33 protein-coding genes and 1 tRNA gene (1 of these 34 running past the window's edge) are annotated in these 44,478 nt (G+C 42.3%); 13 read left to right on the forward strand and 21 right to left on the reverse strand.

The window, feature by feature from the left end; genetic code table 11:
- The 5 genes from QWZ17_RS15870 to QWZ17_RS15890 form a co-directional block, all read right to left on the reverse strand.
- Positions 1–1,180, reverse strand: partial view of a GH92 family glycosyl hydrolase gene (locus QWZ17_RS15870; RefSeq protein ID WP_290306242.1) — the 5' portion only. It extends 1,100 nt beyond the left edge of the window; 1,180 of the gene's 2,280 nt are visible here — the first part of the coding sequence; it begins with the start codon at positions 1,178–1,180; its stop codon lies beyond the left edge, outside the window.
- A gap of 101 nt (positions 1,181–1,281) precedes the next feature.
- The gene (locus QWZ17_RS15875; RefSeq protein ID WP_290306243.1) at positions 1,282–3,462 is read right to left on the reverse strand and encodes a hypothetical protein; all 2,181 of its coding nucleotides are present in this window, start codon (positions 3,460–3,462) and stop codon (positions 1,282–1,284) included.
- Positions 3,463–3,699: 237 nt separating this feature from the next.
- On the reverse strand, positions 3,700–4,074 hold the full coding sequence (locus QWZ17_RS15880) for a hypothetical protein (protein WP_290306244.1): 375 nt from the start codon (positions 4,072–4,074) through the stop codon (positions 3,700–3,702).
- Positions 4,075–4,176: 102 nt separating this feature from the next.
- The gene (locus QWZ17_RS15885) at positions 4,177–6,423 is read right to left on the reverse strand and encodes a CRTAC1 family protein (protein WP_290306245.1); all 2,247 of its coding nucleotides are present in this window, start codon (positions 6,421–6,423) and stop codon (positions 4,177–4,179) included.
- A 269-nt stretch (positions 6,424–6,692) separates the two neighbouring features.
- The gene (locus QWZ17_RS15890; RefSeq protein WP_290306246.1) at positions 6,693–7,241 is read right to left on the reverse strand and encodes a hypothetical protein; all 549 of its coding nucleotides are present in this window, start codon (positions 7,239–7,241) and stop codon (positions 6,693–6,695) included.
- 216 nt (positions 7,242–7,457) lie between these two features.
- Here QWZ17_RS15890 and QWZ17_RS15895 point away from each other — a divergent pair, with 216 nt between their 5' ends.
- Positions 7,458–8,336 carry a polysaccharide deacetylase family protein gene (locus QWZ17_RS15895; protein WP_290306247.1) on the forward strand — a complete coding sequence of 293 codons (879 nt, stop codon included), beginning with the start codon at positions 7,458–7,460 and terminating at the stop codon, positions 8,334–8,336.
- A gap of 11 nt (positions 8,337–8,347) precedes the next feature.
- Here QWZ17_RS15895 and QWZ17_RS15900 read toward each other — a convergent pair whose 3' ends face one another.
- The 3 genes from QWZ17_RS15900 to QWZ17_RS15910 form a co-directional block, all read right to left on the reverse strand.
- The gene (locus QWZ17_RS15900) at positions 8,348–9,655 is read right to left on the reverse strand and encodes a protein kinase domain-containing protein (RefSeq protein ID WP_290306248.1); all 1,308 of its coding nucleotides are present in this window, start codon (positions 9,653–9,655) and stop codon (positions 8,348–8,350) included.
- A 183-nt stretch (positions 9,656–9,838) separates the two neighbouring features.
- The gene (locus tag QWZ17_RS15905; protein ID WP_290306249.1) at positions 9,839–10,702 is read right to left on the reverse strand and encodes a hypothetical protein; all 864 of its coding nucleotides are present in this window, start codon (positions 10,700–10,702) and stop codon (positions 9,839–9,841) included.
- A 13-nt stretch (positions 10,703–10,715) separates the two neighbouring features.
- On the reverse strand, positions 10,716–11,453 hold the full coding sequence (locus tag QWZ17_RS15910; RefSeq protein WP_290306250.1) for a hypothetical protein: 738 nt from the start codon (positions 11,451–11,453) through the stop codon (positions 10,716–10,718).
- A gap of 299 nt (positions 11,454–11,752) precedes the next feature.
- On the opposite strand from QWZ17_RS15910, the gene QWZ17_RS15915 reads away from it, so the two are divergent.
- Both QWZ17_RS15915 and QWZ17_RS15920 read left to right on the forward strand, forming a co-directional pair.
- Complete coding sequence (locus QWZ17_RS15915) at positions 11,753–11,953, forward strand: hypothetical protein (protein WP_290306251.1); 201 nt, start codon at positions 11,753–11,755, stop codon at positions 11,951–11,953.
- A gap of 138 nt (positions 11,954–12,091) precedes the next feature.
- Positions 12,092–13,765: an ATP-binding protein gene (locus tag QWZ17_RS15920; RefSeq protein WP_290306252.1), complete on the forward strand. Its 1,674-nt coding sequence runs from the start codon at positions 12,092–12,094 to the stop codon at positions 13,763–13,765.
- Between the two features lie 226 nt (positions 13,766–13,991).
- Here the strand turns inward: QWZ17_RS15920 and QWZ17_RS15925 are convergent, their stop codons facing one another.
- On the reverse strand, positions 13,992–14,633 hold the full coding sequence (locus QWZ17_RS15925; RefSeq protein WP_290306253.1) for a response regulator: 642 nt from the start codon (positions 14,631–14,633) through the stop codon (positions 13,992–13,994).
- Positions 14,634–14,793: 160 nt separating this feature from the next.
- Here QWZ17_RS15925 and QWZ17_RS15930 point away from each other — a divergent pair, with 160 nt between their 5' ends.
- Positions 14,794–14,937 (forward strand): hypothetical protein, encoded by a 144-nt coding sequence (locus tag QWZ17_RS15930; RefSeq protein WP_290306254.1) that lies wholly within the window; start codon positions 14,794–14,796, stop codon positions 14,935–14,937.
- A 110-nt stretch (positions 14,938–15,047) separates the two neighbouring features.
- Here QWZ17_RS15930 and QWZ17_RS15935 read toward each other — a convergent pair whose 3' ends face one another.
- The 3 genes from QWZ17_RS15935 to QWZ17_RS15945 form a co-directional block, all read right to left on the reverse strand.
- A complete protein-coding gene (locus QWZ17_RS15935; RefSeq protein WP_290306255.1) occupies positions 15,048–16,772 on the reverse strand; it encodes a M28 family peptidase in 1,725 nt (574 codons plus the stop codon).
- Positions 16,773–16,964: 192 nt separating this feature from the next.
- A complete protein-coding gene (locus QWZ17_RS15940; RefSeq protein WP_290306256.1) occupies positions 16,965–18,095 on the reverse strand; it encodes an acyltransferase family protein in 1,131 nt (376 codons plus the stop codon).
- 287 nt (positions 18,096–18,382) lie between these two features.
- Entirely contained in the window at positions 18,383–18,598 is a 216-nt protein-coding gene (locus QWZ17_RS15945; RefSeq protein ID WP_290306257.1) for a hypothetical protein, read from the reverse strand.
- Positions 18,599–18,802: 204 nt separating this feature from the next.
- Here QWZ17_RS15945 and QWZ17_RS15950 point away from each other — a divergent pair, with 204 nt between their 5' ends.
- Entirely contained in the window at positions 18,803–19,429 is a 627-nt protein-coding gene (locus QWZ17_RS15950) for a hypothetical protein (RefSeq protein WP_290306258.1), read from the forward strand.
- A 160-nt stretch (positions 19,430–19,589) separates the two neighbouring features.
- On the opposite strand, the gene QWZ17_RS15955 is transcribed toward QWZ17_RS15950, so the two are convergent.
- The 3 genes from QWZ17_RS15955 to metG form a co-directional block, all read right to left on the reverse strand.
- The gene (locus tag QWZ17_RS15955) at positions 19,590–20,927 is read right to left on the reverse strand and encodes a sensor histidine kinase (RefSeq protein WP_290306259.1); all 1,338 of its coding nucleotides are present in this window, start codon (positions 20,925–20,927) and stop codon (positions 19,590–19,592) included.
- Positions 20,928–21,304: 377 nt separating this feature from the next.
- Positions 21,305–21,376 (reverse strand) — tRNA-Arg (locus QWZ17_RS15960).
- Between the two features lie 179 nt (positions 21,377–21,555).
- Positions 21,556–23,628 (reverse strand): methionine--tRNA ligase, encoded by a 2,073-nt coding sequence (gene metG, locus QWZ17_RS15965; protein ID WP_290306260.1) that lies wholly within the window; start codon positions 23,626–23,628, stop codon positions 21,556–21,558.
- 114 nt (positions 23,629–23,742) lie between these two features.
- Here metG and QWZ17_RS15970 point away from each other — a divergent pair, with 114 nt between their 5' ends.
- The 3 genes from QWZ17_RS15970 to QWZ17_RS15980 all read left to right on the forward strand — a co-directional run bounded on the left by QWZ17_RS15970 (position 23,743) and on the right by QWZ17_RS15980 (position 26,177).
- Positions 23,743–24,732 carry a S66 peptidase family protein gene (locus tag QWZ17_RS15970; RefSeq protein WP_290306261.1) on the forward strand — a complete coding sequence of 330 codons (990 nt, stop codon included), beginning with the start codon at positions 23,743–23,745 and terminating at the stop codon, positions 24,730–24,732.
- Between the two features lie 74 nt (positions 24,733–24,806).
- Positions 24,807–25,214, forward strand: a complete 408-nt coding sequence (locus QWZ17_RS15975; protein WP_290306263.1) for a DoxX family protein — start codon at positions 24,807–24,809, stop codon at positions 25,212–25,214.
- A gap of 225 nt (positions 25,215–25,439) precedes the next feature.
- Complete coding sequence (locus QWZ17_RS15980; RefSeq protein ID WP_290306264.1) at positions 25,440–26,177, forward strand: hypothetical protein; 738 nt, start codon at positions 25,440–25,442, stop codon at positions 26,175–26,177.
- 66 nt (positions 26,178–26,243) lie between these two features.
- Here QWZ17_RS15980 and QWZ17_RS15985 read toward each other — a convergent pair whose 3' ends face one another.
- From QWZ17_RS15985 to QWZ17_RS16005, 5 genes are all read right to left on the reverse strand, one after another.
- Positions 26,244–26,942: a hypothetical protein gene (locus QWZ17_RS15985; RefSeq protein WP_290306265.1), complete on the reverse strand. Its 699-nt coding sequence runs from the start codon at positions 26,940–26,942 to the stop codon at positions 26,244–26,246.
- A 109-nt stretch (positions 26,943–27,051) separates the two neighbouring features.
- Positions 27,052–28,047 (reverse strand): carboxypeptidase-like regulatory domain-containing protein, encoded by a 996-nt coding sequence (locus QWZ17_RS15990; protein ID WP_290306266.1) that lies wholly within the window; start codon positions 28,045–28,047, stop codon positions 27,052–27,054.
- 249 nt (positions 28,048–28,296) lie between these two features.
- Positions 28,297–29,247, reverse strand: coding sequence for a DUF1735 domain-containing protein (locus QWZ17_RS15995; RefSeq protein ID WP_290306267.1), 951 nt, complete (start codon positions 29,245–29,247; stop codon positions 28,297–28,299).
- Between the two features lie 45 nt (positions 29,248–29,292).
- Entirely contained in the window at positions 29,293–30,849 is a 1,557-nt protein-coding gene (locus tag QWZ17_RS16000) for a SusD/RagB family nutrient-binding outer membrane lipoprotein (protein ID WP_290306268.1), read from the reverse strand.
- A gap of 20 nt (positions 30,850–30,869) precedes the next feature.
- Complete coding sequence (locus QWZ17_RS16005) at positions 30,870–34,082, reverse strand: SusC/RagA family TonB-linked outer membrane protein (protein ID WP_290306269.1); 3,213 nt, start codon at positions 34,080–34,082, stop codon at positions 30,870–30,872.
- Positions 34,083–34,265: 183 nt separating this feature from the next.
- On the opposite strand from QWZ17_RS16005, the gene QWZ17_RS16010 reads away from it, so the two are divergent.
- The 4 genes from QWZ17_RS16010 (at position 34,266) to QWZ17_RS16025 (ending at position 39,231) form a co-directional block, all read left to right on the forward strand.
- Entirely contained in the window at positions 34,266–34,598 is a 333-nt protein-coding gene (locus tag QWZ17_RS16010) for a PadR family transcriptional regulator (protein WP_290306270.1), read from the forward strand.
- Positions 34,599–34,622: 24 nt separating this feature from the next.
- Positions 34,623–36,290: a PspC domain-containing protein gene (locus QWZ17_RS16015; protein WP_290306271.1), complete on the forward strand. Its 1,668-nt coding sequence runs from the start codon at positions 34,623–34,625 to the stop codon at positions 36,288–36,290.
- Positions 36,291–36,310: 20 nt separating this feature from the next.
- Entirely contained in the window at positions 36,311–36,532 is a 222-nt protein-coding gene (locus QWZ17_RS16020) for a hypothetical protein (protein WP_290306272.1), read from the forward strand.
- A gap of 245 nt (positions 36,533–36,777) precedes the next feature.
- Positions 36,778–39,231 (forward strand): TonB-dependent receptor domain-containing protein, encoded by a 2,454-nt coding sequence (locus QWZ17_RS16025; protein ID WP_290306275.1) that lies wholly within the window; start codon positions 36,778–36,780, stop codon positions 39,229–39,231.
- 149 nt (positions 39,232–39,380) lie between these two features.
- On the opposite strand, the gene QWZ17_RS16030 is transcribed toward QWZ17_RS16025, so the two are convergent.
- Positions 39,381–41,876: a M14 metallopeptidase family protein gene (locus QWZ17_RS16030; RefSeq protein WP_290306277.1), complete on the reverse strand. Its 2,496-nt coding sequence runs from the start codon at positions 41,874–41,876 to the stop codon at positions 39,381–39,383.
- Positions 41,877–42,206: 330 nt separating this feature from the next.
- Between QWZ17_RS16030 and recQ the strand changes: the two genes are divergently transcribed.
- Positions 42,207–44,384: a DNA helicase RecQ gene (recQ, locus tag QWZ17_RS16035; protein ID WP_290306278.1), complete on the forward strand. Its 2,178-nt coding sequence runs from the start codon at positions 42,207–42,209 to the stop codon at positions 44,382–44,384.
- Positions 44,385–44,478 lie beyond the last annotated feature (94 nt).

Raw genomic sequence — 44,478 nt, forward strand, 5'->3', positions numbered from 1 at the left:
CAGGGCTCGACCACTCGGGCAACCAACCACCTTCTTTATAATCGTTAATCAAGCCTTCCTGCATCTCTTTGTTGATAGATGGGTAAACCAGGTTAAGGAACGGATACAACGCCCTGAAGGTATCCCAGAAGCCTGTACCGGCAAATAAATAACCTGGCATTACTTTGCCATTAAACGGACTGTAGTGTACTTTTTCGCCTTTGGCATCTACCTCATACATCTTGTTTGGGAAAAACAACATGCGATATAAGCTGGAGTAAAATGTTTTGGTTTGATCAACAGTACCACCTTCAACATTTAAACGGCTCAGGGTTTTATTCCAGGTATCTTTTGCTTTTTGGCAGGTTGTTTCAAATTTATCATCACCCAATTCACGTTTTAAATTCAGTTCGGCCTGCTCAATGCTGATGAATGATGAGGCCACTTTTAAATGAACCTGCTCGCCGTTTTTAGTTTTAAAGGTGATTACCGCGCCGCCGTGGTCGCCGGTGTATTCCAATGCGCCGTCTTTTTTCCAATCGTGCCAGGTTGAGGCCAGCTCAAAAGGTTTATCTACATAAATAACAAAGTAATCTTTAAAGTTAGCCGGTACAGCGCCGCTGTTTTTGGTGCTGTAGCCCACAATTTTTTGTTCGCCGGGGATGATCTTTACATATGATCCTTTATCAAAAGCATCAATCACAATGTGCGAGCTATCGCTTTTAGGAAAAGTGATCTTGAAGTTAGCCGCGCGCTCGGTTGGGGTAATTTCGGTTGTTACATCATAATCGGCCAGGTAAACGCTGTAGTAGTAAGGTTTGGCAATCTCGGCCTTATGCGAAAACCAGCTCGCGCGTTCTTTTTCATTCAGCTTTAGCTTACCGGTTTCTGGGAATATAGAAAACATCCCATAATCATTCATCCACGGCGAAGGCTGGTGGGTTTGCTTAAACCCCAGAATTTTGTCTGAGCTGTAGGTATACTGCCAGCCATCGCCCATTTTACCGGTTTGGGGCGTCCAAAAGTTCATGCCCCAAGGCAGGGCTATTGCCGGGTAAGTGTTACCGTTTGATAACGATGGCTTTGAATCGGTACCCATTAGCGGGTTGATCAAATCTACCGGGCTACTGATAGGTGTGCTTTGCTGCGCCACGCCTGCGAGCGGTAAAAGCGCCAAAGCCAGTTGAATTAGTTTTTTCATTATTTATATTGATTCGTCTGTTTGTTTTCAAGTATAAAAACTCCCGCACATGAAAATTCATGCACGAGAGCATAGTAATCAACCTTTCTCAAAGGTTTCTTTTACCAATTCAAATTAACCTTTATGCCATCCGGGCTATTGGCAAAACCCAGGTATAAGGTATTTGATGAGGTATCCCATGTTGTTTTAACATCGGCAATAACTTGTCCCTTGCTATCGGTAACTACAATTTGTTTTGGCTGCACTGGCAATAGCACCCTGGCGCTATTTAATGTTTTAACCGGGCTTTTGGCAATAAACGAGTAACTATTGGGCGTTACCCCTTCACTGTAAATTCTTGATGCCGATGTTAAAACCTGGGGTATATTTTTGTTTGCCACGCGCGCCAGATCAATTAATAATGATTGCTCGCCGGGATTAACAACCTTATTAGCCAGCACCGGCAGCTGCGGATCAAAAAGATCAATAACAGGTCCTTTTACGGTGTAAGGTTTGCTATCGGCGTTTTCATCCAATACAGATATAATATCGTACGGACCACGCTCAAGGTAAAGGCTATTTTTAAAGCTGAGTTCACCAGCATGGGCGTCTTTTTCATAAGCTTGTTTTACAGTGCTGATGTACGCGCTATCCTTACCTGTTTGCAAAACGTATTCTTTAGGATTTTGGCGCATTACATAAACCGCGCCTTTACCTACCTTAAATTGTTGGTTGGTTTTTGTTGGGTTGATGCCAAGCAATTTAAATAAATGCTGCGATGGGGCGGTAAATTTATTCCCCTTGGTATCCCACCACTCCATTACCGATTGGTAGGGATCATCATCCCGGCCGCAATAAATTAAAACGCCACCTTGTTTTACCCAGGCTGTTAACTGCTGATGGATAGCTGCAGATACCGGTTTCATATTGGCATAGCTAATCACCAAAACTTTAATGTTTTTTAATGATGCCGCGTATTGTAGGTTTTCCATATGTACAGTTTGTACCGGTACGCCACGCTTTAACAGCGGCAGGGTTTGCCCGTAAAAATTGGAAAACTGCGGATCATCATAACCGTTATGCGTTGGGAAGCGCTGAAACATCAATGTGTTACTCATTAACACCCCAATACCGTTAACGCCCGTTACTTTATTGACTGATGGCGGCATGCTGTTTAAAGCATTCACCATAATTTGCATTTGGGTAGAGTAATACTGTGGAATCAACGTTTTTTCATTTGTACCGGCCACCTTGTAGGGATGGGTATAAATACGTTCGGGCCAGGGCATTACTTCGTAATCTGATACGATTGGGTATAACAACTTGGCCGTAAAGGTTGCCTGGTAATTGCGTTTGTAATCGGCCCAGTCTTTTTCCCGGTCTTCAATAGGATCTGTCAAAAAAAACATTTTACGGCCGGTTGGCGCGGTCATAGATACCATGGAGCCGTACTCCAGGTAGGCGTTTTCAAATACGCGTTCTTTTTGCAAACCGTTAAAGTATGTTGGCTCGCGCGAAGTACCCGTCCACACCTGGGCTATATAACCATCAATCCCCGGCAATGAAGCCAAACTGGCCTCCGGACTAACAATTTGCCACGATGAATAATTTACCAGCGAATGGGTAGCAATAAAAACCTTAATATTGACGCCCTTACTTTTACCATAAGCTTTGGCGTACGATGATACCTGTTTAATGGCATCAAAATACAAGTGATACTTTAATTTGCTGGATAGGTAAGTATTCTCGGCCGATGCATCCTGCGGTTTCCAGGGAAAGCCGTAAAAGGTTTGCCATTGTTGCTTAAAGCCCGCGCTGTAACCGGCACGTGCCCAAAATTCCGGCTCCTCTAAAAATATATTGGTAATGCCGGCGTCGATAACCCTTTTTACCACGGCGGTTTTCATGTACTCAATAAACGAGGCATCGGGTACTACGTAGGGCATATCCTTACCATGAAAAATGGTATCGCCTTTCATAGTAACCTGGCCTACGCCAAGGTGGTTTTTGCCATCCCATTTACCTAAAAAGTAGTCTTTATAATCGCCCCAGGCTATGCCGGTCATGAAATTGGTTTGATAGCCATGATCGCGCCAGGTTTGTACGCGTTGCTCAAAGGACATGCCCGGCCGGTCGTTTACGCCGTACACAATGGCGATATCAGCTCTTACATCAATTTCGGGCATCCAGGGACTGGCGGTCTGAAAAGCGGTTTTTTCTTTTACAGTGTCCCCCAACTTTTCCTGGGCAAGCGCCCCCATAGAAAGCGCTGCCAGAAAACAGGTACTAAAAAAATGTTTCATAGGTGTTTATAGGGCGATATCTTAACGGCATTAGCAACAATTACCTTATCGTTAATCACAACTAAAACCGTTTAGATGCGCTAATCTATGCTTTTTTTAACATCTGCAAGCATCTGAAATGATTTAATTGATGTTTGTTACAAAGCAACGTTTATCAACATCAAAAACAAACGCCTTTAAAATCAAAAAGCCCCGTGTTTTACAACACAGGGCTTTTTGATTTTGCTTTAGCAATGCTTATTTAGGAGCACTCCAGCCGTCGCTCCAACCGTTACCGCCAGAATCTTTGGCACCTTTTACCAGCGCATCGTATTTTGCACCCTGGGCAGGTGTTAACACGCCTTTAATTTGTTTAATAGTGCTTGTGCGCAACGGCTCAATAGCTACCAGCATTTTGGTGTTATCGCCTTTATTTTCTGCTTTAATTTTATCAAACTTAGCCGATGATGCGGTGTAGATTGCAGCAATTTTTTTGCATTGCGGATCGGTTAACTTTAACTTTTTCTGCAACTCCATAGCCTTTTCTTCGGGCTTGCTGGCTGCATGCATCTGGGCGTTGCTTACTGTTGTTATTCCCAAAAACAGGAAGCATAATAAAAGCAGTTTCTTCATTTTTTTAATCAGATTTAGTGTTGTTATTGATTTTACCTTAAAGGTACTTCAATTATTTAAAATACCTGCAAGGTTTGTAATAGAAGTATTACAAATCAACCACTATTTTGTTTGGGCCGTCATTGCGGGCATACATGTGGCCATATCCTGTTTATCAATAAAGGTTAATTTATTTAAGTGAGTTACTTTATATTCACTTGCACCTTCGGTAATTTGCAGGAACTGGTTAGGCGCTACATTGGTAAAATGCTGCACGGTATTGCTTCCGGCCCATTTTATTTCAATATCGTCGATAATTTTTGCCTGCCCAATACCCATTTCCTGGCGCAAAGGCGATGAACCAAAGCTGCCGCCCGAGTTTACATCTTTATAAACGCTCCGTTGAACTCCATTTTCTACAAAGGTTAATTTGATATGACTGCCTATGGCCGCCCTGTTGGCTTTTACACCATTAAGCTTTAAGCTTATCCAGTTGTTATTATCGGTACGTGGGTTAAGGTATAATGAGCTGGTGTATGAATCGCCTATGTAAGCGCCGCCCATTTGCGCGTATATATCCTGGTTGCCGGTGTTTCTGAAATCGGCAAAGGCCACGCCATGGCCCTTTTGCAGGTTACCGGTACGCGATGAGTTTGTAATATCAACAAACCTTTTACCATCAACATTTTTGAAAAGCTTATTGGGTACCAACGATCTGAAATCGGGGTTTCCTGTACCGAAATACATATCCAGGTAGCCGTCGTTATCAATATCGCCAAAATTACCACCCATGCTGTACACTACTTTATCTAACCCTGCTTCTTTGGTTACATTGGTAAAAGTACCATCGTGGTTGTTTTTATACAGGAACACGTTACCGGCATCTTTAACGGGTTTGCCCACCGCCGCGGCAGCGCTGTAATATCCCAATGTATGATCAAAATTATAATCGCTTACTAGTATGTCCTGCCAGCCATCATTGTTATAGTCATAAAACCAAGTAGTAAATGTGCGCTCTTTATTGTTTGCCAAACCGGCCTTGCGGGTAACATCTTCAAAATCTACCTTGCCATTTTTAAGGCCTTTGTTTTTTAGCAGGTATTTTTCTCCGGTCATAGTCGAAATAAATATATCGGCAAAGCCATCATTATTATAATCGGCAGAGGTTACGCCTTTTACAAACGATAAAATATTGCAATGTGCCGACTCTGTAACATTTGTAAACGTACCATTATGGTTGTTGATAAACAGCTTGCAGGTTTGCGCATTTACATCAAGTGACTGAGTAGATGCCTCGGCCCCTACAAAAACATCCAGCCAGCCGTCATTATTAAAATCGGCCCAGGTGGCGGTTTGCGTAGGTTGAAAATAAAGCAGGCCGCTTGGAATGGTTACATCGGTAAATGTTCCATCGCCATTGTTGCGTAATAACGAGCTGGGCTGGTTGCCAAACCCTTTGGTAAGCCAGGCGCCGCGCAATACAAACAAATCAATATTGCCATCATTATTATAATCTGTTTGCTGAATATTTAGCCCCCCGGTTATTCCTTTTAAACCGCTTTGTTCGGTGCGGTCGGTAAAGGTCCCGTCTTTATTATTCTGAAAATAGTGCATCGGGTCGCTCAGGTCCCATCCCGATGTAATGATATCCAGGTAGCCGTCGTTATTATAATCATCTACGGCTACGCCACCTGCGCGGCCATTGATGTTAACGCCCAAACTTTTGGCTATATCTTTAAAGGGCTTTATGCTGGCAACGCTATCGGCATTTAAACCGGGAATCAGCAATTCTTTCGGTACTTTTTGGGGATACTCGCCCAAAGTCATATAAGCGATATTGATAAGCCATTTTGATTCCAGGTCATCGGGGTGCATTTTTAGCATTAATGTATAGGTTTCAATAGCTTTTCTTGATCCTGTCTGAATTTTGTGTACGCCATCATCCTTAATAGGGAAAATACACGATGATCCTGTATGGTTAAGCATGCAATTGCTCCGTTCGCCCAGGCGCATATAAGCTATGGCTATATCAGGAAGAATTTGCGTGGTCGACATGTAATCCATTTTGTCAATCAGCTCTTCATAAATCCCCACTGCTTCCTGTTCTTTTCCTTTTTTTAACAGCAATCCTGCCTTTGAGCTCAAAATGTAATTGCTTTGCATGCCGGGATCAGACCGGAGTAAGGAATCGCAGAAAGCGATTTTAGCTTCGGGGTTAAACGGGTTGGATATTTTATAGTTTTGGCGGCTTATTTGTTGAAGTAACTGAATCATATCCTCATGCGATGAGGTTTTGCTGGATGCTATGATGGTAAAGCCCAGCGCTCCGAAAAGCACTACTGCAACGGCTATTTTTATGGTATTTTTCATTGGAAATTAAATTTGTGTGATAACACCGCGGGCGGGTTATTTAGTTTAATGGCACTTATGGCAACCGGCAATCGTAAACAGATGCTTATTCCTGTTTATGAACCTTGGCTGTTCATTGTCATAAATTAATTCAGATAATTAAGGCTACTCTATCCGTAGATGGTTCATGCTAATCAAAATATGACAGGCAACAAATACCAACATTGAATAATAAAAACAAGCCTGTTGCAACAACAGGTTATTCTTAACGGATTAAAGAGAAAGAAGAATTAGCAGAAACGCTTGGGTGGTTGCTCTGGTATATCCTGGTGATAATGAACCAGCGGCTGAATGGGTTGTATAAACCTTTCAGTTAATTTCTTTATTGGGCAATAAAACTCAAACTGAACAAATGATAAACTCAGGTTATCCAGTAAAACTATTTTGCCAAAAGGCACATGGTCTTTTTGTGGTACGGGAATATCTTTAACTCCCTTGGCATCTAACACGTTATTATCCACAGGCTTGGTGGTATCGTAATTAGGTATACACATCAGGTGAAGCGCCGTACGCGTAAGCCTCATTTTTACATAATTGTAGCTGGTGCTTCCAAATTGAATTTTCCCGGCTATGTTTTCAAACCGGGCCCAGTCATGAATGTTGGGCATATTAACCGGTATTGATATTTCGGTTAAATCTTTAACATTATATAAACCTTTGCTTATTTGCTGGTTATAAAACTTATCTGTTTTGTAAACCAAATATTGATGCAATGCCAGGTGCCCGCCAATATTGAGCAGGTGAACGTTCAGTAAAAGCAAGGCAATAATTCTTTTCAATTTGGTTTATAGGTAATTGAGCAATAAAGATGGCATTTATTATTAAATATTCAAAATATTTAATACGGAATCATATTATACTGGTTAAAGGTGAATAGCCATATGCCGGTAAATTTTATTCCGAACATAATTAAAGGGTTGATGTTCATTTGTTGTGACCGTAAAATTCACCAAATTTGATATACTATCTATTTCGGCATTTTTTAACAATTTACCGTGAAAACAATACCCACCTTATTAATTTTATTAACGGCCCTTGCCGGGCATGCCCAGGAAAGCATAAAATGGCCTCAGCATAAAAAAGCTGCCATTGTGCTTACTTATGACGATGCTTTGGTTTCGCAACTAAATGTGGCCGTGCCCCAATTGGAGGCCGCACATTTAAAAGCTACTTTCTTTTTAACGGGCGATATTGATCCGGCAACTATTCCACGCTGGCGCAAACTTGGCAAACGGGGTTTTGAACTGGCCAACCATACCATTTTTCATCCTTGTTTAAGTACAGATGATAACCCGGTTCACTCTGAAAATTATACACCCTACAGCATGATTAGGGAGATTGAGGTAATGAACCACTTTTTATACGCCGTTGACGGCAAAACAAACCGCACCTACGCCTACCCCTGCACCGAAACAACCGCCGGCGGTAAAGATTATGTCGATTCGCTCAGAAAATTCAACCAGATAAAATATGCCCGCGGCGGCGGCGATGCCAGCGATTTTATAACCGACTTTAAGCGCCTTGATCCTATGCTGGTTCCTTCTTTTGGGGTGGAGGATAATACAACCGGGGCGCAACTCATCGCGTTTGTAAAAAAGGTTCAACAAGCCGGCGGAATGGGCGTGCTGATGATTCATGGCATTGGCGGCGATTATATCACCATATCGGCCAAAGCGCATCAGGAAATGCTGGATTACATCAGCAAAAACAAAAACGAACTATGGGTGCCAACCTTTCAGCAGGCTATGGATTATATTAAACAAGCCAATAAGCCTTTCGGGCCTGTTGGCAGGGTAACGGCAAAGGCCGAGCGATTAAACCCTATTAAACCTAAAACCCCGCCCGCAAAGGCTCAAAAAACAACAGGGGTATAGTTTACTACCGGTTAGTTTAATTCCAGCAAGCGCCCTAACTCCGCTGTTAAATATTCAAAGCCCGGTCGGGATGATATGGCTGGCGCTAAGCATTCGTTTTTAAGTTCCGTTATCTTCTTCAAAATGCTTTCATTTCCTTTTTCGTTGCATAAAAAAAGCAGGTCATCCAACAGGTAACCATAGGCGCTCACTTCTATTCGTTCAAAAGCACGGGCCGGTTGTTCGTCGGTTATATCATAAAAAGATGCCGCGCCAAAATCGCTGAATAGTGTATTTCCGGCTTCGTCTATTAAGGTATTGTGCGCGTACAAATCGCCGTGCATAATACCGTGCCTGTGCAGCTGGGCGGCTAATGAAGCTATAGTAGTCGCTATTTTCAATACCTGGTTTAACGAAAGATTAAAGCCCTCTTTAAATACATCCCTTGTACAGCTCGCCAGGCTGGGCGGCATACCCAGGTTAAAAAAGCGGGGAGGTATTAGTTCCATAACCAATCCGGTTTTACCTTCGGGGTTGCCTTTGATCTGCCCAATCAATTTTGCCAGGCCGGGATGGTGGCCCGCGGCTATATAGGCATTCATTTCATCTTCGGGGAAACCATCGCTGGTTACAGCTCCCTTAAACACTTTAACTGCTACTTCTTTACCGCCGGCATTTGTAGCAGCTTTATAGATCATCCCCGAGGCTCCTTCGCCTAATAGTTGTTTAATTTCCAAATTGGCCCAATCAATAAAGGCCGGTGGCAGCACATCGGGTTTAATATTGAACCGATTCCCGGAGATTGCCAGCCATGCAAGTTTAGGCATAGTTAAAAGCCATCCCGGTAAAGCCGTAAGCCGATTCGCGGAGACCCGTAAAAGAGAAAGGCCCTGGCAGTTTTTTAATTCATCGGGCAATTCGGTTAGTTGATTGCCCGCAAGCATCAGCTTTTGCATTCTTGAGCACCTCCCAATCTCGGGCGGTAATACGCTTATTTTGTTATTGGTAAGAATGAGCCAGCGTAAATTGAGATTAATTGCCCTCCCGGGAACGGTTTCTATCCTGTTTGATTTAAAGCCAACGGTATCAAGCAATGGGCAATCGGCCAATACTTCGGGTAAAGCGGTAAACAGGTTTTCGGAACAGAAAAAAACCTTTAAATTTTTTAGCCGACCAAAATCTATGGGTAACGCGGTTAGTTTATTGGATGAAAGATCAAGCCTTTCTAAAGTATCTGATAGTTCAAAGATCTCTTCCGGAAAATGTTCAAGCCCCTCAGATAGTGTTAGTGAAACAGCCCCTTTAAGCTCGCCCCGCTTTAATTGTATTAAAGTTTGCATATAATGTTTACCCGGCCCGTTTAAGCGGCTATTTGTATATTCCTGTTACTGACTTATAAGTTGTTGCGTTCGCAACAGGTGTGGAACAATACTTACAACACATCGTTAAAAATCAATAAGTTATAAATTGCCATATTTTACAAATCGCAACAGAACCGCAACAAAGCTACAAGATTAAGTGTGTTATTTTTTGATATTTACTTCTACAGTGGCCGTTCTGCGGGTAGCGGTGTACACAATTCCGTTTACCATTTCGTAACCGGTTGATACACTTTGCGAACTCCGCTTTAAAATAACGCCGGTATTGTTATTAATTAATATCGATCCGTTAATGCGGCTGTTTAGATTATCGCCCAAAACAGATGTTTTGTAGGTAAGGGTGGTGGTAAGCGCGTTTACCGCGTAAACGGTATAAACGGTTTCTGATGAGTTGGCGGTATTGGTCCAGGCGTAACCCTTTTTCATTGACGGATTTACCGAAAAATTTACCATAAACTGCAAAGTTGTGCCCGGCGTTAAATTCTCTGGCTGAATACCGGTGAATGACAACAAGGTATCATTTACGGTTGATGGTCGCCTTATGCTTAGCACTTCGCCCTTTTTGTTTACAGATACAACAGCCTGGTTATTTATCATTTTTTGCAAACCAACCTGTATAAACGAATTAGGATCTGCAGGTTTGGCCGAATTGTATACCAGGTTTTGATCCATGGCATTCACAGTATCCACAAGCTTATCTGTGGTAATAACAACATAAGCTCCTTTGTCTGTAACGTCGGTTACCTTGTAGGTTTTAATTAGAGTTGAAAATGAACTAACATGTAATGTTTGGCTACCGCGCTGCAATACACAATTTGACCTGGTTAACACCTGCCTTTGAAATTCATCTCCTTTTTTAAATACAGCTTGCGCAAATGCCAGGCTGCTTATGAAGGTTAGCAGCACCATTAACATATATTTAAACCGGTTGGGGGCGGTATTCATTTTTATATTATTGGTTATAATGCCCTGGGGGTAAGCAGCGACACTACTATTATTAAAGCTCATTTAAAAAGCCGGTTTATTTAGTTTTTGCCTTGTTATGGTTTTTATTTGCAGCCCCCTTATTATCAGGCTTTACAAATTGGGCTGCTCCCTGCTTAATCAGCCGCGGATTTTCACTTTGCGGCAAGGCCGGGATAGACCAAAGATCAAGACCGCTGCTTTGGGGCAATGAAAACTCAGGCGCACAAATCACCGCGGGCATCAACGGGATAATGCTTTTAATTATAACTCCATTTACCAGCGGAACAGGCTCCTTTGGCGATGGTGGCATTTCCGGCGCTTGCAGTACGGGCAATTCTGTATTTTGAACTACTATAGCATCGGTTAGCTGTTGTTTGGGCATTGACGGTGCATCTGGCGTATTGGGAGCCGGAAGACCCGGCAGCCCATCACCCCCATCTGAGAGTGCCGGTATATCGGGCTGGTTTGCAGCCGGAGCACTTGTGCCAATAGCAGCTAAAACCGGTACCTCTATTGCCGGTATCTGTGGCAATGCCGGTACAGGCACATCAATAATTGTTAAAGTATTGAGCTTTGCGGTGGTGTTTTTGTTGTTGAAACTTCCCTTGGCCTGGCTGTTAGCTGGTACCGGCGATACTGGCGGCGGAACATTCCAATCAGAAAAGGAGCTGTGTTGTGCAATGGCCCTGTTTAAACAACCTGCTACAATAAATACCGTAAACACAGCGGTCCTTAGCATCCTGCTACGGCCGTAAGTATCCCCGGTTTTTTTTAGCATGTATAATGTTTCCATTAACTTTTTATTTCTTATGTAAGGGTAGGTATTATCACGTTTTATGGTACTTATATAGCACACGCTAACCTATATTAAAGATAGCCTTTTTATCAATAACACAACCTTTCCGGTTTGTTTTGGTAATGCGTTAAACCAAGTTATTAATTATTGGGATAAAATTACGGTTTATATACCACTCAAAAAATACCAACCGCTTTGTATTGTGTGCCTCTTTACCACTTCATAAAATTGTAATATGAAAGTGGCAAAGTATACCAGCCGGCTTTAATCCATTGTTTTACCTAAAATAATAGCATATGAAAACGTTAGAGTATTTGCTTTACGGCTTACCCCTTATTTTTATATACCTTTCACGCGTATATATGCGCAAATTTAAACGCCTTAATGGCACAGGCAAAATACCCGATATTATAGGGGCCAAACGCAGGCAAAACATATATCTTTTTTTAGCCGTTGTATCTTCGGCATTAATCGTGTTAGTGGTTATTCAATTTTAGCGTTGTCAATATATGTAAGGCTTACAACAGCAACAAGCCTTATCGGGGATGTGTTCAGTAACTGTGAGCAGGTCCCCTTCATGTGTTTTGCCGGTAAGGTTGAAAAGTATTATCTTTATTTGGGCACATAAACCGATTATGAAATACTTTTTTCTTTATTTATTTCTTTGGGTTGTAACTCCGTGCCCTGGGCAAAACATAGATAGTTTAAAAAAAATAGCTTTTCACCAGAAAAAGCTATCAATACAAAAAGGCTTATTGTTAGCCGGCATTGGCAATACTTATTTTGCAAAACACAGTTATGATTCATCGGCCCGTTATTTTGATAAGGCAGCTATAGTATTAACCCCTTTTAGTAAACAAGACACGCTTACCGGCAATTACACCAACTTAGCTAATGCCTATATCGGGCTAAAAAATTATAATAAGGCTATCGCGATGTATAACCAAGTAATTAGCGTGGCCCCAAAAACAGGCCCCCGTAGAGTGCTTTTGGCCGCGTTTAAACAAATGGGCGCGTTATATGAAAGCAAACATAATTACCGCGAAGCATTAAGCTATTTCAGGCAATCATTTGACATTAGCGATTCTTTGGATTTTGCCGAAAAAACCCGTGAAAACACCTCTGAGGCCTACAGCCATAACTTTATGACGGATGTTATGGGAAGCATTAAGCACAAAACAGAATCTGAAGAGGATATTCTGAAAACCATTGATACCAAAAAATCATTAAATGATACCCTGGCCGTTACCATCAACTATTTTAACCTGGGCCAGTTATATAAAAGCAAAAAAATGTACCCGCAGGCGTTGGATGCCCTTGAAACCTGCTTAAACTTTGCCACTGCCATCAACTATACCGATATGCAAACCAGCGCTGTAAATGAAATTGCCGATTTATATGAGCGCACCGGCAACTATAAACAATCTTTAATTTATTTTAAAAAGCGCGGTGTAATAAGCGCGCTAAACAAGGCCGGCAAATCCAAAACCATAGATGAGCTGCAAACCAAATATGAGATAACACAACGGGAAGATCAGCTATTACAACAGCAGTTTGAAATAACCAAGCGCAACTATTGGGTTACCGGTACTTTTATTATTGTATTGCTGATGCTGCTCATCGGGTTCATTTATTATAAACAAACCCAGCTTAGGCAACGCAATATTGCCATGAAAGCTATTATTGAAACCGAGGAAAGCGAACGACGGAGAATTGCACAGGATTTGCACGATAGTGTAAGCCAAACCATGTCGGCCGCCAAAATCAACCTTGCTGTGATTGGAGCCGAACTGCCCTTTGTAAATGATGATCAAAAACGACGGTTTGAAAAAGCCATTACCATGGTTGATGACGGCTTTAAAGAGGTGCGTACCATATCGCACAATATGATGCCCTGGGCGCTTAACGAAACCGGCCTGGCGCAGGTGGTTAAACAGTTTTTAGGCAATATTGAAACGGATACCATGGCCGTAAACTTTTTCAGTAAAGGATTTGACGCGCCTTTTGATGATACCACCGAGATAATCCTGTACCGGGTATTGCAGGAAAGTGTGCATAATGTAATGAAACATGCCCATGCCAACAGGCTTGACATCGCGCTGATTAAAGATGAAGAAAACATCAGCCTAACTATTGAAGATAATGGCAAAGGTTTTGACGCTACCAATCCGGCTATTTATAATGGCATGGGGCTTAACAACCTCCGGTCGAGGATTAACTTTTTAAAGGGTAAGGTTGAATTTGACTCGCAGGTGGGTAAGGGCACGTTGGTATCGGTGTATGTGCCTTTTGCTAAGAAAGGCTTATAGGGGCAGGGATGCTTTCAGCATTGCAAACCCGCAAAACTTTGGCTAAAGCCATCTTTTCGGCGACCCTGTAGACCGTTGGCTAAAGCCAAACGGCAACGAATAAAAAAAATTGGGTTCAATAAAAATTGAAAATTCATTGCCGTCCCATTTATGGGGCGGAAAGAAAAAAAGCAACAAATTGGCTTTAGCCAAAATCAGTTCTCTATATCTAAAATATCATTTCACCTTACAAATTATACTGTAATATAAACTTGGTAAGTTCAACCGGGTTTTTCAAATTCAGCTTTTGCATAATATTTTTACGGTGCGTTTCTACCGTGTAAATACTCAGGTGCAGATGATTGGCCATTTGCTGATTGGTAAAATCCTGCTTTATAAATTGCAGCAGCTCTACCTCTCTTTTGGTAAGCTGAAACTGTTTTAAAAAAACATCCGGCTCATCAAAGTTTGAATTTACTACAGGCACCTTGGTTGGGAAACAAGGAGTACCTTCACTTACAAGGCGCATAACCCTTAACAGCTCGCTCTTCTCGGCATTTTTAAAAAGATAGCCATCGGCACCGGCAGCCTTTGCCTTTTCAATCAGGTGTTCTTCATTATAGGTAGATAGCATGATCACCTTAATTTTAGGGTGATAATCCTTCACCCTTTTTAGCACGTCAAACCCGTTCATACCGGGCATGTTGATATCCAGTAGTATAAGTTTAGGCGTATGGGTGTGTAGCAAACCCAGTACCTCTTTGCCGTTGGCGGCAATATTCATGATCTCGATATCGGGTTCGGTTTGCAGGAGCATGCACAGTCCGTTTATGAACAAAGTATGATCATCTGCAATAATCACCGATAGTTTTTCTGTTTTCGTTTCCATCGTACTAATTATCAGTAAATCTAAACTTTATTGGCACTTCAAAAAATACCAACTGCTTTGTATTGTGTACCCAGCCGCTGCTCCATAAAATTGTGTTACAGAAACGGAGCAAAAAAAATCGATCTGTTAATAATTTTTCAGGAATCATAACCTAAATACGATGAGAGATATAATAGGAACCCTGCTGATTATGATATTTTGCATAACAGCGCTATCGCGCAACCGCCATCCGGAAAGGGCGATGCCAACAAAACCCAAAAACAAACCATTAAAACCCGGTAGCCATGAGCAGGCGCAGGGTTAATTAAAAGCTGCTTACAGGGAGCATCAACGCCCAAAAACAAACTATATAAATTAGGGGGATGGAGCCCCGTCGGTAGCAATATCGCGGGGTTTCCTATTTTCTATGGTTCTTTATTTAAGCCCGGCGTTTATTTTCAAATTCAATTCACTCACCGTTTTTTGTGCCGATGCTATCCTGGTGCTTATTGACGCGGTAGCTCCTGCGGTGTTAATATCTGTCATCTTTGCAATGGCATCGGTATACCATTTGGCCCAAACATCAATTTTGTGGCGTTCGGCATCTGCCGGCGAACCATTTTTTATAGCTTGTAACCCAAGTTCATATTCGGTTTGTAGCCTATCGGTGGCGTTTTTTTGCAACTCATCTATCAGGTTTATTGTGGTTGATTCATTGGCGGCCGTCAACGCGTAGGCTGTAGCCAGGGCGCTTACGCCAACGTTTTTCATTTCCTGGGCCGATACCATATTTAACCTATCCGCATCGGTGTGGTAAAACATATCGGTAAAATGCCACATGAGTAAGCCCGGTATTTTAGCCTGCAAAAATGGGGTATGGTCGCTGCCACCTTCAAAGGGATTACTTTTTACAACCCAGCCATTTTCCTTACCCTGTTGCCTGCAACGGTTTAACACCAGGTCGTTAAAATAATGCGGAAACATGTCTGATTCCTGCAATACGCTGCCGCCCCACTCGGTGTGTTTATCCTGGCCACGGGTCCAGATAGCCGAAGGGTCGGGCATTTTTTCGATGAGGAAGGTGCCGCCGGTTTTGCTTACATCCTCGCCAACCATGTCCAGGCTCAGCCCCCATTTAATGCCCTTGGCGCGTACGGTATCCTCATTAATGTATCTTCCCGTTGATATTATTTCATCGCCCCATAAAAAGGTGATGGTGCGCTTGGGTTCAAACTTTTTTTGATTGATCAATTGCGCGGTCACTCTTGCCATTTCTGCTAAAGTACCCACACCGGTGGCATTGTCATTTGCGCCGGGCTCCTGTACGTGCGCGCTGAAAACAAAGCGTTCATCGGGCAACGTGGTACCTCGGGCATTAGCCACTACGGTTAACTCTTTTGATTGATATATTTTGGATGCTACTTCTACATGTACTTTAACAGTGCCTTTTTGCAGGGCGGCTTTTAACCGTTCTTTAGCGGCGTATGACAGTAAGATCCCAAATTTCTGACTCAAAGAATCCTGGTTGGAGATGCCGCCAAACTGGATAGAATTTATGTTTTTTTCGGGCTGGGTGTAGGCAGGCAGGTTATAGGTCATAGCACCCAACGCCCCATTTTTAACCGCGGCCTGGTAAAACTGGCCGATGTTGCCTTCGCCAAAAACAATCTTTCCTTTTACCTGGGTACTATCAATGCTTTTGATGTTGGCGCGATCAACAAAAACCACTTCGGCAGTGATGCCCCCGGCCGGCGTATTGCCCGAATACATGGCCAGCATATTGCGGTTGGTGGCAAATTTCAGCAATGGCTCCTGCTCGCCCTCAATGGTTAATACGGCGTTTACTGGTTCCCAGGTAAGCCTTTTCATTGGGCGGGTTTCAATGCGATAGGTTAAGGGACCATCGGCTTCACCATTTACTTCTTTTTTATAGCCCGCTTGTTGCAGCGTTTTCTCCACCTCAAAAATGCTTTGGTTAAATCCCGAATTACCGGGAACACGCCACCTGCTTTCAACAAAGGCTACGGTTTTATAAGCGTTGGCTTCAATAAAAGTATTTCGCAGAAGGGGGTAATAGGCATCTACGGTGTTCGGTTTTTTTTGAGCGGATGCAACGCTGGTAGTTAATGCAAGCAGCGTTACTAAAAAGATGTTTTTCATGGCCTGATATGAGCCACCAAAATACCCATTAATAGCGTTAAAGCAAAATGGGGAGACATTGCCATCTAATAGCAGGTTAAGGAAAAGCACGAGTAGAAAATATCGGATAATGAACACTAAATATCAAACACCGAAGGTTTTACTTCATTATTCGATATTGGACATTCAGTGTTCGATATTAAACCCTTAAACTTACGCCCGTTTTGCCAGGAAACGTTTTTGCAGCCAGTTTCTAACCGGCTCGTCATACAATTTAAGGCAAGCATAAGCGATAGCAATACTTGATAAAAACAGTACCACACCCATTCCAATACCAGAGTGCAGCGGAATTTTATTATCGCCCACCCAGGCCGTGAACGTATATATTAATGCATAGTGGGTGATGTAAATAGGATAAGAAATATCGCCCAATAATTTACAAATACTATTGGCTGTTTTGCCAACAAGCTTGCCGCCCGCGCCGATAGCAACAATCAGTGGGAAAAGCACAATAATGCAAAACGACTCATACAAGCCATTCATCCATAACTGGTGCTCGTCGCCAATGCGCGGAATGCTAAAAATAGCAATGATCATTAAGCTACAAATTAAAAACGCGCCTTTAACATGAATTAACTTACCCATTCTTGAAAGCAGCATACCGGCAAAAAAAGGAAAAAGCAAACGGGTAAAACCAATATTAAGCTGCTCCTCGTTTACCGACCAGCCGCCAATAACATCGCCCTTGGGCCCCATCACCGTATAGTGTACCAGCATGCAGGCAAATAAAAACACAAACACAGCAAGCACCGTTTTAGAAAACCGGCGAAAAACCACCGCGTAAAGGATATTGGCAATGTATTCAAAAAACAACGACCAGGCCGGGCCGTTAAGCGGGTGCATTTCCTGCCAGCCCCTGATATCCATAGAAGGGGTTATCGGTATTAATGTAAAGCCAACTACCATCACCAGCAGCATTTTCCAAACCGGGGTTTGGGCAATGAGCGGAAAGGTAGCTCCGCCCTGGAAATAGAAAAATATAGCACCAATAATTGACCCCATTATAACCATGGGCTGTAAACGGATAAGCCTGCGTTTGTAAAACTCCCATTGAGTCATTTTTACCCACCTATCATCATAGGCATACGCCACCACAAAGCCCGAAAGCAGAAAAAAGAAATCGACCGCTAAATAACCGTGGTTAATAATTTGAGCAAAACGACTACCGCCATTAAAGGTTTCGAGGGTGTGAAAAGCTACCACCATAAGGGCCGCCACGCCGCGCAGGCCGTCTAAAATTTGATAATGGTTTTTAGGTTCGATGTAAGCAGGAGTTTGAGCCATGAGGTGATCAGGGTTTTGACTTTAATAATAGTTTTAATTGGTTGCTAAATGTAACGTTTTACCACAAAAAGTCAAAAGGCTTTAGGATTTTAGTAATGCGCCATGGGTAGTTATAAAATGGGGATTAGATGCTGATTTTAAAGCCCGGCCAACACACCAATCGAAAATATGTGTAATTTAGAGGTTTAACCTTATTAACCTTGGTAAATGGCTGCATCAGCTACTAAGTCCATCAAAACGTTCAAATACCTCAGTATTGGCTTGTTCATGATCTCTTTAGCCCTACCCTACTTTGATACCGAGAATGGACGGGGAGAACCGGGGGAAGGGGCCGCGATATTATTATCCTCTTTTTTTGATTTTTCTTCTTCCTCATTCAATTTAATATGGCTGGCAAATCCCGCCATATGGGTTTCCTGGGGTTGGGCGGTTAAAAAACCAAAAAGATCTTTAATCGCGAGTGTTGTCGCAGTTTTTATCGGCTCTTTATTTTTGTTTTTCAAGTTTACCGCGGTAAACGGAAAGGGAGACATCAGATCGTCTATTATATCCTTTCAAATAGGTTATTGGCTTTGGCTTGCCAGCACATTGGTTATGCTGGCAGGACATTTATATTTAATGTTGCGGGAGCGGGGCTCGCAATTATCTGTTGAGGAAAAGCAATTTTAATTACCCGCGACTTTATAATAATAGAACGATAGTAAAACATGAAATACACAGCACTTTTAAGCCTCACCTTGGGACTCGTGTTTTTAGGTTACAGCGGTAATGCCAAAACTTTTATAAAAACTCATTCTCAACCGGTAAATACCAATCAAGATAAAAATGAGATCCGCCTTCTCATCAGGCAGGTGCTTAAATGGACCGCTTCTAAAAGTGTAATTGATTTACACCCGGTGTTGAGCAAAAACAATATTTGCATTGGATTTGACCTCAAAAAGCACAGGCAAAACCTCGAAAAACTACGTAGGAGCGGATTTTTCGCAGATGAGTTTATTGACAACTACAACAAAATTATACAAACACTCGACAAAAAAATTAAAAATCACAAATTCGAAAAATGGGATATCCGTGAACTCCCGCCATTTAATTTCGATAACGATGCAAGTGCATGGTGCTTGTGCCAGGATAATCTTTCCTGGGATAATGTAGATATCGAGGTTGTTAAACTTAGCAGCAACGCCGGAGCCTTAAAATGGAACTGGGGTAAACTGGATTCGGGCACCGATCCAAGCTGGAAAACTTTTTCTTATCATTTTAGGGTGGTAAAAGTGGCCAACAGGTGGAGAGTTTCCTATTTGGAAGGTTTTGATTACAAAGAGAGCGTTCTGTAAAAGTTATTAACCATGTTTAGTTGGATGTAGCCTGTGTTTGTGGGATGCCGGATTCCTTCTTATCCCCAACCATGACCTGTAGTGAAGACCACACATGCGCATCAATTATCTTTTATTCTCTGCCTGTCTTTTTAAAAGCCTGCTGCCACGCAATCAAAAACTATTTCAGCTCTATAAAAATAAAAAAGTTCGATCCCTTTCCAAAAACACTGTCAAACCCAATGCGGCCACCTTGCCGCTCTATAAATTCTTTGCACAACAACAAACCCAAGCCAACGCCGCGTTCATTATTGGTACCAAAGGTTGGCTGAGCTGTTACGCGGAAAATGTTTTCCTGCCCGGCCGGGGCAATACCTTTGCCATTGTCGCTAACTGTTAATTTGCACTCGTTGGCCAACATTTCGGCATTTATATTTATAGCGCCTCCGTTGGGTGTAAATTTAATGGCATTGCTTACCAGGTTGCGCACTACCAGTTGCAGCATATCTGCATCGGCAATCACCGTTGTTTTATTGTCGATATAGTAATTTAAGGCAATACCCTTTTTTTCGGCCAGCATTTTCTCCATATCCAGCGTATTTTTTAGTGCCGAGAAAAGATTGATTTCCTGTAAGTTTACCGTTGCCCGCTCCATTTGGGATTTTGTCCAGTAAAGCAGGTTTGACAGCATTTGCATGGTGTTGTTGGTAGCAGCAAGCAAATCTTTTTCTAACACGGGGCGCTGGGCATTATCCAACTCGTTTTCATTGAGCAGCTCAAGGTAGTTTTGTATGTTGATGAGCGGAGCGCGCATATCATGGGATATGATAGACATCAGCCTGTTTTTTTCGGCATTACTTTGTTCCAGCAGGCTTTTTTGCAGCATGATCTCTTCATTTCGCAACTCTACTACGCTCTTTTCCTTATCGTAACTGCGCCTGATGAATTTGATAATCAGGTAAATAGTAATTACCGGTATGGGAAACGCGGTAAGCCTGTCAACAAGTTGCCCTTTACCTTCTTTGAATGGATATTGCACCAGCAAGGGGTGCTGGTAAGCCACCAGGTGAAGTACCCAAAAAGCCGACAAATAAATAAGCAACCACATTAAATGTTGCTTATAAGGCGAAATGGCAAACAACATTAACAAATAGGCAGGCCATATTAAATCTGTAGAGCCACTGATACCCGAATTGGCAAAATAATTTACCGAAAACAGGATAAGCCCTGTTAAACCAAATACAACATTATTATGCTTTTTATGATGATACCTGGAACGGTAATACTGATAAAACAAAACACTGCCGACTATAAAAAACGATAGTGAGGCCACGTACATCCCCGAGAAAATATTGTAGGGCACATAAAAACAAGCTAAAAGCATTAAGCAAATACTTATAGAATGAAATATCCTGCTCTCTAAAGAAAAGCTGGATGTTTCGCCTCTAAGCTCAAGCCAAAAAGTATTTATCTTTTTAACGCCAGGGTAGTTGGCTATCGCGAATTTGTTTTTGGGCATAAGTAATTAAAGCAGCTTACGATAGATGAATCTGCAAGTATTTAGCAGCTATACGTAAAAAATGCTTTAAAGTTAATAAAAAAACGAAGGGCAATATTTAAACCTGAATGCGACCCGGGAAAATCGTCTTTTAAGGTGGGGGGCTTGAGTGGAGCGTGTACAGAGAGGGTTGTAATCCGCTATTTAGCCCTCCCTCTGGGCAATGGTATTAAATAAAGGCTCTTCGCTTCATAGGTGATTAAGCTTTGTAGGAAAAACAAGAGGCAATGTCTCGTTGGGGAGGTACGGAACCGGGCAATCAACAAAAAACCCTTCAGATTTTACCTGAAGGGTTTCAACAATCTTTCTCATGCCGTTCACATGGATGGGTGCAAATGTGGTCCCGACGAGAATCGAACTCATATCTAGAGTTTAGGAAACTCCTATTCTATCCGTTGAACTACGGGACCGGTTATGGCTGGATGCGGGTAAACCCTCATTCAGCTTGCAAAGGTGCAAATTATCCCCGAAAAATCACAGACCTCAACCGCAAATTTTTACCAAGCCAAAAAATCCAAACATCATCTGCAAATTGCCTTCCATCTGCACATTTGAAATCTGCATATCTGCACATCCATGATCCGCACATCTACCGTATCACTGATCCATTATGAAAATCTTCTACCGGGGCAACAAAGCTTAATTTGCCTTCGCTGTTCTCGGCCATCAGGATCATTCCTTGCGATAGGATGCCTTTGATCTCGCGTGGTTCCAGGTTTACCAATATGCTTACCTTTTGCCCTATGATGGCTTCGGGCTCGTAATATTCGGCAATGCCCGATACTACCGTACGCTGATCGATGCCGGTATCAATAGTCAGTTTCAGCAGTTTTTTGGTTTTGGCTACTTTCTCCGCCGCAAGGATGGTTCCAGTACGGATATCCATGGTGGCAAAGCTTTCGTAGTTGATATTTTCTTTAGCCGCCTGTAAGGTAACAGTTGGCGCAGGCGCGGCTGCGGCTTTTTTAGCCTGTAGCTTTTGCAATTGCTGCTCTATTACCTCGTCCTCTATCTTTTCAAATAACAGTGAAGCCGGGTTTAACTGGTGGCCGTTGTTGAAATGAATCTCCTGGTCGTAAGCAATAGTCTCTTCCGGCCAGTTTAGCATGCCCAGGATCTTTTTAGCCGTTACCGGTAAAAATGCTTGCGCCACGGTAGCCAGGTGGCCCATGATCAACAAACCATTATGTAAGGCCTCTTTAGTGGCTTCAGGATCTGTTTTAACAGTCTTCCAAGGCTCCTTTTCCGTTAGGTACACATTGCCAAGGCGGGCAATAGACATTACCGCCTGTAGCGCCTGGCGATAGCGATACGCCTCCAGGTTTTTTTCTATTTCATTGTAAAAAACACCAATTTCTGTTTTCAGGTATTCGTCATGCAGTTCAATTTTTTCGGTGGCGGCTTCGATCTTACCATCATAAAATTTGTGCATCAAGGTCATTACCCGGTTTACAAAGTTGCCAAAAATGGCTACCAGTTCATTATTTACACGGGCCTGATAATCTTTCCAGGTAAACTCGCTGTCGCTGGTTTCTGGTAGTATGGAGGTAAGCACATAGCGTAATTCGTCTTGTTTGCCTGGCAGTTCTTCCAGGTATTCGTGCAGCCAAACGGCGTGGTTGCGCGAGGTAGAAAGCTTATCGCCCTCTAAATTTAAAAACTCGTTGGCTGGCACGTTTTGTGGTAAAATGTATTCGCCGTGGGCGTGCAGTATAGATGGGAAAATAATACAGTGGAAAACAATATTATCCTTACCTATAAAATGCAGCAGGCAGGCATCATCCTGCTCGTCGGCTTGTTTTTTCCAGTATAGTTTCCAGTCCTTATCATTATCAATAGCCCATTGTTTGGTGGCCGATATATAGCCTATCGGCGCATCCATCCAAACGTATAGCTTTTTGCCTTTGGCTTCTTCTAAGGGCACATCAATACCCCAATCCAAATCGCGGGTCATGGAGCGGGGTTGCAAGCCCGATTTTAACCATGACGTACATTGCCCAAACACATTGGTTTTCCATTCACCGTCTTTGGTAGCTATCCATTGCTCCAACCAGGGCTGGTATTTATCAAGCGGTAGGTACCAGTGTTTGGTTAATTTTAATACCGGGGTTTTACCGCTCAGGGTTGATATGGGGTTAATCAGGTCGGTTGGGTTCAATGACGTTCCGCAGCGTTCGCACTGATCGCCGTAGGCGTTTTCATTATGGCAATTGGGGCAGGTGCCGGTAATATATCTATCGGCCAAAAACTGCTGGTAATCCTCATCGTAATATTGCTCGCTCAGCTTTTCTACAAACTCATCTTTTTCATATAGGTTCAGGAAAAACTCCTGCGAAAGATCATGATGTATTGGCGACGATGTGCGGTGGTAAATATCAAAAGCGATCCCAAAATCTTCAAAGCTTTGTTTGATCTGGGCGTGGTATTTATCAATGATAGCCTGCGGCGTGGTACCTTCTTTTTTGGCTTTGATGGTGATGGCCGCGCCATGCTCGTCTGAACCGCAGATGTACACCACATCCTTTTTTTTGAGCCTTAAATGACGTACAAAAATATCGGCAGGCAAATAAGCCCCGGCAAGGTGACCAATATGCAACGGCCCATTGGCATAAGGCAGTGCCGAAGTAACAGTATATCGTTTATATTTGTTGAGTTGTGACATTAAAATCGCGGCTTTATAAATAATTTGCAAAGATAACTTTTTAGTCGGAAAGTGTGAGGAAGTCGGGAAAGTCCGGAAGTCCGCATAAGTCCGAAAGAAAAAAGTTTTTGAAATATGAATAAATCAGATTCCATAGAAAATACACCCAACGGAGCGTCTTCCGGACTTCCGGACTTTCCGACTCCCGGACTTCCCGACTTCCGGACTTCCCGACTTCCGGACTTTTTAAAAAAAGGAGATAAAATAGCCATCACCTGTCCGGCCAAAAAGTTACCCAACCCAATGACCGATGCCATCGCGCTTTTACAATCATGGGGACTGGAAGTTGTTTTGGGCGAAACCCTAAATTTATCATACCATCAGTTTGCCGGCGACGACGATCAGAGAGCTCGAGACCTTCAACGTTTTATTGATGACGATAGTATAAAAGCCATTATAGCCGCCCGCGGCGGATATGGAACGGTGCGGATGATTGATAAAGTCGATTTTAGCCGTTTTGCTAAGCATCCTAAATGGCTCATCGGCTTTAGCGATATCACCGTACTGCATACCCATTTATTTGCAAATTACCAGGCGCAAACCATACACGGGCAAATGCCGGTGAATATACCTGACGCTTCTGCCCGCTCGCTGGAAACTTTGCGCAAAGCCCTGTTTGGCGAAGCGCTGAGTTATGAATTTACAACGCATAACCATAACCGCCCAGGAAACGCCAAAGGCATTCTTGTTGGCGGCAATTTATCGTTGTTGGTGGCGGTTTCTGGCTCGGTATCAGATATTGATTATACCTGTAAAATACTTTTTATTGAGGATGTAGGCGAATACCTGTACAGTATTGACCGTATGCTGCGCTGCCTTGATCGTGCCGGTAAGCTTAAAAACCTGGCAGGGCTTGTTGTTGGCGGCTTTACCGATGCCAAGGATAATGATATCCCCTTTGGCCAAACCGTGCCGGATATTATTATGGATATTGTAAAAGCTTATGATTATCCCGTATGCTTTGATTTCCCGACTGGGCATGTTCCCGATAATTGTAGTTTGATATTTGGACGTATGGTTACATTGAGCGTTCAGGAACACGGGGGGGCATTAAACTTTGTCTGAATCAGAATCTTCAGAATTAAAGAATTAACAGAATAATAATCATCACTCATTAAATAAATTTCAATCTACCAGATATGGCATTATTAAGCAATTTAGGCAATTACAGAAATTTAGGTTTATTAATTATCCGCGTTGGTTTGGGTATTATGTTTATATATCATGGCTACCCCAAACTAATGGGAGGCCCTAAAGAATGGACCGAACTTGGCGGCTCTATGAAATATGTGGGTATTCATTTTTTACCGGTGGCCTGGGGTTTCCTGGCTGCAGCCACCGAACTTTTAGGCGGTTTTTTACTCATCATTGGCCTCGCCTTCAGGCCGGTGTGTATATTGATGCTGATTAACCTTATCGTGGCTGCATTAATGCACTTTGGCAGCGGCGGCAATTTAGGCGATGCGGCCCACGCTATTGAAGATGCTATAGTATTTGCCGGGCTGATATTTATTGGGCCAGGGAAATATAGTGTGGATAAAAAGTAATATTTGCAATAAACATTTTCAGCCGTTGTTTTTATAGTCATAATGAATGATATTTTTTATAAATATCATTCATTATGACTATAAAAACACTTATCACTATTGGGGGTTCTTACCCTGTTTCTTGCTTTAACTTCCTGCAAAAAAGAAACGAAGATTTCTACAAATGCGGCATCGACTGATAATACGTCGAAACTGAAAACAAATACACTCCCTGCGCCTACCTATGTGGATTTAGCGTTGGTAGCACGAAAACCAGGGGAAAACTTCGACACTTACCATGCAACTTTTCATGGTTCCAGTATTTATTTAATAGGCCCCTTGGTATACGACCAGGCAAAATACCCTAATTTGGTTAATGGCGTACCTGGGTTTGGGCAATCAATGTATGGCGATAACTATGCCACTGTTGATTATCAAAACACCGGACCAGACGGAAATGTATTTGGTGGCACGCAAGGTACAATGAGCGTAACGGACCTCAGTGCTTATCACAAAGATCTTGAAAGCTACTTTAAGGCTGTAGATACACAAGCATTAAGTGGGAATGGTCCAATACCATTGATTTATGATTACGTAAAACAAAGTTACCCTACCAGTTCTGGCGGAATATTATTCTTTACAGGTAAAGTTATCCGGGTAACAACTGGAACGCATATTGCATTTGCCGATATTAACTATCCGTTACCCGCTGCCACACCCTACACTATACCCTCAACCTTTATAAATGTTCCCGATCCAAACAACTCATCAATTCATTATTTTTTACAGGGCGATAAAGGCACCATATCAAATGGTCATATAGCATATTTAAATGGAACGGTGTACACTAACGGCCCGGCCATTGCTGTTTCCGGTAGTTATACGCAGGTTACCGTCGGAGCCGGTGATTTCCATTCCATTGGAACTATTATCAGGCAGGATAATACGACCTTCAGATTTGATCAGGTCGATAATACCAATTAATTTTCAAACGGACAGCCCGTTGAAGATTCGACGGGCTGTTTGTTTTTCAATATAAATAAGGCAAATTTACTGATTCAAAGCATCCCCCAGCCCCGCCAAAAACGCGTCATTGATCTTATCATCCTTATGTGCGTCAAAATAGGCTTTCACTTTATCAGCATCCGCAGCAAAAGCCTGCTTAATAGCTTTGTTTTTTAGAGATATCTTTTGCGGTGCGCCGCCTTTTGCGTCGGCCACATAGTATCCAAACTCATCCGTAAACTCATCGTATTTATTCCCACTTGATGATATGCCGTCGTTCTTGTAATCGGCTTTGATGAATTTGGTTTTGGTGAGCTTATAAATTTTATACTTAGCACCGGCCGATAGCACTTCGCAATAAAGCTTAGCGTCAATAACGGGCACGTATTCAAACTTCAGGGCTTTATCGGCCTTATCATACAATATAAAGGTCCTGGCGCGATCTTTATCAACGGCTATGGCAGTTTGCTTATCCTGGCTTAAAAGCAGCGCACCGCCAAGCTTATCATAGTTAAATGAGTAGCCGTCGGCGTTAACGGCATTCCCTTTGGCGTCTGCCATGCTCCCCTTAACCCAGGTATCAAATAAAAACTGGCTGCCCTTCGTGTCTTCCTTATTGGTAAGGTTATAGGCCATTCCACCCGAGGTAATCCCGGTGGTTGAAAGACTATTGTTATTTTGCGCTTTCACGGCTACGCTTACGGCTATACTTAAACCTAAAGTTACTACTGCTATCTTTTTCATATTTAAAATCTGTTTAAATGTTGGGCTAATAGCCTGTTTTAAAATACAATAAAAAAAGACCATCAGAAAAAATCTAATGGTCTTTTTTATTTAAAAGTGTTTAAACCTGTTAATTCAACGAATCGGCTAAGCCCGATAAAAACGCGTCGTTAACTTCATCATCGGCGTGCGCGCTGAAATAAGATTTCACTTTATCGGCGTCGGCAGCAAAAGCCTGTTTAAGCGCTTTTGCCTTCAAGTTCACTTTTTGCATAGCGCCGCTCTTAACGTTCAAAATATAATAAGTCGGCTCGTCAACGTATTCATCGTAATGGTTCCCTGTTGAGGTCATACCGTCGGTTTTAAAGTCCGATTTTACAAATGTTGTTTTGGTGTATTTGTAAACCTTATAATTTGCACCGTCCGATAATACCTGGCTATAATGTGTTGGATTGATACCGCTTACCAATTGGTATGTTTGCGGCTGATCAAGGCTGTTGTAAATAGTGAAACTTTTGATCTGATCGCGATCAACATCAACAGCAGCGCGTTTATCTTGAGTTAATAATAACGAGCCATTGATTTTATCATAGTTATAGCTAAAGTTATCGTTTTTTACGGTAGCACCCGTTTTATCAACTACATAGCCTTTAGCCCAGCCATCACCTACTAAATAACGGCTGCCTTTGGTGTCTTCTTTACGGGCAACATTAAATAAATTACCACCGCCTGCTGATGAAACGTTGAAAAATGAATATCCCTGGTTGGTGTTAACCTCACCGGCAGAGGCAACAATTTTATTTGGATCACCAGGCGTCAATTCTTTAAAACTTGATTTTCCGGGCTTAAGCACCACTATGATGTTGTTATCTTTTGCAAGCACTTTTTCGTCTTTATAACCTTTGGCGCTCACTACAATTTGTTCGGTTGTGCTTTTAACCGGCAAAGTGAAAAAACCCAACGAATCTGTATAGGTTACTGTTTTTGTATCAGACTCCTGCACCAGTGCAGAACGCACCGCTTCGCCTTTTTCGTTTTTTACTGTACCTGATGCTGTAATAGATTGTGCTGTTGCAATCTGGGCAGCAAAAGCACATAAGGTTAAGGATAAGATGTAGTTTTTCATTTATATATTTTTAGTTATTAAAGTTAAAAATAAACACTCTAAATATCAAGTCTTTAAAGCCCTTTATTAACGAAAAGGCTGCATTGATTATTATGCAAATTTTCGTGAATTAATAATTTCATTTTTGTAATAGTTAAACTATGTTAAATATCTGGGCAAATAATAAAGTATTGCTTGCGGTTATTTTTTTGAAAAAAAAGCGCCCTGTAAACAGGGCGCTTCAAGAATATAAAAATCTTTATTATCTTCTTATTTTACGTACTCGTCGATAAGTGCTCTTGAGCCTGTTGTAAAGAAAAATCTAAATAATTTTAATGCCTGCGCGTGTGTATAAACACCGTTTGGATTAAATGGATTGGTGTGATAATCTGCAGGCAGGAAGAATGGCCCTGTAGCAAGCGTTAAACCATTGGCTGTAAACCCATCAGCTATATCTGTACCATAAAAAGTCACTTTAAAGCTTGAGTAAGTAGCGGTTGCACCTGAACCTGTTTTTACGAATGTAACATCATAACGCGGTTGTGAGTAATAAAACGCAGCTACGGTAAACTCTTGCGGGCTAATAGGATTAAAAATAGAAGTGCCTTTGTTAACCTTATATGAAGATGGCGCCGAAGTTGTAGTGTCGGGCTTTTCCCACCTTGTATAAAGATGTGTATAAGGGCCTGCAAAGTCATTACCGATGAAGTGGAAATAATGAACGTTAAAGTTTGCACTTAAAGCAACACTGTTTCCCGAGGCGCTGGCTATCTTCACTGGCACCATATAGCTGGCAGCTGGGTCCATTTTATTTTTGTCAAACTTCGCTGTTACTATCGCAGTACGGGTACCGGCCTTAATTGTCACCGTAGTAGCCGATAGTGAAAACGCTGCAGCTGGTATTGGGGTATATGGAATGTTTGGTAACACAGCCGGATTGGCGGCATTGTAAGCGTCGATTAATGAATTATCAACGGCTAAGGTCACTGTTACGTCCGATGATGGAGCATATTGGCCGGTAATGTTGATGTAAAACTCCCTTGTAACAAAACCATTTGCATCTTGTCCATCAGTTATCGCATCAGAGCCGAAGTATGGCAAACCACTATGCGGCAGTTCGGCAAACGTGCCAATATTTGATAAATCCACGTTTGGCTTGTCTTTCAAGCAAGACGAAAGCGAGACGGTAAGGACTCCTAATAATATGATTAATTTTTTCATTTCTTTCTGTTTTATTATTTATTTATTAAACATAAGCGGATAAGCTTACTTCATCCAGAATATCTTAGAAGTAAACAGGTCATTACCACCACCACCTGCCGGCACGTTAGCGCTATTTAAGGTGGTTTCGTTTATAGTATAAGGCAAACGATAAGGAATATGCGTCACCGTCACGCCAGGATATTTTGACACCGGCAAATCTGTTGGGATACCTAATCTTCTCCAATCGCTATATGATTCCAAAGGATCAATAGAGTTCATTGCAGCCCATTTCTGAGTAACAATAAGCTTAATTTTATCAGAAGCAAGCGAGTAATTTGATACCGCATTTGCCTGACTGGTGTAATCGGATGCACCTGGGGCTCCCAAAAATGCAAATGAAGCCGCAACTGCTGCGTTGTAAACAGTTGAAGCTGTTCCGGCAAGATAACCACGTTCTACTGCTTCAGCCTGCAAAAACAAACTTTCAGAGGCCGGAATTAATAACGCTCCCTGACCTGGACCTTTTTGTACACCAGCAGAAGTAAAGCCTGTACCCAAAATAGCCGAAATTACAGTGTTTGATTCGCCATTACCATTAACACTACCATAATCTCTTCCTTTAATTTTCGAAAGATCACTTATAGGTGACTTGTAGTTAATAGCCTCAACGCCTTGTGGACAATAAACATAGTTACCGCGGTTATCGTTATTGTTTTTAAAGAAGTTAACACCATAGCTGTTTGCGCGCCAGTAAACGGTATTTGCACCATTGGCACCGGTTGCAGTTGCAACCACATCATAGTAAAAAGGATTTTCCTGTGCATCAGAAGCATTTGAATAGCCTGGATTTACAGCGGCGTCAACAGATAAAAAGTCACTTGTTTTGTAGCTTGCCAAAGCAGCTTTAACGGCTGCGCTTCCAATGCCAGCTTCTGTTTGGCGCATTAAAAGTTTCAGTTTTAATGTTTTTGCAAACTGAGTCCATTTTGCCATATCGCCACCAAACACCACATCATAATTACCTGGGCTTGTCGCTTTTGCTGAATTTGCGGCAATGATCGCAACAGCAGAATCGCATTTTGCTGTTATACTATTGTATATAGTTTGAGGATCATCATATTTATATGAAAATGTGCTATTTACTATCAGAGCCTGTGAATAAGGAACGCTGTTGTACAAATCGACCAGACGCTGGTACACGTACGACTCCATGATCATAGCGATTGCCCTATAATTAGCTTGTACAGGATCGGCACCTACTGTTTTTAACAACAGGTTGTAGTTTGACAAGTTTAAGTACGCGTTATCAAAGTTTCCAGTAAAGTTACTACTGGTAATCTGATAAATTACATAGGTTGTACTTGGAGTGTAGCCACCACTTTGTGTCCAATAACCCATCCAGTTTTCCAAAACGTCGGCGTTACCACCCTGTACTAAATTTGCAGTTCCAGCTAATGATGAGCTTAAAGAGTATTTAGCAGGTGCAGACGTTGGTGAGTTAGGATTTACATCATTAACACTGAATGTTCCTTTCTGACAGCCTACAATACCTGTTAAGAGCACAGCCGAGAAAAACAAGCCAAAGCTGATCTTTCTCTTAAATATTGTTTTCGTTTTCATTTTTTCTATCAATTTCTTTGTTAAAAAGTTACAGCTAAAGTGCCGCTGAATATTCTGGTTGGCGGAGCCTGGTTCAAAGTAGTTCTACCAACTGCGTTGCTGGTATCATCGTTAAACTCCGGATCAGTAAATTTATTAGTTGATGGACGGAACATTAATAAGTTACGGCCAGATATTGCTACGTTAACATTTTTAATAAACTTAACGTCTCTTAACCACGCTTTAGGGAAGTTGTAGTTTAACGAAGCCTCACGTAATTTCCATGCAGCTGCACTAATTACGTAGTTAGCATCAACACCTAACCAGGTAGTTGGGAAAAAGTTATAGTTACCATCTTGTGTAAGGATATTGGTGTTATCAACATATTTACCACTTGCATCTTTGTAAACAGAGTTAGGGAATACAAAGCGCTGACGACCGGTAAGTGTTGTAGTTACCCCGTTACCTGAGTGATCAAGTGTGCTACCAATAGCGTTAAATATTTTGTACCCTCCTCTGTAATCAATAGTTAAGTTTAAAGTAAAGCCTTTGTAGCTTAATGATGATGTAAAGCCCAACAGATCTGTAGGGTTAACATTACCTAATGGCTGGGTAGCAGCAGCCCTTACGGGTAAGCCAGTGTTGGCATCAACAATAACTTTTCCTGTTGCCGGGTCACGGCTCCAGTCATAACCTTTAAGCTGTGCGTATGGCAGGTTTTTAACCGCATAAGTGTTACCGCCTAATGAAAGCTCATTTACACCAGATACAATGCTGATAACCTTACTTGTTTGTTTGGTATAGTTAACACCTAAATTCCACTTAACAGCTTGCGAGTTGATAACAGTTCCGTGTAAGTCAAGCTCTAAACCTTTATTTTGAGAGTTTGCAGCATTTAGTAAAGCTGAAGTAAAGCCAGATGCACGAGATATTTGTGCAGTTACGATACCGTCTCTGGTTATTGATTTATAAGCAGATGCGGTTAAAGTTAAACGGTCTTTTAAGAACCCTAAATCCAAACCAACCTCGTCTTCTGTAACGTTTTCTGGTTTAATATCAGGATTTGCAATTGTACCACTTAGTGAATAACCCGAGATACCTGTACTGCTGTAAGGGAAGCCACCGGCTAAACCAACAGTTGGTATAGTACGATAAGCACCGAAAGCGATATACTGTGAGCCAGATGATAATGCAGAAGCGTTACCTGTTTTTGAGTGAGCATAACGAACTTTAACAAAGTTAAGGTAATCGTTATTTGCTATTTCTTTAAAAATTTCGCTCAACACAACAGTACCATCAATATCATAATAACCTATGTATTTGTTTTTTGATGACAACCTTGAATCCAAATCTGTACGGTATGATCCGTGAACGAATGCATAGCTTTTATAGCCCAATGTAGCGGTACCAAAGTAACCTAGCTTACGTGCCTGAAGCGAGTATTCGCTTAAACTTGGAACAGATGAAAGGTTTTGAGTATTGTAAGGAAGGAAGTTTATTGAACCAGCATTTACTGTAGTGCTGGTAATTTTGTTGTCTAAATAAGCAACACCTAAAGTACCGTCCAATTTAAAATCAGAAGGAAGTTTAAAGTTGTAGTTAGCAAGGAAGTCTGAACTGAATAACAGGTTGGTATAATCACTTGTTCCGTATGCAGGCAATACATCGTTTGCGGCATATTTATGACCTGCACCATCATTTAACACAGTATCTAATCCGCCAGAATTGTTCGGGTAGATCATAGTAGTAGCGTTTTTGGTGAAGTCACTATAAGTTCTCCCGGCATCTTTATATTCGGTTCTGCCGCTTGTATTATCAAGAGATGAGCGATAAGACAATGTTAAAAACTTAGCCACTTTTAAGTTTGCCTGAAAGTTTGCCTGGATGTGGTTTTCAACCTGCAAGTATCTTGTTTCGTTGATAATTTGCCCCGGGCTGATATAATAATCATTGTAATAAGTATCAGGGTTGCCATATTTACTTGTAGGGTCCCTTAAATCTTTAACCGGAACGTTAACAGGCGACTCGATCAAGTCATTATAAACCGCACCTGTATTTGTTTGGTTTTTAGTTAAGTAGGTATAAGCAACTGAATAAGAAGTTGAAAAAGCACCATATTTTTTGTCGCCACCAACGCGGAACACATCTCTGCGGCCTTCATCTTTAGGCATAATAGATTTACTTTTCAAATCCTGACCAGACATGTAGAAGCTACCGTTTTCTTCACCTGAAGTGTAAGAAAAGTTATGTTGAGTAGTGATACCAGTATCAAAGAAGTTTTTCTTTTGATTTTTAACGGCAGAATAAGGAACCAACTCAGATGAACCATCTGGCAAAGGACGGCCGATAGGTACTAACTGACCGTTAAACTCAGGGCCGTAGCTTTGGTTTTCGTAAGGATAATAAGTGTAGTGACCGTCAATAGGATCAACGAACTTTGAAAAATCAAAAACTTCGCCCTCACCACCGTTTGCACCGAAACGAGTTTGATATTCTGGGATGTAAGAAACTTTTTCAAGCTGGTAAGTAGATGACACTGTTAAAGCAGACGAGCCTTTAGCACCGTGTTTGGTTGTAATTACTATAACACCGTTTGATGCATCAGAACCATAAACCGCAGATGCAGAAGAACCTTTCAATACAGTAGTTTCAGCGATGTCCTCAGGGTTCAGCGTGCTGATATCGCTGTAGAAGATAGAACCGTCAACCACGTAAAGCGGCTGGTTGTTACCAATTAATGACCTGTTACCACGTAAAGTAACACGTGTTGGGGCAAACAAGCCGTTGTTGGTAGTTGTAACCTGCAAACCAGATACCTTACCGGTTAAACCGTTGGTAACGCTGATTGGTTTTGCAGTGGTGATATCCTTACCGCTTACTTTTGCAGTAGAGTAACCTACCGAAATAGCTTGCCTTTGGATACCCAGTGCTGTTACAACAACTTCGTTCAACTGGCTGTTGGCACTCAATAACACTACGTCAAATGTGCTTTTTGTGCCAGTTGCAACTTCCTGGGTATTGTACCCGATGAAAGAGAATGTTAACACACCTCCTGAAGGCACGCTTAACGAGAATTTACCCGCGGCGTTGGTTTGTGTACCACTCGAAGTTCCCTTGAGTTTTACTGATACTCCCGGAATGGGTAGGCCGTCGTCTTTGGCCGTAACCGTACCAGTAACTGTACGGTTTTGTGCGTGCACCTGTGTTAGGCATAACAACAGAATGCACAAACTTGCTAGTAGAAGTTTTTTCATTTCGTTAATAATAAGATCAGTTAATAGTTAATTAATCATAAAAGTAATGTTACATTATCAAAAAGTCAAGTTAAATCTTAAAAAAGAGGACTTTTTTTTAAAAAAAGCATCTTTAAAAATAAATATTAATAATTTTAGTACTATGTATTGCATAATACAATCTTAAACATATATCTTTGTATTATGATCGTTGAAAACACACAAACCCAAATGAGGAAGGGCATACTGGAGTACTGCATCCTATCCATCATAGCTAAGGGCGAAACATATGCATCAGACATAATTGCTGAACTTAAGAAAGCCCAACTGCTTGTAGTTGAGGGTACTCTGTACCCGTTATTAACCCGGTTAAAAAACAATGGCCTCCTCACTTACAACTGGGTTGAGTCTATTTCCGGGCCGCCGCGAAAGTATTACGTACTATCTGACGAGGGCCGGCATGTGCTTGAACAGCTGGATAAAACCTGGCAGGAATTAGTTTACGCTGTTACAACGGCCATTGGAGAAAGAAAATAAAAGAACCTGAAATTATTACCCATCATGAATAAAACTATCATCATAAATATAAACGGCACCGTTTTTCACATAGAAGAGGATGCTTATGACGTACTTAAACTTTACATGACCGACGTAAAACGTCATTTTTCTACCTCGGCCGACAGTTTGGAGATCACTACCGACATTGAAAACCGCATTGCCGAAATGTTTAATGAAATTTTAGCAAGCCAAAGCAAACAGGTTATTGTGGAGCAAGACGTTAAACTTGTTGTGGAACAAATGGGCTCTGTTGAGGATTTCGAGTCGGCCGAGAACGATGCAAAAGTACCTGGCACCGGCAACTACGCTTATAATACTGAGCGCCGAAGGCTGTTTCGTGATCCGGACGATCATTTGGTTAGCGGCGTGGCCGCGGGTATTGCCAACTACTTCGATATCCAGGCCGTTTGGGTGCGTTTAGCTTTCGCGATATCTTTTTGCGCGGCAGGCAGTGGCGTCTTTTTATATGTAATACTATGGATAGTAGTCCCCAAAGCTATTTCCCGTGCCGATAGAATGGCCATGAAAGGCGAAAAGCAGGATTTAAAAGGCTTTAAAAAGAATTTTGAAGATGAGTTAAGTACTGTAAAAGACCATCTGCATAACTTTCAGCACGAAGCCAAACCTTTTGTATACAAAACCCGTGATTTCATTGGCGATTTTTTTAGCCACTTAGGCGTGTTTCTGCGTGGCGCGGGCAGTTTAATAGGCAAGCTGATAGCCGGTGCCATATTATTAGCCTGTTTTGGCATGGCCATAGCGCTTATTGTTACTGTTGTAGCATTTTTGGCTTTTGGCAAACAGGATATTTACCATATCCCGCCTTTCAATTTTGTGAACCAGGAAACCAGCATGATATTTTTGGCAGGTGGCTTTTTATTGCTGGCTATCCCGTTATTAACTATTATATTATTAATAATAGGCTTCCTGTTTAAAAACGCCACATTTAACCGCACTATTGGTACTACTTTATTATGTGTATGGCTGGCTGCCCTTGGCGCGGTTGTATATTATGGCGTAAAAGCAACTGCCGATTTTAGGGAAGGAGCCCGCCTTAGCAATACGGTAAATATCAAAGCCACAAAAAGCAACACCTATTACCTGCAACTCAACGATGCCAAATATCTGAGTAATGAAGATAGCACCCGCCTGCGCATCAAGGAGCGTTTTAACGGAATGGTTATTTTAGATGATGACTTTAACAGCAACGATGATTTTGGCGCATCAGACCCGGTTAGTATCAATGTAGAGAAAAGCGACGTTCCACAACCGGTGTTGATTGAATCATTTACCGCCCGCGGTAGGGATTATGAAGACGCTTTGATGAACACCCGCAACATCAGCTACCGTTTTACGCAAAAAGACTCGGTTTTGAAATTCGACCGCAGGATTGAGCGTATAGCCGGTGCTAAATGGAGAGGTCAAAAATTGTACATCACCATTAAAGTTCCGTTAAATTCAACACTGGTAATTGATCAGAAACTTGACCGCAACATGGGCTTTAACCTGTACGATTGCGGCCAAAGCAACCAGCCTGCAAATCCAAACGGATCTGTATTTGTGATGACAGAAAATGGCCTGGAGTGTAAAATACCTCCGGTACCACAATCTACCATTGATAGCCTGCGCAGGCAGGAAGTAGCCGACTCAATCAAAAACGCTGCTCAATAACCGGTTTACCAACCTAAACAATGAAAACGTTCATAAAATATATAAGCCTGCTATTATTTAGCGGGCTTATTATTCCTTTTTACGCTTTTACTTTTAAAGCAGGCACTATTTCCCATCTGAAAGCAAACAGTTCAACATCAGGCCCAAACCCAACCACTCCCAATCATACTTTAGCCTATAATATCGCAAGCGATATTGCTAAAACCATCTTCCCGGTATTAAAAAGTTTAAAATCGCTGTAACCTAATACCCCTTTTGTGCATCTTATATGAAAACGCACACAAATACCAATCGGGGCTTTTAACAGGATACGCGTATCCGCCGCCCCTTAAACAGATACATTATGAAAACACCTGCTTATATAAAATAATTACTAAACACAATTAGGCCAGCGCGCCGCAAACAGCTAAAAAACTTATTTACAAAATTTTAAAAGGAAACATTTTCCTTACCGGCTTTTTATTGCCCAATTTTTAAACCAACAACAATGAAAACTAAAATTAACCATATACTATTTACACTCCTGCTTGTAGTTATCAGCTGGGGGGTATCCTTTGGCCAGGCCGGCAAGGCGGGCAGCGCCAAAGTATCCGGCTCATTAACCAACGACCAGGGCAAACCGCTTGACTATGCCAGCGTAAGCATCATTAAAGCTACCGACTCAACCGTTGTTAAAGGTGCCCTAAGTAACGATAACGGCGTTTACTCTTTCGATAAAATTCCTGCAGGTAAATATTTGATCAAAGCATCTGTTGTGGGGTATGCCAAGGCCATCAGCAAGCCATTTACCGTTACCGAAAATTCTGCCACTATTGAAGTACCGGTTTTAAACCTGCAACCAGGCACCAACACGGCTTTAAAAACGGTAACTATTACCGCCACCAAGCCATTAATTGAGCGCAAAATAGACCGCACCGTAATGAACGTGGAAAACAGCGTACTTGCTGCCGGTAATACCGCCATGGAAATATTAGCCAGGGCACCGGGTGTAACGGTTGATAAAGACGATAACATAAGCCTGAAAGGCAAACAAGGTGTTACGGTAATGATTAATGATAAGCTTACCTATTTATCGGCAGCACAGTTGGCTACTTTATTACGCTCAACAGATGGCAATACCATTAAATCAATAGAGATCATTACCAACCCATCTGCTAAATATGACGCGGCGGGTAATTCGGGCATTATCAACATTAAATTAAAAAAGAATACCCAATCGGGCACCAATGGCAGTGTAACCGTTGGTGTGGCAAAGGGCCAGTATTGGAGGGATAACAGCAGCCTAAACCTGAATCATAAAGATGGCAACCTGAACGTGTTTGGTACCTTTAGTCGTGGTGATAACAAACGCGGGCATGATTTACTGCTTGACAGGGTTGTAAAAAACGACCAGGGTATTACCAATTACTTTACCCAGCAATCATACATGCCTAATGCCAACCATTATAATAACTATCGTGTTGGGGCCGATTACGACCTTACGCCTAAGCATACCATTGGATTTGTGGTAAGCGGCTATTCAAATACCGAAAACGACAATAACAATACCTCAACCCTTATTGGCACACAACCAGGCGTGGCCGATTCATCATTGCGTACCAATTCTATTTTCAAGCAAGCGTACAAAAACATTGCCGTTAACCTTAACGACCGCCTAAAAATTGACACCAACGGCCAGGAATTAAGCTTTGATCTGGATTACTCTAAATTTAACAACAGTAATAACGCGCAATACACAACCGATTACTTTTTGCCCGATGGCAGCGCCCAACATCCATCGCAACTGCTGCGCAACCAAACCCCGGCACAAATTACCATATACACCGCCAAGGTTGATTATACCAAGCCGTTAACAAAAACCATTAAACTGGAAGCCGGCGGTAAGTACAGCAATGTAAAAACAGATAACGATTTAAGGGCACAGATTGACAGCAGTGGCACTTATATTAATGATAAAGGTCGCTCTAACCATTTTATTTACGACGAGAAAATTGTGGCCGGCTATATTAACCTGAACAAGCAATTCAAAAAAACCTCGGTACAAATTGGTGTGAGGGCCGAAAACACAGAATCAAATGGCGACCTGTTAGGCAGCACGCCTGTAAAACGCAGCTACCTTAATTTTTTCCCAAGCGCGTTTATCAACCATACCATTAATGATAAAAATGAAGTTAGCTTATCGTACAGCCGCCGTATTGATAGGCCGGGCTATGATGATTTAAACCCTTTCATCTATTATCTTGACCCTTATACCTTTAATAAAGGTAATGCGTTCCTTAATCCGCAGTATACCCAAAACTTTGAGTTTAATTATACTTACAATAAATCGCTCAACCTAAGCCTGGGTTATAGCCGCACAACAGATGCCATTACCGAGCTTATTTTAACCGAGGGCGAAAAAACTTTTCAAACCAACAAAAACCTGCAAACCCAAACCGGGTACAATATTAATGTTAACACCCCATTCACTATCACCAAGTGGTGGGAAGGTAATGTTAACGTAACCGCCTTTTATCTCGGCTTTAAATCCGACTCGTTGGCTGGCTTCAATTTTCATGACGGCCAGTGGGCTTATCAGGCCCGTACCACCCAAACATTTAAGTTTGCAGGTGCCCGTTTAGAGGTTATGGGCGATTACCAGTCGCCGTTAACCTATGGCATTTACAAAATAAGACCACGTTACTCGGTTGATTTAGGTATAAGCAAATCGTTCTTCGATAAAAAGTTTAATGTTAAAGTAGCTTGCGATGACGTATTCAACATCCGCCGCAACAACTTAAGCAGTCAGGCACTTAATAACAACTTCACCATAAGACAAAGAAACGATACCCGGGTGGGCCGCTTAACGCTTACCTATAACTTTGGCAACAACTCCATCAAAGTACGCCAACACCACAGCGGCGCCGATGACGAAAAAGGAAGGGTGAAGGGGAGTAATTAGATACAACGCAAAGCCCCCCAGCCCCCTAAAGGGGGAGCTTTTTGATTTGTATGTTAGCCAAGTAGATATTTACAAAATCAAACGGCCTTGCTTTATTAAAAGCAAGGCCGTTTGATTTTCAAGCTCCCCCTTTAGGGGGCTGGGGGCTTTTACTGCCCCACCATAAACACGGCGTTGCTAAATAGCAACTTACCATTTTCCCAGAAACTGCGGAACAGCGGATCGTCGGCCATGTAAACTACTGTACCACGGCCCAGTGATTGCACGCCCAATAGTAAGCCGTTATTAATTTTTTGTTTGGCTTTAGCACCTGCAAAGCCAGATACATAGCTGTCTTTTTTAATGGTGCCTACATTCCAGCCGTCGTTATCACCAAAAAGCTCATATACATCGTCGTTCAGTTTTAGTGAGTAATAATAATCTGGCAAGCCAAAGCCAAGCGGGTGCGTATTATCCAGGTTTAGCTTAAATATGGCCCCGGGAATTTGCTCACGAATGGCGTCGCGATCACGGTCGCCGTAAACTTTAACAGTTTTATCTCTTTCCTTGTCGTCTTTTTTATCTTCTTTCTTTTTAATCAGGAAGCCTTTTTTATCGGCCAGGTAGCCAACCGCGTTTTCAACAGCGATAAGTTTACCACCATCGCGAACCCAGCTAACCAATTTGTCCGACGGGAAATCGTCATAACGGCCATCCGGGAAAATCGCCACATCATAATCTGCCAAACGGGTGCGGCCTAAATCCTGGTACCTGATTAATGAAATAGGATAGCCCAGCTGCGCTTCAAACAGGTGCCACACTTCGCCCATCGCTTCGGAATTAACCCCATCGCCGGCAACAAGCATTACTTTAGGCTGGCGAAGATATCTAACATCGTTAGAGCCAACGTCAGAGCCTTTGTCAACAAAACCCGATGAAAGCGGGGTAAGTTCCTGGTTCAACTCAGCAGCGGTTTGGGTTACTACCTGGTCAAAATCGGCACGGTCATTCCCGGCACGGGTTATTAGTAATGAGCCTGGGGCAAATTGCTTACCGGCCGACTCAAATGATTTTTCGGTATAGCGCACTTTGATTTTCTTTTTTAGCAACGCCGATAAAAACTTAACATCACCTACAGATTGCCATGCCGATACATAGGCGTACGCATGTGTATTGATCAACGCTTTAGGTGCAACAATTCCCCACTCGGCAGTGGCCGGTTTAAATGATTCCTTAACACCATAAGCTTTTAAACCAAAGGCGTAAGGCAACGACCATGCGGTAATATCATAGGTGTTTGAATCGGGGATAAATGTTTTAGGCTCTAACAATACATGCAGCAATACCGCTTTGGGCTGATAGGCATTTACAACCAAATCATTAGCGCCTACATTAAACTGCTCGGTTTTGCCATTGATATAATTATAACCGGTAGCCGATTTACCGCTTAATCCGAACCCGTATTGGATACCATTACGTTTTAATAAGGTAGCCAACGCGTTTATTTTATTGTTGTTGTCGTTTTTAATAACATAGGTTTTGTACTCGCCCGGAGGGTTGGCACGGCTATTATCATAAAACTTTTTAAACTCATCTTTTAATTTTTGAGCATTGGCCGATGCCGTTTCGATAGTGCTTAAGCTGGTAGAGTGATGATGCGCCACACGCTGAACCAATGTTAAGGTATCGCCGCTGCGGGTAACCACAGCCAGGCCGGCGCTGATGCCGCCCTGCTCGTAAGTCATGCCAATAGAGCCATTGTATAAAGGATAAGTATCGCCATATGATGGATAAAGCAAATCGAACTCGTATTTGGTAAAATACATCCAGCCATTCTGGTCGAAATATTTAGCGTTGTTTTTACCAATCAAAATCTGGGCTTCGCGCTGCCATGGAGTAATATCTTTGTGATATGGCTCGGCTGCCGGTGCAAAATAGTAAGGGGCGTTGTAGCCTTGCTCGTGGTAATCCACATGTACTTGCGGCAGCCATTGGTTAAACAAGCCTACACGAGCCTGGGTTTCTTTTTGCTGCTGCCAAGCCCAATCGCGGTTTAAATCAAAATAATAGTGGTTTACCCTGCCTCCCGGCCATGGTTCTGCGTGTTCGCGCGCGGTTTGTGTGGCATCTGGCGTTGCACCTACTACCGAATTATAGAAATGCACATAACGGTCACGACCATCCGGGTTTAAACATGGATCGATAACTACCAGGGTATTTTTTAACCATGCCTGAGTTTGGGTATTTGAGGGGTCGACCAGATCGTACAACGTCCACATAGCGGCCTCGCTCGATGCGGGTTCGTTACCATGCACGTTATAGCTCAACCAGGTAATTACCGGCACATTGGCAATCACGGCGCCGCTCTCTATCCCGGCAACCCGCAGGTTGTTGTGTCGAATTTCTTCTAACCGACCAATATTTTCATCTGATGCGATGAACATAGCCAACAATGGCCTGCCTTCGTTGGTGGTACCAAACTGCTGCAATTTTACATTTTTTGATGCCTGTGCAACGTATTTAAAATACTCCACAATGCGGTAATGCGGGGTAAAATGTTCGCCCAGTTTATAGCCCAGGAACTCCTCGGGCGATTGTATTTTTTGAGCGAAGGAAGCTGATACAGAAACAACAGCTAATAAAACAAGGAGTAGTTTTTTTATCATAAAATTGATATAGCGTAGTAAAAGCTAAATATGGTGAAAAAATGTGCAGATGTGCAAATTTCAGATGTGCAGATTTCAGATGTGCAGATTTCAGATGTGCAGATTTTTTGTCTGAACCGGGATTTATCGGATTAAAAGAGTTGAACAGGATTTGATTTGAAAGCATTCTGCTAATTCAAAAATTCTGTTAATTCTGATTCAGACAATCGCCCCTCAAAAAATCTAAAAATTTTAGCAATCAAATCTAATAATCCGTAATTTGCACATCGAAAGATTGGGTGTTCAAATCAATCTGCACATCTGAAATCTGCACATTTGCACATCTAACATATGAATCCACTTTCGGCCCTGCAAAAGTATTTTGGTTATAGCGCGTTCAGGCACCAGCAGGAAGCCATTATTCAGCATATTTTAAACAAACAAGATGTAATGGCGCTTATGCCTACCGGTGGTGGCAAGTCTTTATGTTACCAATTGCCAGCGGTACTGTTAAATGGCTTAACCATTGTGATTTCGCCATTGATTGCGCTGATGAAAGACCAGGTTGACAGCCTGAATGTAAGCGGCATCCCGGCAGCATTTTTAAACTCATCCCAAAATCCTGATGAGCAGCGCCAGCTTGCAGAAAAATTAAAAAATAACCAGATACGGTTATTGTACCTTGCTCCTGAACGTTTGTTTGGCACCGAGAACAAGCTTGTCCCCTTTTTGAAAACGCTTAACGTGGTGCAGATTGCCATTGATGAGGCGCACTGTATTTCATCCTGGGGACACGATTTCCGTCCCGAGTACCTGATGCTGGCCCAGCTAAAAACCGAGTTTCCTAAAGTGCCGGTCATCGCGCTTACTGCTACCGCCGATAAGCTTACCCAAAAAGATATCCTTGAAAAACTTAACCTGCATAAACCGGCTGTATTTGTATCATCCTTTAACAGGGAAAACATTACCTACCGCGTTACGCCCAAAAGAAACAGCTTTAAGCAACTTACCGATTTTTTGAATGAGCGGGGAGATGAGTCGGGCATTATTTATTGCCTATCGCGAAAATCCACAGAAGATTTGGCTGCCGATTTGAAAGACGCGGGCTTTAGTGCCGAGGCCTATCATGCGGGGCTTAATAACGATGTAAAGGCCAAAAATCAGGAAGCATTTCTGCGCGATGATATAAAGATCATTGTGGCAACCATCGCTTTTGGTATGGGCATTAACAAATCAAACGTGCGTTATGTGGTGCATGTTGATCTGCCTAAAAACATTGAGGGTTATTACCAGGAAACCGGGCGGGCGGGCAGGGACGGTTTACCATCAGAGGCCTTGTTGTTGTATTCGCCGGGGGATGCCGGTAAGTTGCAACATTTCGCACGCATTGAAGGAAATGAGGCGCAAAGCCGCATTATGCTTAATAAGCTGAACGATATGGTGGCCTATTGCCAGCTCCAAAGCTGCCGAAGGCAATACCTCATGAAATACTTTGATGAGGCCTTTCCGCCCAATTGCGGCTCATGCGATGTTTGTCTTACGGAGTTTAAACGTTTTGATGGCACGCTCATCGCCCAAAAAGCACTTTCGGCAGTGGCCCGTTTAAATGAACGCTTTGGGGTAAACTATGTGATTGATTTTTTACGCGGGTCAAAATCTGAAAAGATTCGAGACGAGCATAAACAACTTAAAACCTATGGCATTGGTGCCGATATCAGCAAGCCCGACTGGCAACGCTACATCCGAGAACTGATCACTACCGGCTATTTGCAAATGGGCGGACAGGAATACCCCGTTTTAAACCTAACCCCGCAAAGCCATGCTGTATTAAAAGGCCTGCAAAAGGTTGAGTTTATTGAAAGCGAAACCACCGAAGAAACACATACCCATGAACAGGCCCCTCCACACGAGGCCGAATTGCTGAGTCGCTTAAAACGCGTGCGTAACGATATTGCCCATCATGAGAATGTACCGGCTTACATTATTGTGTCCGACGCTACTTTGTTAGAAATGGCTACGTTTTTACCGCAAAGTCTGGATGAGCTTCGCTTAATTTCGGGCTTTGGCGATGTAAAACTCGCCCGCTACGGCCGCGAGTTATTGCAGCCGGTAAAAGATTATTGCAAGGAGAAAGGACTGGAATCTAAAATTGCCTATAAATCGCCCAAACGCGAGCGAAAACCAAAAACAGATCGGCCCGAGCGAAGCAGCAAGCCCCGTAAAACCAACGATACCAAAATGGAAACCTTTACCATGTATCGACAGGGAAAAGGCATTGCCGAAATAGCCGCGGAACGTAATTTATCGCCCATGACCATTGAAAGCCACCTGAGTCATTTTATCGAATCGGGCGAAATTGACGTATTGGAAATTGTGTCGGCAGCGAAAGTGCCGGTTATTAAAGATGCAGTTGAAAGTTACGGCAGCGAAATGCTATCGCCATTAAAGCAAATTTTGGGCGATGATTACAGTTACGGTGAAATTAAAGCGGTGATTAGCTGGATGAATAGGGGCGGAAAGTTTTCGTAAATTTTTGCATTGTAGCGATGGGTTTAAAACCTTGAGTGTTCGAAACCTTGAATAAAAATCAATCATCGGAATACTATATCCGGATTACCTCCGC

It is taken from the genome of Mucilaginibacter flavus (assembly GCF_030409315.1).
GTDB classification, from domain to species: domain Bacteria; phylum Bacteroidota; class Bacteroidia; order Sphingobacteriales; family Sphingobacteriaceae; genus Mucilaginibacter; species Mucilaginibacter flavus.

Bases quoted from the DNA above. Each gene is read 5' to 3' on its own strand.
- QWZ17_RS16025 (WP_290306275.1), top strand. From the start codon at position 36,778: ATGAAAACTAAAATTAACCATATACTATTTACACTCCTGCTTGTAGTT.
- QWZ17_RS16030 (WP_290306277.1), bottom strand. From the start codon at position 41,876: ATGATAAAAAAACTACTCCTTGTTTTATTAGCTGTTGTTTCTGTATCA.
- QWZ17_RS15910 (WP_290306250.1), bottom strand. From the start codon at position 11,453: ATGGAAACATTATACATGCTAAAAAAAACCGGGGATACTTACGGCCGT.
- QWZ17_RS15995 (WP_290306267.1), bottom strand. From the start codon at position 29,247: ATGAAAAAATTAATCATATTATTAGGAGTCCTTACCGTCTCGCTTTCG.
- QWZ17_RS15905 (WP_290306249.1), bottom strand. From the start codon at position 10,702: ATGAGCTTTAATAATAGTAGTGTCGCTGCTTACCCCCAGGGCATTATA.
- QWZ17_RS16000 (WP_290306268.1), bottom strand. From the start codon at position 30,849: ATGAAAACGAAAACAATATTTAAGAGAAAGATCAGCTTTGGCTTGTTT.
- QWZ17_RS15990 (WP_290306266.1), bottom strand. From the start codon at position 28,047: ATGAAAAACTACATCTTATCCTTAACCTTATGTGCTTTTGCTGCCCAG.
- QWZ17_RS16010 (WP_290306270.1), top strand. From the start codon at position 34,266: ATGATCGTTGAAAACACACAAACCCAAATGAGGAAGGGCATACTGGAG.
- QWZ17_RS15880 (WP_290306244.1), bottom strand. From the start codon at position 4,074: ATGAAGAAACTGCTTTTATTATGCTTCCTGTTTTTGGGAATAACAACA.
- QWZ17_RS15885 (WP_290306245.1), bottom strand. From the start codon at position 6,423: ATGAAAAATACCATAAAAATAGCCGTTGCAGTAGTGCTTTTCGGAGCG.
- QWZ17_RS15985 (WP_290306265.1), bottom strand. From the start codon at position 26,942: ATGAAAAAGATAGCAGTAGTAACTTTAGGTTTAAGTATAGCCGTAAGC.
- QWZ17_RS15900 (WP_290306248.1), bottom strand. From the start codon at position 9,655: ATGCAAACTTTAATACAATTAAAGCGGGGCGAGCTTAAAGGGGCTGTT.
- QWZ17_RS15915 (WP_290306251.1), top strand. From the start codon at position 11,753: ATGAAAACGTTAGAGTATTTGCTTTACGGCTTACCCCTTATTTTTATA.
- QWZ17_RS15955 (WP_290306259.1), bottom strand. From the start codon at position 20,927: ATGCCCAAAAACAAATTCGCGATAGCCAACTACCCTGGCGTTAAAAAG.
- QWZ17_RS15950 (WP_290306258.1), top strand. From the start codon at position 18,803: ATGAAATACACAGCACTTTTAAGCCTCACCTTGGGACTCGTGTTTTTA.
- QWZ17_RS16015 (WP_290306271.1), top strand. From the start codon at position 34,623: ATGAATAAAACTATCATCATAAATATAAACGGCACCGTTTTTCACATA.
- QWZ17_RS15925 (WP_290306253.1), bottom strand. From the start codon at position 14,633: ATGGAAACGAAAACAGAAAAACTATCGGTGATTATTGCAGATGATCAT.
- QWZ17_RS15940 (WP_290306256.1), bottom strand. From the start codon at position 18,095: ATGGCTCAAACTCCTGCTTACATCGAACCTAAAAACCATTATCAAATT.
- QWZ17_RS16005 (WP_290306269.1), bottom strand. From the start codon at position 34,082: ATGAAAAAACTTCTACTAGCAAGTTTGTGCATTCTGTTGTTATGCCTA.
- recQ (WP_290306278.1), top strand. From the start codon at position 42,207: ATGAATCCACTTTCGGCCCTGCAAAAGTATTTTGGTTATAGCGCGTTC.
- QWZ17_RS15920 (WP_290306252.1), top strand. From the start codon at position 12,092: ATGAAATACTTTTTTCTTTATTTATTTCTTTGGGTTGTAACTCCGTGC.
- QWZ17_RS15970 (WP_290306261.1), top strand. From the start codon at position 23,743: ATGAATAAATCAGATTCCATAGAAAATACACCCAACGGAGCGTCTTCC.
- QWZ17_RS16020 (WP_290306272.1), top strand. From the start codon at position 36,311: ATGAAAACGTTCATAAAATATATAAGCCTGCTATTATTTAGCGGGCTT.
- QWZ17_RS15930 (WP_290306254.1), top strand. From the start codon at position 14,794: ATGAGAGATATAATAGGAACCCTGCTGATTATGATATTTTGCATAACA.
- metG (WP_290306260.1), bottom strand. From the start codon at position 23,628: ATGTCACAACTCAACAAATATAAACGATATACTGTTACTTCGGCACTG.
- QWZ17_RS15935 (WP_290306255.1), bottom strand. From the start codon at position 16,772: ATGAAAAACATCTTTTTAGTAACGCTGCTTGCATTAACTACCAGCGTT.
- QWZ17_RS15875 (WP_290306243.1), bottom strand. From the start codon at position 3,462: ATGAAACATTTTTTTAGTACCTGTTTTCTGGCAGCGCTTTCTATGGGG.
- QWZ17_RS15975 (WP_290306263.1), top strand. From the start codon at position 24,807: ATGGCATTATTAAGCAATTTAGGCAATTACAGAAATTTAGGTTTATTA.